Genomic DNA, 49586 nt, shown 5'->3' on the forward strand with positions numbered 1-49586 from the left:
GCCGGTCGGCGCCGTCGGCGTCCTCGCCCTGATCGGCGCGGCCGTCGCGGGACTGCGCGCGGCGGCGGACTGGCACCCCGGCGCCTCCTGGCGGTCGCTGCTCGCGCGGGCGGCCCGCCGTACCGTGCTCGATCCTGCCGGCTCGTTCCTCCTGGTCGGCGGACTGGCCGTCGTGGTCTGCTCCGCATGGTTCAGCGCACCGCTGGCCGTCGCCGTCCTGGGCGCCGTCGCCGCGGCCGCCGTCGCGGTGGAGGAACGCCACCGGCGCCGCTGACCCGGCGCGTTCGCCTCCGGGGCGGTCCCGTGCCGCGGCGGCCGCCCCTGCCTCCCGAGGTCGGTGCCCCGGCGCCGCACCTCCGACTGTCATGCCCTTGACACCCCTGCACCCCGCACGGAAAGGAAAGGCCATGTCCCCCATCCCCCGCAGGTCCCTCCTCAAGGCGGCCGCCGTCGCCGGCGCCGCCGCCCAGTTCAGCTGGGCACTGGGCACCAAGAACGCGCAGGCCGCGCCCGCCGCCGCCCCGGTCGCCGACGACGGTCCGGTCACCCTGACCTGGCTGGAGGACGGCGGCCTCGGCGCCGCCCCCGGCTCCACCGTCGGCGTGCCCTGGCCCAAGGGCGCTCTCCAGGAGGACCAGTCGTTCGCCGTCACGGACGCGGACGGCAAGGCCGTACCCGTGCAGTCCTGGCCGCTCGCCCACTGGCCCGACGGCTCCCTCAAGTGGACCGCCCACGCCGTCGGTTCCGGGAACGGCAAGCTCACCCTGGCCGCCGGTACCCCGGCCGCGCCCGCCAAGAAGGTCACCGTCACCCGGCGCGGCGGCACCATCGACGTATCGACCGGCGTCATCACCGCGAGAATCGGCACGTCCGGATCGGCGCTGATCAAATCGGTCACCCGGGGCCCCACCGAGATCGCCAAGAACGGCCGCCTCGTCCTGCTGCGCCAGCCCGAGATCGAGGACGGCGACCAGGGCACGGTGAAGTACGAGCGCTTCGACGGCACGGTCGACGAGGCCGAGGTCGAGCAGGACGGCCCGGTCCGCGCCGTCGTCCGCATCGACGGCAAGCACCGCAGGGGCCACCGCGGCTGGCTGCCCTTCTCCATCCGCCTCTACTTCTACGCGGGCGCCGACTCCTTCCACATGGTGCACACCATCACGTTCGACGGGCAGCAGGAACCCGGAAAGGCGAGCGGCGACTTCATCCGCGGCCTCGGCGTCCGCTTCACCGTCCCGATGCGCGACGAGGCCTACGACCGCCACATCCGTATCGGCGGCGAGGGCACCGGCCTGCTCCGCGAGGCGGTCAAGGGCATCACCGGACTGCGCCGCGACCCCGGGGCGGCCGTACAGGCGGCGCAGTTCGCCGGGGAGAAGCTGCCCGACCCCGCCACCTGGGACCAACGGGTCACCACCCGCCTGAAGTACATCCCGGAATGGGGCGACTACACCCTCGCCCAGCTGTCCGCCGACGGCTTCACCCTGCGCAAGCGCACCAAGAAGGGCCACGGCTGGATCGGCGCGGGCGGCGGAGGGCGCGCCTCCGGCTTCGGCTACGTCGGCGGCGCGAGCGGCGGCCTCTCCTTCGGCCTGCGCGACTTCTGGGAGAAGCACCCCGCCCAGCTCGACATCCGCGACGCCCAGACCGACGAGGCCGAGGTCACCCTCTGGCTCTGGTCGCCCGAGGCCCAGCCGATGGACCTGCGCTTCTACCACGACGGCATGGGCCAGGACACGTTCCCCGAACAGCTGGAGGGCCTCAACATCACCTACGAGGACTACGAGCCGGAGTTCGGCACGCCCTACGGCATCGCCCGCACCTCGGAACTCCTCTTCTGGGCCAACGCCGCCACCCCCGGCGCCGAGGAACTCGCCGAACAGGTCGGGGCGGTTCGCGTCCTGCCGCAGCTCGCCGCCCCGCCCGAGCAGCTCATCAAGGCCGGGGTCTTCGGCCCCGGCCTCTACTCCGCGCCCGACCGCTCCACCCCCGCCAAGGCGAAGATCGAGGACCACCTCGACTTCCTCTTCACCTACTACAAGGACCAGGTGGAGCAGCGCCGCTGGTACGGCTTCTGGGACTACGGCGACATCATGCACACCTACGACGCCGCCCGGCACACGTGGCGGTACGACGTCGGCGGCTACGCCTGGGACAACTCCGAACTCTCCCCCGACCTCTGGCTCTGGTACGCCTACCTGCGCTCCGGCCGCGCCGACATCTTCCGCTTCGCCGAGGCCATGACCCGGCACACCGGCGAGGTCGACGTCTACCACCTCGGAAAGTGGGCCGGCCTCGGCACCCGGCACGGCGTCCAGCACTACGCCGACAGCGCCAAGCAGCAGCGCATCGCCAACACCACCTACCGGCGCTTCTACTACTTCCTCACCGCCGACGAACGCGTCGGCGACCTCATGCACGCCAACGTCGACTCCGACGAGACCTTCCTCGCCCTCGACCCGCTCCGCAAGATCCGCACCGAGCCGTACACGCCCGACCGCAACGCCCTGTCCATCGGCTTCGGCACCGACTGGAGCGGCCTGGTCTCGGCGTGGCTCACCGAGTGGGAGCGCAAGGGCCCGAAGTGGGAGAAGGCCAGGGACCGCGTCCTGTCCACCATGGAGACCATCGCCGCCCAGCCCAACGGCTTCGTCCAGGGCAGCGGCCTGTACGACCTGGACACCGGGAAGTTCGCCGTCGCCGACACGCCGAAGGTCGAGGTCTCCCACCTGTCGGCCGTCTTCGGCCTGAACGAACTGTGCGCCGAACTGATCGACCTCGTCGACATGCCGAAGTTCGAGGAGGCGTACTACGACTACTGCCGCTACTTCAACGCGAGCAAGTCCGAACAGGCCGAGCGCTACGGCGCGAACTTCGGCAGCCTCATCCTCTTCCAGGGCCACTCGCGCCTCGACGCCTACGCGGCCGTACGGACCGGCGACGACAAGCTCGCCACGCGCGCGTGGCAGAAGTTCTACGACTCCGACGGCTACAGGGAGTCGGCGCCCTGGACGACACAGAAGCTGAGCGGACCCCTCACGCTGGTGCCGGGCAGCGAGGCGGGCTGGGTGTCCACCAACGACACCGCCCTCTACGGCCTCGCCGCCATCGAGAACCTCGCACTCCTGGGGGACAGGATGCCGTAGCCGGCCCCTGACCGGCGCGGGCGCGGGCACACTGCACGGGTGGACTGGAACCATTACCGCTTCCTCAGCCTGTGGCCGCTGCCCGCGCCCGCCCCGGACGTCTACCGTGCCCTGGAACGCATCGAGGACTACCCCCGGTGGTGGCCGCAGGTCCGCGAGGTCACCCGGTTCGACGACACCGGCGGCGTCCTCCGGTTCCGCTCCCTGCTCCCGTACGAACTGACCGCGACCGTGCGGGAGGGACGCCGGGACCCGGCCGCGGGGGTGCTGGAGGTCGCGATGAGCGGCGACATGGAGGGCTGGGCGCGCTGGACGGTCGCCCCGCGCGGCACCGCCACCCTCGTCCGCTACGACCAGGAGGTCGTCGTGCGCAAGCCGCTGCTGCGCCGCCTGGCCGTGCCCGGGCGGCCCCTGTTCCGCGCCAACCACCGCCTCATGATGCGGGCCGGGCGGCAGGGCCTCGCCGCGCACCTGGCAGGCGGCCGGCAAGCGGTTTGATGGAACCGCGCGGTGCCCTGTATGGTTCAGTGCGTTCCCGGGCGATTAGCTCAGTGGGAGAGCGCTTCGTTCACACCGAAGAGGTCACTGGTTCGAACCCAGTATCGCCCACGCTCGCGACAGCGACGTGGTCCGCGGAATACGCGGACCACGTCGCTTCGTCGTTTCCGCGCGGCTTCGCCGCGCGTCGCGGTGGCTCCGCCACCCACACCCCCGTCCCGGCGTTCACGCGGGCCGGGGACGAAGGGTCACGCCGCCGCCGGCAGGTCCGGCCGCAACGGCCAGGCCGGGTCCACCGGCTCCTCCGTGCCGTTGAGCGCGAACCACGCCTGCAACCCGCGTGCCTGACCCGCGTGCCACACTGCCTGGAGGGTGTGCAGCTCGGCGGGGGAGAGACGCTCGAGCCGCGCCTGGAAGCGCCGCCCCACCGCCCGTACGACCTCCAGCGCCGCCTGGGCGTCGGCCGCCGCGTCGTGCGCGCCCGCCAGCTCCACGCCGTAGTGCGCGCACAGGTCGGTGAGGGTGCGGCGGCCCTTGCGGTAGCGGTCCAGGTGCTTGTCCAGCACGCGCGGGTCCAGCACGTGCAGCGACGTCCGCTCCAGCCAGCGGCCCAGCGACGAGGCGCGGTGCCTGCGCAACTCCCGGTCCAGCAGCGTGAGGTCGAACGGCGCGTTCATCACCACCAGCGGACGCCCGGCGCGGGCCTGCTCGGTCAGCGCCTCGGCTATCTCGTACATCACCGGCGCCGGCCAGCGGCCGTGGCGCTCCACGTGCTCCTGGGTCAGCCCGTGCACCGCCGTCGCCGCCTCGGGCACCGGCACCCCCGGGTTCACCAGCCACCGGGTCACCCGCGGACGCAGGCCCGGCGCGTCCTGGACGACGAGGGCCGCCGACACGATCCGGTCGGTCTCGGTGTTCACACCCGTCGTCTCCGTGTCGAAGGCGGCCAGCGGCCCCTCGAACCAGCTCGTCATAGGGCACTCAACTCCTCGTCCGAGCACGGCAGCTGACGTGCCGTCCCTTGTCCCGGTTCGGTGATACCCGGGCTGTTTGCGACGTACGCCGCAAGGACACAACAGGAGTACGGGTCTTTGCAGTTCACAGACCCGCCACGGGGATTCACCAGTTCTGGAAGGCTGTTGGCCATGGCCATTGCGCAGCCCGAACGGGGCGGGCTGCTGCCCGAGCGCACCGCGCCCTCACGCGGCTCTCTCGCCACCACCGCCTGCATGGAGACCTTGCAGGTCGGCTACCTCCACGCGGTCGCCGCCGCGGCGGGCTGCTCGCTCTCCCAGCCCTTCCCGGACAACGGCATCGACTGGCACGTCAGCCACAGCGCCCCCGGGCACACCGTCGACGACGAGGTCACGATCAAGGTGCAGCTCAAGGCGACGTACCAGCTCCCGCCGGACCCCCCGGGGCGCTTCTTCTCCTTCACCCTGGACAACGACCACTTGGCGAAGCTCGCCCGCACCCCCGTGTCGGTGCACAAGATCCTGGTCGTGATGATCGTCCCCCGGTCCCGGGACCAGTGGCTGCGCGCCGGCCACGACCGGCTCGACCTCAGGCACTGCTGCTACTGGACCAACCTCGCCGGACATCCGGTCACCGGACGGCGGCGCACCACCGTGCGGATACCGACCGCGCGGATCTTCGACGACCGTGCGCTGTGCGAGATCATGACGCGGGTCGGGACGGGAGGGAAACCATGACGCACCGCCCGACCGGCGAACCCCTGCGCTCCGTACGGCCGCACCCGGCCGACGCCCTCGACGACACCCCCCGCGACGGCGGCACACCCGAGCCCCGCACCGTCGACCCGGCCGTGCTGACCGCCCTGCTGCACCGGCACGGCTGGCGCCGGCGCGGCGGCGCCCCGGGCCGCTACGGGCGCTGGACACCGCCAGGACCGGCCGCGGGCGCCACCAGCCTCCTGGTGCCCGTCAGCCGCGCCTTCCCCGACAGCGACGACCTGCTCGGCGAGGCGCTGCACGCCCTGTCCCGCAGCGGCACACCCGCCGCCCGCGAGATCCTGCTCGCCCTCGCCGTCCCCAGCGACGAGATCCGCTGGGAACGCGACATACCGACGGGACCCGGCGGCACCGCGTCCTGGGCGGCGGAGGAGCAGCTGCGCTCCGCCGCCCGCCGGATGCTGCTCGCCGGAGCGCTCGCCACGCGCGCGCGGGCGGGCTACTACGGCGCCCGGCACCGGCGCGCCGCCGGCGCGGCCCTGGAGAACGTCGTGGTGGGCCCCGCTCCCGGCGGCCGCCGCCTCACGGCGTTCCTGCCGGTCGGCACCGGCCGCCCCCTCGCCGTACGCCTTCACCACGCCCTCCACGCCGCCCGTGAGGCCGTCGACTACCGGCGGGCCACCGGGGGCACGGAGGCCTTCGACTCGGCCGTCGCGGCGGGCGTCAGCCACGAGCTGACCGAATCCCTCGTCGCCCTGGTCCGGGGCACCGAGGGCGCCCGGATCGCCGTCGGCTGGGCGCCAGCTGCGGGCGTCCCCGAGGGCTGCGGCGCCCCCGCCGAACCCGTCGAGTTCTCGCCCGGCGACCTGCCCGCCCTGCGCGAGGCCGCCGCCCGCTACCTGCGCGCGGAGCCCTCGGTGCCGGTGCGGATCACCGGCACCGTGGTCCGCATGCGCCGGCCCGGACCCCGCGGCACGGGCACCGTACGGCTGCGGGTGCTGGCCGGGGCCGAGGTGCCCCACGTGCGGATCGCGCTGGACGAGGAGGCGTACCGGATCGCCGGGCACGCCCACCTCGTCGGGCTGCCGGTGCGGGTGCTCGGGCGCCTGGAGAGCCGGGGCGGGTTCCGCAGGCTCACCGGCGCCTGCGAGATCACCCCCGTACAGGTCGACGACGCGGAGCGGGACCGGCTGCTGAAGGCCGTCCAGGAACACGTCGAGGTCGCGGCCTTCTTCGAGGAGACCTGTGGCGACGGAGGCGAAGGACAGGACTGATTTCGCGGTGGGCGGCCCCGGGTCGGTACGATCGCCCCCATGCGTGCGCTCCGGTATGGCGCCGCGGCCCCACCTTCAGTCAGGAGAGACCGGTGTCAGACGTCCGTGTGATCATCCAGCGGGATTCCGAGCGGGAAGAACGCGTGGTGACGACGGGCACTACGGCCGCCGAGCTCTTCGCCGGCGAGCGCTCGATCATCGCCGCCCGCGTGTCCGGCGACCTCAAGGACCTCGCCTACGAGGTGAAGGACGGCGAGACCGTCGAGGGCGTCGAGATCTCCTCCGAGGACGGTCTGGACATCCTGCGCCACTCCACCGCGCACGTCATGGCGCAGGCCGTGCAGGAGCTGTTCCCCGAGGCCAAGCTGGGCATCGGCCCGCCCGTCAAGGACGGCTTCTACTACGACTTCGACGTGGAGAAGCCCTTCCACCCCGATGACCTCAAGGCCATCGAGAAGAAGATGCAGGAGATCCAGAAGCGCGGGCAGCGGTTCTCCCGCCGCGTGGTCACCGACGAGGCCGCCCGCGAGGAGCTGGCCGGCGAGCCGTACAAGCTGGAGCTGATCGGCCTCAAGGGCTCCGCGTCGCACGACGACGGCGCGGACGTCGAGGTCGGCGCCGGCGAGCTGACGATCTACGACAACCTGGACGCGAAGACCGGCGAGCTGTGCTGGAAGGACCTCTGCCGGGGCCCGCACCTGCCCACCACCCGCAACATCCCGGCCTTCAAGCTGATGCGCAACGCCGCCGCCTACTGGCGCGGCAGCGAGAAGAACCCGATGCTCCAGCGCATCTACGGCACCGCCTGGCCCACCAAGGACGAGCTGAAGGCCCACCTGGAGTTCCTCGCCGAGGCCGAGAAGCGCGACCACCGCAAGCTCGGCAGCGAGCTGGACCTGTTCTCCATCCCGGAGCAGATCGGCTCCGGCCTCGCCGTCTTCCACCCCAAGGGCGGCATCGTCCGCCGGACCATGGAGGACTACTCGCGGCGCCGCCACGAGGAGGAGGGCTACGAGTTCGTCTACACCCCGCACGCGACGAAGGGGAAGCTCTTCGAGACCTCGGGCCACCTGGACTGGTACGCCGACGGCATGTACCCGCCCATGCAGCTCGACGAGGGCGTGGACTACTACCTCAAGCCCATGAACTGCCCGATGCACAACCTGATCTTCGACGCGCGCGGGCGCTCCTACCGTGAGCTGCCGCTGCGCCTGTTCGAGTTCGGCACCGTGTACCGGTACGAGAAGTCGGGCGTCGTGCACGGCCTGACCCGGGCCCGCGGCTTCACCCAGGACGACGCGCACATCTACTGCACCCGCGAGCAGATGTCCGAGGAGCTGGACAAGACCCTCACCTTCGTCCTGAACCTGCTGCGCGACTACGGCCTGACCGACTTCTACCTGGAGCTGTCCACCAAGGACCCGGAGAAGTTCGTCGGCTCCGACGAGGCCTGGGAAGAGGCCACCGAGACGCTGCGCCAGGTCGCCGAGAAGCAGAACCTGGAGCTGGTGGCGGACCCGGGCGGTGCCGCCTTCTACGGCCCGAAGATCTCCGTCCAGGCCAAGGACGCCATCGGCCGCACCTGGCAGATGTCGACCATCCAGCTCGACTTCAACCTGCCGGAGCGCTTCGACCTGGAGTACACGGCCGCGGACGGCACCAAGACCCGCCCGGTCATGATCCACCGCGCGCTGTTCGGCTCCATCGAGCGCTTCTTCGCGGTGCTCCTGGAGCACTACGCGGGCGCCTTCCCGGCGTGGCTGGCGCCGGTGCAGGCGGTGGGCATCCCGATCGGCGACGCGCACGTCGAGTACCTGGAGAAGTTCGCCGCGGCCGCCAAGAGGCAGGGCCTGCGGGTCGAGGTCGACTCCTCCTCGGACCGGATGCAGAAGAAGATCCGCAACGCCCAGAAGCAGAAGGTGCCCTTCATGGTCATCGCGGGCGACGAGGACATGGCGAACGGCGCGGTCTCCTTCCGCTACCGCGACGGCTCCCAGGAGAACGGCATCCCCGTCGAGGAGGCCATCGCGAAGATCGCGAAGGTCGTCGAGGAGCGGGCGCAGGTCTGACCGCCGGTGTGAGGGGCCCCCGGGAGATCCCGGGGGCCTTTCCCTGCCGCCGCGGGGGACGCCATATGCTGCACGCATGACGAGTGAGCCGGAGCAGCAGCTGGGAGTGGGGACGCAGGACGCGTTCCAGCGCCTGTGGACGCCCCACCGGATGGCGTACATCCAGGGCGAGAACAAGCCGAGCGGCCCCGGTGCCGACGACGGCTGCCCCTTCTGCTCGATCCCGGCCAAGTCCGACGAGGACGGCCTGATCATCCGGCGCGGCGAGCACGTGTACGCGGTGCTCAACCTGTACCCGTACAACGGCGGCCACCTGATGACCGTGCCGTACCGCCACGTCGCCGACTACACCGAGCTGAACACCGTGGAGACCGCGGAGCTGGCCGAGCTGACCAAGCAGGCGATGACGGCCCTGCGCACCGCGTCCGGCGCCCACGGCTTCAACATCGGCATGAACCAGGGCTCGGTGGCCGGCGCGGGCATCGCCGCCCACCTCCACCAGCACGTCGTGCCCCGCTGGGGCGGCGACACGAACTTCATGCCGGTCGTCGGCCACACGAAGGTGCTGCCGCAGCTGCTGGGAGACACCCGCAAGATGCTGGCGGAAGCCTGGCCGACGGCCTGAGTGTCCAGCCCAGCCCGGCCGGCGTTCGAGGACGAGGCCGTCCAGGCCGAAGCGGGGTCCGGGGGCGCAGCCCCCGGGAACGCCCCCGCCCCACCGCCGGAGACCTACGCGTCGTAGACGTCAGCCTTCTTGGGCACAGCCTCCTGAACCGCCCCGCTCAGACCACCCGCGCGGGCGCCGAACTTCTCCGTGTCGACGCCGTTCTCCTTCAGCACCTTGATCGCCGCCGAGTGCACCGCCCGCAGCACCGGCGTGGCCGCGCGCAGCGCGTCGTCGGCCATGAAGCGGTGCCGCCACGGCCGGTCCGCCCAGGCGTGCCGCACGCCGAAGGGCTCGGGCAGTGTGAGCTTGCCGCCCAGCCAGTACAGCAGCGGGGGATACCAGGTCAGCGGGGCCCGCGCGGCCAGCCGCACCACCTCGTCGGCGTCGACCAGCGGGAGCTTCACCGTGCGGGTCTCCCAGAACTTGACGGACTTCTGGACCGTCTTCTCCTTCGCCGCGGGCTTGCTGGTGAACAGCGAGTGCACCGGCCCCAGGGCATGGCCGGTGACCTCGATGCGCAGCGTCTCGTGCAGCACCGTCACCGTGATCAGCATGGAGATGACCAACTGGCCGTCCCACAGGGTCCACTGCACGCCCAGGTAGTGCCGGTCGCCCGCGCCGAACTGCTGCTTGTCGCAGATCTCCTGTATCGCGTGCTGCTTGACCTGGTACGCCTCGACGTCCGTGCCCTCGGGGCGGGACACCGAGTCGGCGTTCTCACCGATCGGGGTCACGATCCAGTGCCGCACCGTCGGCTTGGTGAAGCCGCCGGTGTGCAGCGGGCCGCGCTCCAGCATCCGCAGCCGGTCGTGGATGGCCTTGATCACGTCCCAGCTGCGGAACGGGTTGATCTCCCGGTCCGGGTCGACGGGGACCAGCTCCTCGGCGAGCTGCCAGTTGCCCCAGCGGGTGCCCATGCCGAGGATCCCCTTGGGACCGGCGTAGAAGACGGAGTTGGACTGCTGCTCGGCGCTGAGCCGGGCCAGCGACTGCCGCAGCTCCTCGGCGGCCGTCTCGCCGGGGCTGCTCGGCACCGCCTCGGGCACCTTGGCGCCCACGCCCGCGCCGGACAGGAGACCGCTCCAGCGCTCCCGGAGGTCCCGTGCCGTGCGCTCGCAGATCCGCTTGGCCCAGAACCAGCCGATCACCGGGGCGACGACGCAGGCGCGCGCGTACCAGGCCCAGAAGCCGCTGAAGGGCATCTTGAGCAGGAAGAGCACGGCGAGGGCCGCCATCGCGAGCAGCAGCGCGGTGGCGAGTGCGCCGGCCCGCTTGTCCTCGCGCCGGGCGACGGTGGTGCGGATCTGGAAGACCAGCAGCCAGATCAGCAGGCCGGGCAGGAACAGCAGTCCGCACAGCACCATGACGGCACTGAGCCAGTTGTCCCGGTCCCTGCGTATGCGGTGCGCCGCGAGACTGTGCTCGACGACCACCTGGGGCTGGGTGCCGAAGGACTGGATGAGCGGGGCCCGCTTGGGTCCCAGCATCCGGTCGATGATCGCCCGGGAGTACGCCTCGCCGAGGTTGGGCCGGAACAGCTTGATCCGGGGCTTGCTCACGGACGACTTGTGCCACTCGCTGTTGGCCTTGAGTATCTCCTCGGCCTCGCTGTCCCGGTAGGCGGCCGAGGCCAGCGCGAACGTGGCCGTCTGGCCGCCGTCGTCCGTGCGCGGCACCTGCGGTCCGAAGAAGTCCGCGTAACCGCCGTCAACGGTCATTCCCGCCCCCGATCGCCACCACTGTCGCTCCTGCGGCCTTCCCGACTTCCCTGCCCCGCACACCTGTTGATCTGGTCATCAGCGTATCCGCCGGCACCGCCGCGCGTCACGGGACGTCCAAAGGCGCCCCTACACGCGCGGGTCGGCCGCCGGGCGCGCCGTCGCACGCCGGTGCGGGGGACCTCGGCTGCGGAGGGCGGGCCCCGGTGCGGCGGACCCGCACCGGGGGGCCGGGCTCCGCTAGGACGCCACCCGCACCTCCTCGCGCAACCGGTCCGCGACCTGCGCCGGCATCGGTTCGTGCCGCGCGTAGCGCCGGTCGAAGCGCGCGGTGCCGTGCGACAGGGAGCGCAGGTCGACGGCGTAGCGGCCGATCTCGATCTCGGGCACCTCGGCCCTGATCAACGTCCGCCCGCCGCTGGTCTGCTCGGTGCCCAGCACCTTGCCGCGCCGTCCGGACAGGTCACTCATGACCGCGCCCACGTAGTCGTCGCCGACCAGCACGCTCACCTCGGCGACCGGCTCCAGCAGGTGGATCCGCGCCTCGGCCGCGGCCTCCCTGAGCGCCAGCGCGCCCGCGGTCTGGAACGCGGCGTCGGAGGAGTCCACGGAGTGCGCCTTGCCGTCGAGCAGCGTGATCCGTACGTCGATCAGCGGGTGGCCCGCGGCGACGCCCTTGGCCGCCTGGGTGCGCACGCCCTTCTCGACGGACGGGATGAACTGCCGGGGCACCGCGCCGCCGACCACCTTGTCCACGAACTCGATGCCCGAGCCGCCCGGCAGCGGCTCCACCTCGATCTCGCAGATGGCGTACTGGCCGTGCCCGCCGGACTGCTTGACGTGCCGCCCGCGTCCGGCCGCCCGGCCGCCGAACGTCTCGCGCAGGGAGACCCGGTGGGGTACGACGTCGACCTGGACGCCGTAGCGGCCGCGCAGCCGTTCCAGGGCCACGTCGGCGTGCGCCTCGCCCAGGCACCACAGGACCACCTGGTGGGTGTCCTGGTTGTGCTCCAGGCGCATCGTCGGGTCCTCGGCGACCAGCCGGGCCAGCCCCTGGGAGAGCTTGTCCTCGTCGGGTTTGCTGTGCGCCTCGATGGCGAGCGGCAGCAGCGGATCGGGCATCTCCCAGGGGGCCATCAGCAGCGGGTCGTCCTTGGCCGAGAGCGTGTCCCCGGTCTCCGCGCGGGTCAGCTTGGCCACGCAGGCGAGGTCGCCCGCGATGACGTGCGTGACCGGCCGCTGCTGCTTGCCGAACGGCGTCGACAGGGCGCCGATCCGCTCGTCGACGTCGTGGTCCTCGTGGCCGCGGTCCGTCATGCCGTGCCCGGACACGTGCACCGTCTGGTCGGCGCGCAGGGTGCCGGAGAAGACGCGGACCATCGAGATCCGGCCGACGTACGGGTCCGAGGACGTCTTGACGACCTCCGCGACCAGCGACTCGTCCGGGTCGCACATCCGCAGCTCGCGCCCGGCGCCCTCGGGCGTGGTGACCCGCGGCGCCGCGCGTTCCAGGGGCGTCGGGAAGCCGCGCGTGATCAGTTCCAGGAGTTCGACCGTGCCCAGACCCTGCCGGGCGCCGTCGGCGGCGGGGGCGGCGGCCAGGACGGGGAAGAACACCCCGCGTGCCACGGCCCGTTCCAGATCCTGGATGAGCGTCTTGACCTCGACCTGCTCGCCGCCGAGGTAGCGCTCCATGAGCGTCTCGTCCTCGCTCTCCGAGATGATCCCCTCGATCAGCATGGAGCGGGCCTCGTCGAGCTGCGGCAGGTCCGCCTCGCCCGGCTCCGACGCCACCCGCTCGCCCGAGGCGTAGTCGAACAGCTTCCGCGACAGCAGCCCCACGAGCCCCGTCACGGGCGCGTGCCCGTCGGGGGCGGGCGGGCCGTGCAGCGGGAGGTACAGCGGCAGTACCGCGTCGGGATCGTCGCCGCCGAACGCCTCCGCGCAGACCCGCGTCATCTCCTCGAAGTCCGCGCGGGCGGCCTCCAGGTGCGTGACCACGATGGCGCGCGGCATGCCGACGGCGGCGCACTCCTCCCAGAGCATCCGGGTCGAGCCGTCCACCCCGTCGGAGGCCGAGACGACGAAGAGGGCCGCGTCCGCGGCGCGCAGACCGGCCCTCAGCTCACCGACGAAGTCGGCGTACCCGGGAGTGTCCAAGAGGTTGATCTTGATGCCGTCCCATTCGACCGGCACCAGGGAGAGCTGCACGGAGCGCTGCTGGCGGTGCTCCATGTCGTCGTAGTCCGAGACGCAGCCGCCGTCCTCCACGCGGCCCGCCCGGTTCACCGCTCCCGCCGTCAGCGCGAGAGCCTCCACCAGAGTCGTCTTGCCCGATCCGGAGTGGCCGACCAGCACCACGTTCCGTACGGACGCGGGGTGGTCGGCCGCCGTTGCCCTTCCGGCGGCTCCGGGGTGGGTGTGTGCCTTGTCGCCCATGTCCTTGCCTCCCGTGCGCGGTGAGGTCGCTGTGGGCGCGGACACGCGGGACCGCGTGCACTGGCGGCTCCGGCGACGCCCGCGGTCCTTCGAGCTTTCCACTCCCGTCACGCCGCGTCCATACGAAGGATCCGATCCCGCCGCCCACCGGCCGCTCCGCAAGGGCTCAGGGTGCCCGGCCACCGCCCACGCGCGCGCGTGACTACGATGGGCCAGCCGGTGGCCAGCAAGGGCCGCGGCGCCACACCGACCGTCGGGAAGGCCATGCTGAACAAGTACGCGCGTGCATTTTTTACGCGTGTCCTCACACCGTTCGCCGCGTTTCTCATCCGCCGGGGCGTCAGCCCCGACACGGTCACGCTGATCGGCACCGCCGGTGTGGTCGCGGGTGCGCTGGTCTTCTACCCCATGGGTGAGTTCTTCTGGGGCACGGTGGTGATCACGCTCTTCGTCTTCTCCGACCTCGTCGACGGCAACATGGCCCGCCAGCTGGGCCGCTCCAGCCGGTGGGGCGCGTTCCTGGACTCCACCCTCGACCGGGTCGCCGACGGCGCGATCTTCGGCGGCCTCGCCCTCTGGTACGCGGGGGGCGGCGACGACAACGTCCTGTGCGCGGTGTCGATCTTCTGTCTGGCCAGCGGCCAGGTGGTGTCGTACACCAAGGCGCGCGGCGAGGCGATCGGCCTGCCGGTGGCCGTCAACGGCCTGGTCGAGCGCGCCGAGCGCCTCGTCATCTCGCTGGTCGCCGCCGGATTCGCCGGGCTGCACAAGTTCGGCGTGCCCGGCATCCAGTACCTGCTGCCGATCGCCCTGTGGATCGTCGCCGTGGGCAGCCTCGTCACGCTGGTGCAGCGGGTCGTCACGGTCCGCCGGGAGGCCGCCGAGGCGGACGCCGCCGCGCAGCGGAGCCAGGGCACCGAGGCGGCGAAGTGAGCGCTCGGGACCGCCTGACCGACGGTCTGTACGGCGCCGGCTGGACCACCGTGAAGAAGCTCCCCGAGCCCGCCGCCGTGCGGCTCGGCCGCACCGTCGCCGACCTCGCCTGGAAGCAGCGCGGCGCGGGGGTGCGCCGCCTGGAGAGCAACTACGCGCGCGTGGTGCCCGACGCGGGTCCGGAGCGGCTCGCCGCCCTCTCGCGTGCGGGCATGCGCTCGTACCTGCGGTACTGGATGGAGTCGTTCCGGCTCCCGGCGTGGAGCACCGAACGGATCAGGGACGGCTTCACCCCCGAGGACCTGCACCACCTCACCGACGGCATGGACGCCGGCAAGGGCGTGGTGCTCGCCCTGCCGCACCTGGCCAACTGGGACCTCGCGGGCGCCTGGGTCACCACGAAGCTCGGCATCCCGTTCACCACGGTCGCCGAGCGCCTCAAGCCGGAGACCCTGTACGACCGGTTCGTCGCCTACCGCGAGGGCCTCGGCATGGAGGTCCTGCCGCACAGCGGCGGCACCGCCTTCGGCACGCTGGCCCGGCGGCTGCGCGACGGCGGCCTGGTCTGCCTGGTCGCCGACCGCGACCTGTCCGCCTCCGGCGTGGAGGTCGGATTCTTCGGCGAGACGGCCCGGATGCCGGCCGGCCCCGCCCTGCTCGCCCAGCAGACCGGCGCACGGCTGCTGCCGGTGACGCTCTGGTACGACGACTCGCCGGTGATGCGGGGCCGGGTCCACCCACCGGTCGAGGTACCCGGGTCGGGTACCCGGGCCGAGAAGACGTCTGTCATGACACAGGCGCTGGCCGATGCCTTCGCCACGGGGATCGCCGACCACCCGGAGGACTGGCACATGCTGCAACGCTTGTGGCTCAAGGATCTCGACCCGGCCAAGGCGCCCGGCGCCCGCGAGCGGGGCGCCCGGTGAGGATCGGCATCGTCTGCCCGTACTCCTGGGACGTGCCGGGCGGCGTCCAGTTCCACATCCGGGACCTCGCCGAGTACTTCATCCGGCTCGGTCACGAGGTGTCCGTGCTCGCCCCGGCCGACGAGGACACCCCGCTGCCCCCGTACGTCGTCTCCGCGGGCCGCGCGGTGCCGGTGCCGTACAACGGCTCGGTGGCCCGGCTGAACTTCGGCTTCCTGTCGGCCGCCCGGGTCCGGCGCTGGCTGCACGACGGCTCCTTCGACGTCATCCACATCCACGAGCCGACCTCGCCCTCGCTGGGCCTGCTGACCTGCTGGGCGGCGCAGGGCCCCATCGTGGCCACCTTCCACACCTCCAACCCGCGTTCCCGCGCGATGATCGCCGCGTACGCGATCCTCCAGGCCGCCCTGGAGAAGATCAGCGCCCGGATCGCCGTGAGCGAGTACGCCCGCCGCACGCTCGTCGAGCACCTGGGCGGTGACGCGGTCGTCATCCCCAACGGCGTCGACGTCGACTTCTTCGCCGACGCGGAGCCCGAGCCCGAGTGGCAGGGTGACACGATCGGCTTCATAGGGCGCATCGACGAGCCCCGCAAGGGCCTGCCGGTGCTCATGCGGGCGCTGCCCGGGATCCTCGCCGCCCGCCCGCAGACCCGGCTGCTCGTCGCCGGGCGCGGGGACGAGGAGGAGGCCGTCGAGAGCCTGCCCAGGGAACTGCGCTCCCGCGTGGAGTTCCTCGGCATGATCAGCGACGAGGACAAGGCCCGCTTCCTGCGCAGCGTCGACCTGTACGTGGCGCCCAACACCGGCGGCGAGAGCTTCGGCATCATCCTCGTCGAGGCCATGTCGGCCGGCGCCCCCGTCCTCGCCTCCGACCTGGACGCCTTCGCCCAGGTCCTCGACCAGGGCGCGGCCGGGGAACTCTTCCCCAACGAGAACGCGGACGCCCTGGCGGAAGCGGCCGTACGCCTGCTGGCCGACCCGGAACGCCGGGCCGCGCTGCGCGAGCGGGGCAGCGCCCACGTACGGCGTTTCGACTGGTCCACCGTGGGCGCGGACATCCTGTCCGTCTACGAGACGGTCACCGCGGGAGCGGCGGCGGTCGCGGCGGACGACCGGGCGACGGGCCTGCGGGCCCGCTTCGGCCTGGCGAGGGACTGACCCGCCGGGGCGCACGGGGCCCAACGGACGCACCGGGGCCACTCGGCCCACCGATAGGGTTGCGGCCCGTGACCGCAACCCTCATCTGGATCCTGGTCGTCCTCGTCGCCGTCGGCCTGTACCTCAGCTGGACGGCGGGCCGCCTGGACCGGCTGCACGCCCGGATCGACGCCGCCCGCGCCGCCCTGGACGCACAGCTGCTGCGCAGGGCGTCCGTGGCCCAGGAACTCGCCACCTCCGGCGTGCTCGACCCGGCCGCCTCCATGGTCCTCTACGAGGCCGCACACGCCGCCCGGCAGGCCGAGGAGGAACAGCGGGAGGTCGCCGAGAGCGAGCTGAGCCAGGCACTGCGCGCCGTGTTCGCCGACGCGCAGCAGGTGGACGTGTTGCGCGAGGCGCCCGGGGGAGAGGCCGCCGCCCACGAACTGGCCGAAGCGGTACGGAGGGTGCCGATGGCCCGGCGCTTCCACAACGACGCGGTGGGCGCCGCGCGCAGACTGCGCGAGCACCGCAAGGTCCGCTGGTTCCGCCTCGCCGGGCACGCCCCCTTCCCGCTGGCCTTCGAGATGGACGACGAGTCACCGGCCGCCCTGGTCGAGCGGGCGGCGTAGGCCGTACCGCCGGCGCCGGGGACGAAAACGATCCACAGCCTTCCCATTGGCCCTTGCTGTGGCCTGCTCACCTCACGTTTCCTCGTTGCTGCAGAAACCCCCTTCTCCTCAGCGAGGTACCCGTGTCCAGCACCCTCTCCGAAAACCAGGCACCCGAGACCGGCACCGCCCGGGTGAAGCGCGGCATGGCCGAGCAGCTCAAGGGCGGCGTCATCATGGACGTCGTCACGCCGGAGCAGGCGAAGATCGCCGAGGACGCGGGCGCCGTGGCCGTCATGGCCCTGGAGCGGGTCCCGGCCGACATCCGCAAGGACGGCGGCGTGGCCCGGATGTCCGACCCGGACATGATCGAGGGCATCATCGGCGCCGTCTCCATCCCGGTGATGGCCAAGTCCCGCATCGGCCACTTCGTGGAGGCCCAGGTCCTGCAGTCCCTCGGCGTCGACTACATCGACGAGTCCGAGGTCCTCACCCCGGCCGACGAGGTCAACCACAGCGACAAGTTCGCCTTCACCACGCCCTTCGTCTGCGGCGCCACCAACCTCGGCGAGGCCCTGCGCCGGATCGCCGAGGGCGCGGCCATGATCCGCTCCAAGGGCGAGGCGGGCACCGGCAACGTCGTCGAGGCGGTCCGTCACCTGCGCCAGATCAAGAACGAGATCGCCCGGCTGCGCGGCTGCGACAACAACGAGCTGTACGCCGCCGCCAAGGAGCTGCGCGCCCCGTACGAGCTGGTCAAGGAGGTCTCCGAGCTGGGCAAGCTCCCCGTGGTGCTCTTCTCGGCCGGTGGCGTCGCGACCCCCGCCGACGCCGCGCTCATGCGCCAGCTCGGCGCCGAGGGCGTCTTCGTCGGCTCCGGCATCTTCAAGTCCGGCGACCCGGCCAAGCGCGCCGCCGCCATCGTGAAGGCCACCACCTTCTACGACGACCCGAAGATCATCGCGGACGCGTCCCGCAACCTCGGCGAGGCCATGGTCGGCATCAACTGCGACACCCTCCCCGAGACCGAGCGCTACGCCAACCGCGGCTGGTAAGGCACCGGACCCATGAGTGACACCCCCGTCATCGGTGTCCTGGCGCTCCAGGGCGACGTACGGGAGCACCTCGTCGCCCTGGCCGTGGCCGACGCCGTGGCCAGGCCGGTGCGGCGCCCCGAGGAACTCGCCGAGGTGGACGGCCTGGTGCTGCCCGGCGGCGAGTCCACCACCATCTCCAAGCTCGCCGTCCTCTTCGGAGTGATGGAACCCCTGCGCGCGCGTGTGCGGGACGGCATGCCCGTCTACGGCACCTGCGCCGGCATGATCATGCTGGCCGACAAGATCCTCGACCCGCGCTCCGGGCAGGAGACGGTCGGCGGCATCGACATGATCGTGCGCCGCAACGCCTTCGGCCGGCAGAACGAGTCCTTCGAGGCGGCCGTCGACGTCGAGGGCGTCGAGGGCGAGCCCGTAGAGGGGGTCTTCATCCGCGCGCCCTGGGTCGAGTCCGTGGGCGCCGCCGCCGAGGTGCTCGCCGAGCACGAGGGTCACATCGTCGCCGTCCGCCAGGGCAACGCGCTGGCCACGTCGTTCCACCCGGAACTGACCGGCGACCACCGCGTGCACCGGCTGTTCGCCGACATGGTGCGCGCGAACCGGGCGGCTCGGTCCTTGTAGGATTCCTGCGTTCGTTGCAGGAGATGGGTTACGCGAAGGAGACAGGCAGATGTCCGGCCACTCTAAATGGGCTACGACGAAGCACAAGAAGGCCGTGATCGACGCCAAGCGCGGCAAACTCTTCGCGAAGCTGATCAAGAACATCGAGGTCGCGGCGCGCATGGGCGGCGTTGACATCGAGGGCAACCCGACGCTGTACGACGCCATCCAGAAGGCGAAGAAGCAGTCGGTCCCCAACAAGAACATCGATTCCGCGGTCAAGCGCGGCGGCGGCCTGGAGGCCGGCGGCGCCGACTACGAGACGATCATGTACGAGGGCTACGGCCCCAACGGCGTCGCGGTGCTCATCGAGTGCCTCACCGACAACCGCAACCGCGCCGCCTCCGACGTCCGCGTCGCCATGACCCGCAACGGCGGCTCCATGGCCGACCCGGGCTCGGTGTCGTACCTCTTCAACCGCAAGGGCGTCGTGATCGTCCCCAAGGGCGAGCTGAGCGAGGACGACGTCCTCGGCGCCGTCCTGGACGCGGGCGCGGAGGAGGTCAACGACCTCGGCGAGTCCTTCGAGGTGCTCAGCGAGGCCACCGACCTGGTCGCGGTCCGCACCGCCCTCCAGGAGGCCGGCATCGACTACGAGTCCGCCGACGCCAACTTCGTCCCCACCATGCAGGTCGAGCTGGACGAGGAGGGCGCGCGGAAGATCTTCCGGCTCATCGACGCCCTGGAGGACAGCGACGACGTGCAGAACGTCTTCGCCAACTTCGACGTGAGCGACGAGATCATGGAGAAGGTCGACGCGTAACGCGTCCCTGCTCAGCGGGCCGACGGGGACACACTCCGTCGGCCCGTCGCGTTGTCGGTGGCACCCGATAGCCTGCACAAACAGGTGATCGACGAGAGGGGCCGGGTACGTGCGTGTGCTGGGGGTGGACCCGGGGCTGACCCGCTGCGGGGTCGGTGTCGTGGAGGGCGTCGCGGGCCGGCCGCTCACCATGATCGGCGTCGGCGTCGTCCGCACGCCCGCGGACGCGGACCTCGGCCACCGCCTCGTCGCCGTCGAGCAGGGCATCGAGCGGTGGCTCGACGAGCACCGGCCGGAGTTCGTCGCCGTGGAGCGCGTCTTCAGCCAGCACAACGTCCGCACCGTCATGGGCACCGCCCAGGCCAGCGCGGTGGCGATCCTGTGCGCCTCCCGCCGCGGCATCCCCGTCGCGCTGCACACGCCCAGCGAGGTCAAGGCGGCCGTCACCGGCAGCGGCCGCGCCGACAAGGCGCAGGTCGGTGCCATGGTCACCCGCCTGCTGCGGCTCGCCGCCCCGCCCAAGCCGGCCGACGCCGCCGACGCCCTCGCGCTCGCCATCTGCCACATCTGGCGCGCCCCCGCGCAGAACCGCCTCCAGCAGGCCGTGGCCCTGCACACCGCCCAGGGCCCGCAGCGCCCGCGGACCTCCCACCCGTCGAAAGGCCGCCCCGCATGATCGCCTTCGTCAGCGGCACCGTCGCCGCCCTCGCACCCGACGCCGCGGTGGTCGAGGTCGGCGGCGTCGGCATGGCCGTCCAGTGCACGCCGAACACGCTCTCCACCCTCCGGCTCGGCAAGCCCGCCAAGCTCGCCACCTCGCTCGTCGTCCGCGAGGACTCGCTCACGCTCTACGGCTTCGCCGACGACGACGAGCGCCAGGTCTTCGAACTGCTCCAGACCGCCAGCGGCGTCGGACCCCGCCTCGCCCAGGCCATGCTCGCCGTGCACCAGCCCGACGCCCTGCGCAGAGCCGTCTCCACCGGCGACGAGAAGGCGCTCACCGCTGTCCCCGGCATCGGCAAGAAGGGCGCCCAGAAGCTGCTCCTGGAGCTGAAGGACCGGCTCGGCGAGCCCATCGGCGCCCCCGCCGTCGGCGCCCCGGTCAGCACCGGCTGGCGCGACCAGCTGCACGCCGCCCTGATCGGCCTCGGGTACGCCACCCGCGAGGCCGACGAGGCCGTCTCCGCCGTGGCGCCGCAGGCCGAGGCCGCCGGGGGCACGCCGCAGGTGGGCCGGCTGCTCAAGGCCGCCCTGCAGACGCTGAACCGCGCCCGCTGACCACGCCCGCCACCACCGACCCGGTGCGCCACGGCAAGGAGAATCAAGTGAACTGGGACGACACGACCGACGCGGAGGCCGCCGCCGAGCGGCTGGTGGGCGCTGTCGCCGACGGCGAGGACCAGGCCGTGGAGGCGGCCCTGCGCCCCAAGGACCTCGGTGAGTTCATCGGCCAGGAGAAGGTCCGCGAACAGCTCGACCTGGTGCTGCGTGCCGCACGCGCGCGCGGGGCGACCGCCGACCACGTGCTCCTGTCCGGCGCCCCCGGCCTCGGCAAGACCACCCTCTCGATGATCATCGCGGCCGAGATGGAAGCCCCCATCCGCATCACCTCGGGCCCCGCCATCCAGCACGCCGGCGACCTCGCGGCGATCCTCTCCTCGCTCCAGGAGGGCGAGGTCCTCTTCCTCGACGAGATCCACCGCATGTCGCGGCCCGCCGAGGAGATGCTCTACATGGCGATGGAGGACTTCCGCGTCGACGTCATCGTCGGCAAGGGCCCCGGCGCCACCGCCATCCCCCTGGAGCTGCCCCCGTTCACCCTGGTCGGCGCCACCACCCGCGCGGGTCTGCTGCCGCCCCCGCTGCGCGACCGCTTCGGCTTCACCGCCCACATGGAGTTCTACGGACCGGCGGAGCTGGAGCGCGTGATCCACCGCTCCGCCGGCCTGCTCGACGTGGAGATCGACCCCGCCGGCGCCGCCGAGATCGCCGGCCGCTCCCGCGGCACCCCCCGCATCGCCAACCGTCTGCTGCGCCGGGTCCGCGACTACGCTCAGGTCAAGGCCGACGGCCTGATCACCCAGGAGATCGCCGCGGCCGCCCTCGCCGTCTACGAGGTCGACGCCCGGGGCCTCGACCGCCTCGACCGCGGGGTGCTGGAGGCACTCCTCAAGCTGTTCGGCGGCGGACCGGTCGGCCTGTCCACGCTCGCCGTCGCCGTGGGGGAGGAGCGTGAGACAGTGGAGGAGGTCGCCGAACCCTTCCTCGTACGGGAGGGTCTGCTCGCCCGCACCCCACGCGGGCGGGTGGCCACTCCGGCCGCATGGGCGCATCTCGGCCTCACCCCGCCTCGTCCGCAGAGTTCAGGAAACGGACAACAGGACTTGTTCGGGGCGTGACGACCCGCTCACGCGAGGCACATTCGCCGGAGCAGGAACCCCGGTGCCATGCTGGGCGTTGTTCCATGCGCGCGGACTCGCCTAGACTCCGCCGATGCCGCCCTTGTCGGCGGTGTACACACCCCCAACCATCAGGCCGCTCACCATCGCGGTCGTGTGAAGGAAGTACCGACCCGTGAGTCTCGTGACCCTCCTCCCGTTCATCGTGCTCATCGGGGCCATGTTCCTGATGACCCGGTCGGCGAAGAAGAAGCAGCAGCAGGCCGCCAACATGCGGAGCGAGATGCAGCCCGGCACCGGTGTCCGCACCATCGGGGGCATGTACGCCACGGTCAAGGAGGTCAACGACGACACGGTCCTCCTCGACGCCGGCCCGGGTGTGGAACTGCTCTTCGCCAAGAACTCGATCGGTGCCGTCCTCACCGACGACGAGTACAACCGCATCGTCCACGGCATCGAGTACGACCTGAAGTCCGACGCGGACGTCGTCCCCGACGACGCCTCCTCCCTCACCGAGACCGACGCCCCCGCCGACGCCGCCTCCGACGACAAGTCCGTCGACCTCGGCAAGAAGGCCGTCGAGCCCGCCGAAGAGACGGCCGACGAGCCGAAGGCCGACGCCGCGCCCGCCGAGGCGAAGACGGACGAGCAGGCGAAGAAGTCCGACGGCGGTTCCGAGGCGAAGTAAGCCGTGCCCCGGGGTGCGCGGGACGGGTTCCCGCGCACCCCGCGCGACGCGCGGCTCGCACGGATCCGGACACCATGTGATGGCCGCCGGTGACGCCTTCTGGGCGCGAAGCGGCCCGAGAGGGAGTACACAAAGGTGGTAGCACCTAAAAAGGGAAAGAATGCGAGCGCTCAGAGTAAGCCCGGGCGCTCGCTGGCCCTGATCCTGATCGCCATCGTGGCGCTCACCGGAGGCATGTTCGCCTCCGGGCACACGACTCCGCGTCTCGGCATCGACCTCGCGGGCGGCACCAGCATCACGCTCCGCGCGGTGCCGGAGGCGGGCCAGGAGTCGGCGATCAACAAGACCAACATGGACACCGCGGTCGAGATCATGAACCGCCGTGTCAATGGTCTGGGTGTTTCCGAGGCCGAGGTCCAGACCCAGGGCGACCGGAACATCATCGTCAACATCCCCAAGGGGACGAACTCGAAGGAAGCCCGGCAGCAGGTCGGCACCACCGCCAAGCTGTACTTCCGTCCGGTCCTCGCCACCGAGCTCTCCGGCGCCAACGCGACCGGCAGCCCCTCGCCGAGCGAGGCCGGCGGCGCCACGGACAAGGCGACCGACAAGGCCACGGACAAGGCCACCGACGGCGACAAGGCCACCGACGGCGACAAGGCCACCGACGGGGACAAGGCGAGCGGCACGCCGTCCGACTCCGCGTCGGCGAGCGCCACCTCCCAGGGCCGCGCCGCCAGCGACGCCCTGAAGGCCGACCCCAGCCCGTCCGCGAAGAGCTCCGACGGCGCCGCCCCGTCCCCGAGCGCCAGCGCCCCCGGCGACGACGCCGCCGCCAAGCTGCAGCAGCAGTACGCGGCCCTGGACTGCACCGACCAGGGCGCCCGCGCCAAGGCGGGCAAGGGCGCCAAGCCGGACGAGCAGACCGTGGCCTGCGGCCAGAACTCGCAGGGCCAGTGGCAGAAGTACATCCTCGGCCCCGCCGCGGTCGACGGCACCGAGGTCGACGAGGCCAAGGCCGTCTACAACACGCAGACCGCCGCCGGCTGGACCGTGACGATGAAGTTCACGGACAAGGGCAGCAAGAAGTTCGCGGACATCACCGGCAAGCTGGCGCAGAACCAGTCCCCGCAGAACCAGTTCGCCATCGTCCTGGACAACGAGGTCGTCTCCGACCCGTACGTCAGCCAGGCGCTCACCGGCGGCAACGCGGAGATCTCCGGCAGCTTCGACCAGGAGGAGGCCCAGAGCCTCGCCAACATGCTGTCCTACGGCGCGCTGCCGCTGACCTTCAAGGAGGACAGCGTCACCACCGTCACCGCCGCGCTCGGCGGTGAGCAGCTCCACGCCGGTCTGATCGCGGGCGCGATCGGCCTCGCCCTGGTCGTCCTCTACCTGCTGTTCTACTACCGGGGCCTGTCGTTCATCGCCGTCTGCTCGCTGCTGGTCTCGGCCGGCCTCACGTACGTGATCATGGCGCTGCTCGGCCCGACCATCGGCTTCGCGCTGAACCTGCCGGCCGTGTGCGGTGCCATCGTCGCCATCGGCATCACGGCGGACTCGTTCATCGTGTACTTCGAACGCGTCCGCGACGAGATCCGGGAGGGCCGCACGCTGCGTCCCGCCGTCGAGCGGGCCTGGCCGCGCGCCCGGCGCACCATCCTGGTCTCCGACTTCGTGTCCTTCCTCGCCGCCGCGGTGCTCTTCATCGTCACGGTGGGCAAGGTGCAGGGCTTCGCGTTCACGCTCGGTCTGACGACCCTGCTCGACGTGGTCGTGGTGTTCCTGTTCACCAAGCCGCTGCTGACGCTGATGGCCCGGCGCAAGTTCTTCTCCAGCGGTCACAAGTGGTCCGGCCTCGACCCCAAGGCCCTGGGAGCCAAGCCACCGCTGCGCCGCACCCGCCGTCCGTCCCGTCCTGCCGCCGGCCCTGTCGACCCGAAGGAGGCGTGAGAGATGTCGAAGCTCGGCACACTCGGCGCCCGACTGCACCACGGCGAGGTCGGCTACGACTTCGTCAAGAACCGCAAGATCTGGTACGGCATCTCGATCCTCATCACCATCACGGCCATCGTCGGCCTGGCGGTGCGCGGCCTGCACATGGGCATCGAGTTCCAGGGCGGCGCGGTCTTCACCACCCCGAAGAACATGAGCGCCTCGGTCGCCCAGACGGAGACCTGGTCGGAGGAGGCCTCCGGCCACGACGCGATCGTCCAGAAGCTCGGCGACGGCAGCCTCCGCATCCAGATCGCGGGCACCGACACCCAGCAGTCGGACCAGATCAAGGAGGACCTCTCCAAGAACCTGGACGTCCCCGCGGAGAAGATCAACGCCGACCTGGTCGGCCCCAGCTGGGGTGACCAGATCGCGAACAAGGCCTGGCAGGGCCTCGGGATCTTCATGGTCCTCGTGGTGATCTACCTGGCGATCGCGTTCGAGTGGCGGATGGCACTGGCCGCCTTCGTCGCACTGATCCACGACATCACCATCACGGTGGGCATCTACGCCCTCGTCGGCTTCGAGGTCACACCAGGCACGGTGATCGGTCTGCTGACCATCCTCGGTTACTCGCTCTACGACACGGTCGTCGTCTTCGACAGCCTCAAGGAGCAGACCCGGGACATCACCAAGCAGACCCGCTGGACCTACGCGGAGATCGCCAACCGCTCGATCAACAGCACCCTGGTCCGCTCCATCAACACCACGGTGGTCGCGCTGCTGCCGGTGGGGGGCCTGCTGTTCATCGGCGGCGGCGTCCTCGGCGCCGGCATGCTCAACGACATCTCGCTGTCGCTGTTCGTCGGTCTGGCCGCCGGTGCCTACTCGTCGATCTTCATCGCCACGCCGCTCGTCGCCGACCTCAAGGAGGCCGAGCCGCAGATGAAGGCCCTCAGGAAGCGGGTCCTCGCCAAGCGTGCCCAGGCGACGGCCAAGGGCGAGCCCGCGCAGTCCGCGGAGGACGAGGGGGCGTACGACGCCGACGAGCCGGACGACGCGGCACCCGCGGTCGTCGGCCCCCGCAACCAGCCCGCGTCCCGTGGCAGGGGCCGCGGCCGTCCCTCGGGGAAGCGCCGATGACCGGCACGACCGACATCACCGAGCTGCTCCTCAGCCGCATCCGGGACGTGCCCGACCACCCGGAGCCGGGCGTGGTGTTCAAGGACATCACCCCGCTCCTGGCGGACCCGGCGGCGTTCACCGCCCTGACCGACGCGCTCGCCGAGGTCGCCGGGAGCACCGGCGCCACCAAGGTCGTCGGTCTGGAGGCCCGCGGCTTCATCCTCGGCGCCCCGGTGGCCCTGCGGGCGGGCCTCGGCTTCATCCCCGTACGCAAGGCGGGCAAGCTCCCCGGAGCCACGCTCAGCCAGGCGTACGACCTGGAGTACGGCTCCGCCGAGATCGAGGTGCACGCCGAGGACCTCAGCGCGGGCGACCGCGTGCTGGTCGTCGACGACGTCCTCGCCACCGGCGGCACCGCGGAGGCCTCGCTGGAGCTGATCCGGCGGGCCGGTGCCGAGGTCGCGGGCCTCGCCGTGCTGATGGAGCTGGGCTTCCTCGGCGGGCGGGCGCGCCTGGAGCCCGCTCTGGCCGGGGCACCGCTGAAGGCGCTGCTCACGGTCTGAACCGAGCACACCGCACCCTGGGGCGGGCCCGGAGGAATCCGGCGCCCGCCCCAGGCGTTGCAGGGGTTGACAGCCCCCACATTGGCCAGAAGGCGATCCTGGAGGGCAGGATCGCTACCATGGGGTATCCGGAGCCTGACCGGGGGACCCGGATCGTGCACGAGGAGTCCTCTTGCCAGACGAGGCCCAGCCACTGACCGCCGCAAAGCCCGAGTCCGCCTCGGCGCCCGCGGCGAAGCCCGCGCCGAGCGCGCCCCAGGCGAAGAACGACACACGCGGGCCGATCCAGCACGCCCCCTCCGCGCCGGTCGACAAGCCCGCGGAGCAGCAGCCGCGCCCCAAGACGCTGCCCGCGGAGCGCCCGCAGAACGCGCCGGTGGTCCGCGCCCCCGCCGGGCAGCCCGCCCGCTCCGGCTCCTCCAACCGCGTCCGCGCCCGTCTCGCCCGCCTCGGCGTGCAGCGCGCCAACCCGTACAACCCGGTCCTGGAGCCGCTGCTGCGCATAGTGCGCGGCAACGACCCGAAGATCGAGACGGCGACCCTGCGCCAGATCGAGCGCGCCTACCAGGTCGCCGAACGCTGGCACCGCGGCCAGAAGCGCAAGAGCGGCGATCCGTACATCACGCATCCGCTCGCCGTCACCACCATCCTCGCCGAGCTGGGCATGGATCCGGCCACGCTGATGGCCGGGCTGCTGCACGACACGGTCGAGGACACCGAGTACGGCCTGGAGGACCTGCGCCGCGACTTCGGCGACGTGGTCACCCTGCTCGTCGACGGCGTCACCAAGCTGGACAAGGTCAAGTTCGGCGAGGCCGCGCAGGCCGAGACCGTGCGCAAGATGGTCGTCGCCATGGCCAAGGACCCGCGCGTCCTGGTCATCAAGCTCGCCGACCGCCTGCACAACATGCGCACCATGCGCTACCTCAAGCGCGAGAAGCAGGAGAAGAAGGCGCGCGAGACCCTGGAGATCTACGCGCCGCTCGCCCACCGGCTGGGCATGAACACCATCAAGTGGGAGCTGGAGGACCTCGCCTTCGCGATCCTCTACCCCAAGATGTACGACGAGATCGTCCGCCTGGTCGCCGAGCGCGCCCCCAAGCGCGACGAGTACCTGGCCGTCGTCACCGACGAGGTCCAGCAGGACCTGCGGTCGGCCCGCATCAAGGCGACCGTCACCGGCCGCCCCAAGCACTACTACAGCGTCTACCAGAAGATGATCGTCCGCGGCCGTGACTTCGCGGAGATCTACGACCTGGTGGGCATCCGCGTCCTGGTGGACACCGTCCGCGACTGCTACGCGGCGCTCGGCACGGTCCACGCCCGCTGGAACCCGGTTCCGGGGCGGTTCAAGGACTACATCGCGATGCCCAAGTTCAACATGTACCAGTCGCTGCACACGACGGTCATCGGGCCCGGCGGCAAGCCGGTCGAGCTGCAGATCCGCACCTTCGACATGCACCGCCGCGCGGAGTACGGCATCGCCGCGCACTGGAAGTACAAGCAGGAGGCCGTCGCCGGTGCCTCCAAGGTGCGCACCGACGCCCCCAAGTCGTCCGGCAAGAGCAAGGACGACCACCTCAACGACATGGCGTGGCTGCGCCAGCTGCTCGACTGGCAGAAGGAGACCGAGGACCCCGGCGAGTTCCTGGAGTCCCTGCGCTTCGACCTCTCCCGCAACGAGGTCTTCGTCTTCACGCCCAAGGGCGACGTCATAGCGCTCCCCGCCGGGGCGACCCCCGTGGACTTCGCCTACGCCGTCCACACCGAGGTCGGCCACCGCACCATAGGGGCACGGGTCAACGGGCGGCTGGTGCCGCTGGAGTCGACCCTGGACAACGGCGACCTGGTGGAGGTCTTCACCTCCAAGGCGGCCGGCGCGGGCCCCTCCCGCGACTGGCTGGGCTTCGTGAAGTCGCCGCGCGCCCGCAACAAGATCCGCGGCTGGTTCTCCAAGGAGCGCCGCGACGAGGCGATCGAGCAGGGCAAGGACGCCATCGTCCGCGCGATGCGCAAGCAGAACCTGCCGATCCAGCGCATCCTCACCGGCGACTCCCTGGTCACGCTCGCCCACGAGATGCGCTACTCGGACATCTCCGCGCTGTACGCGGCGATCGGCGAGGGCCATGTCTCCGCGCAGAACATCGTGCAGAAGCTGGTCTCGGCGCTCGGCGGCGAGGAGGCGGCCACCGAGGAGATCGACGAGTCGGTCCCGCCGGCCCACGGTCGTGGCCGCAAGCGGCGGACCAGCGCCGACCCGGGTGTGGTCGTCAAGGGTGTCGAGGACGTGTGGGTCAAGCTGGCCCGCTGCTGCACGCCCGTGCCCGGCGACCCCATCATCGGCTTCGTCACCCGCGGCAGCGGCGTCTCCGTCCACCGCAGCGACTGTGTGAACGTGGACTCGCTGTCCCGCGAGCCCGAGCGCATCCTCGAGGTCGAGTGGGCGCCCACCCAGTCCTCCGTCTTCCTGGTCGCCATCCAGGTCGAGGCGCTGGACCGCTCCCGGCTCCTGTCGGACGTCACGCGGGTGCTGTCCGACCAGCACGTCAACATCCTCTCGGCGGCCGTCCAGACCTCCCGGGACCGCGTGGCCACCTCCCGCTTCACCTTCGAGATGGGTGACCCGAAGCACCTCGGACACGTCCTGAAGGCCGTACGCGGCGTGGAGGGCGTCTACGACGTGTACCGGGTGACGTCGGCGCGCAGGCCGTCGTAGGCGGGCGTACAGGCGCACACACGAGAGGGGCTCCCGTACACGCCGTACGGGAGCCCCTCTCGTGTCCGGTCCGCGACCGTCAGCCGCCGAACTCGTGCAGCCCCTTGAGCGCCTGGTCCAGGAGCGCCTGGCGGCCCTCCAGCTCACGCGCGAGCTTGTCGGCCTTGGCGTCGTTGCCCTGGGCGCGCGCCTGCTCGACCTGGGAGCGCAGCTTGTCCACGGCGGCCTGGAGCTGACCGGTCAGGCCCTCGGCACGCGCGCGTGCCTCCGGGTTGGTCCGGCGCCACTCGGCCTCCTCGGCCTCCTGGAGGGCCCGCTCGACCGCGTGCATCCGTCCCTCGACCTTCGGCCGGGCGTCGCGCGGCACGTGGCCGATGGCCTCCCAGCGCTCGTTGACCGAACGGAACGCGGCGCGGGCCGCCTTGAGGTCGGTGACCGGGACGAGCTTCTCGGCCTCCTCGGCCAGCTCCTCCTTCAGCTTCAGGTTCTCCGCCTGCTCGGCGTCCCGCTCGGCGAAGACCGAGCTGCGGGCGGCGAAGAACACGTCCTGGGCGCCGCGGAAGCGGTTCCAGAGGTCGTCCTCGTGCTCGCGCTGGGCGCGGCCGGCGGCCTTCCACTCGGACATCAGGTCGCGGTAGCGCGCGGCCGTCGGTCCCCAGTCCGTCGAGTTCGACAGCGCCTCGGCCTCCGTGACCAGCCGTTCCTTGGTCCGGCGGGCCTCCTCGCGCTGCGCGTCCAGCTGTGCGAAGTGCTGCTTGCGGCGCTTGGAGAACGCCGAGCGGGCGTGCGAGAAGCGGTGCCACAGCTCGTCGTCGGACTTGCGGTCCAGGCGCGGCAGGCCCTTCCAGGTGTCGACCAGGGACCGCAGCCGCTCACCGGCCGCCCGCCACTGGTCCGAGCGCGCCAGCTCCTCCGCCTCGGTGACCAGGGCCTCCTTGGCGCCGCGCGCCTCGTCGGACTGCTTGGCCCGCTGGGCCTTGCGCTCCTCGCGCCGTGCCTCCACGAGCGCGACGAGCTGGTCCAGCCGGGCCCGCAGGGCCTCCAGGTCGCCGACCGCGTGATGCGCGTCCACCTGCTCGCGCAGGTGGTCGATGGCCGCCTGGGCGTCCTTGGCCGACAGGTCGGTGGTCTTCACCCGCTTCTCGAGGAGGCCGATCTCGACAACCAGGCCCTCGTACTTGCGTTCGAAATAGGCCAGCGCCTCCTCGGGGGAGCCTGCCTGCCAGGATCCGACGACCTGCTCGCCGTCGGCCGTCCGCACGTACACGGTCCCCGTCTCGTCGACGCGGCCCCACGGGTCGCTGCTCACAGCGCCTCCTCCACATGATGCCTGCGGAGGGCTTCGCTACCCCCGGGCATCGTCCACAGTTTCGTCACGGCCAACATAGGCGACCGGCGGGGGGCCTGTCCGCACCCGCGCGACCGAACTTTCGCTGATGAGGGTCAGGATGTGGTGACCGTGGCCTTGTCGATCACGACCGTCGCGTTGGGCGCGGTGTTGCCGGTCGTGGGGTCGGGCGCCTGGGCCCCGGCGGCCGCGATCTTCTTGAGAACCGCCATGCCGTCCTTGGAGATGGTGCCGAACGGCGTGTAGTCCGGCGGCAGCTGGCTGTCCTGGTAGACCAGGAAGAACTGGCTGCCCCCGGTGTTCCGGCCCTGCTGTGCCTGGGCGTTGTACTGGTTCGCCATCGCGACCGTCCCCGCCGGGTACACGTTGCCCTTGAGGCTCTTGTCCTTCAGGTTCTCGTCGGGAATCGTGTAGCCGGGACCGCCCGCGCCGGTGCCCTGGGGGTCACCGCACTGAAGGACGTAGATGCCCTCGGGGGTGAGCCGGTGGCACTTGGTGTGGTCGAAGAACCCCTTGCCCGCCAGGAAGTTGAACGAATTGACGGTGTGCGGTGCCGCGTCCGCCTTCAGCGCGATGTCTATGTCACCGCACGTGGTCGCCAGCTTCATCGTGTACTTCGCGGACTTGTCGATGGTCATCGCAGGTTCCTTCTTCCAGGTCTGCGTCTTGACCTTGCCCTCGGCGGGCTTCTCGCACGGGTCCGGCGCCTTGCTCGGAGCCGAGGCGCTCGGGGTGACCTCCGCGTTCGCGTTCGTCTTGCTGTCGTCGTCGTCCCCCAGGACCACGCCGGTCGTGTACAGCGCGACGCTGCCGATCAGGATCACGCCGAGCACCGACGCGATCGCGGCGTTGCGCATGCGTGCCTTGCGCCGCGCGGAGGTGCGTCGCTGCTGCTGCCGCAAGAACTTCTCCCGGGCGAGCTGACGCCGCCGCTGCTCCTGGGTGACCACCGGGTTCTCTCCTCATGCGTCTTCGTGTGCCGACCGGTACGCGTGGGTGCGATGAGCCGACCGTGGGCGTGTAGCCCCGTACCGTATATGGGTTCGCTGAGGAATCGGCACCGCCGGTAGGCTCTGACCATGGGCGCGATACGTTCGCAAGCCCACCCGTACCGACCCAAACGAAGGACGATCGTGCTCATTGCCGGGTTCCCCGCCGGCGCCTGGGGGACGAACTGTTATCTCGTCGCCCCCGCCGCCGGTGAGGAGTGCGTGATCATCGACCCGGGCCACCAGGCGGCCCCCGGAGTCGAGGAAGCGATCCGCAAGCATCGGCTCAAGCCCGTCGCCGTCGTCCTCACCCACGGCCACATCGACCACGTCGCCTCGGTCGTCCCGGTGTGCGGCGCCCACGACGTGCCGGCCTGGATCCATCCCGAGGACCGCTACATGATGAGCGACCCCGAGAAGGGCATCGGCCGCACCATTGGCATGCCGCTCATGGGTGAGCTGACCGTCGGGGAACCCGACGACGTCAAGGAGCTGACCGACGGCGCGAAACTGGCGCTGGCGGGCATGGAGCTGACCGTCGCGCACGCCCCGGGCCATACCAAGGGGTCGGTGACCTTTGGCCTGCCCGAGACGGCGGACATCCCGCCGGTGATGTTCTCGGGCGACCTGCTGTTCGCCGGCTCCATCGGACGCACCGACTTCCCCGGTGGCTCCATGGACGACATGCTCGAGTCCCTGGCACGCGTGTGCCTGCCGCTCGACGACTCGACCGTGGTGCTGTCCGGACACGGCCCCCAGACGACCATCGGCCAGGAACGCGCCGCCAACCCGTATCTGCGGCAGGCGGCCGCAGGCCGCCGAGGGAACAGCGCTCCCGCGGCTCCCCGACGAGGAATGTGACGAGACCTTCCGTGAGCACCTTCAAGGCCCCCAAGGGCACGTACGACCTGCTGCCGCCGGACTCCGCCAAGTACCTGGCCGTCCGCGAGGCGATCGCCGCCCCGCTGCGCAACTCCGGCTACGGCTACATCGAGACGCCCGGCTTCGAGAACGTCGAACTGTTCGCGCGCGGCGTCGGCGAGTCCACCGACATCGTGACCAAGGAGATGTACGTCTTCGAGACCAAGGGCGGCGACCGGCTCGCCCTGCGCCCGGAAACCACCGCTCCGGTGCTGCGCGCGGTCCTGGAGGCCAACCTGCACAAGGCGGGCAACCTGCCGGTGAAGGTCTGGTACTCGGGCTCGCAGTACCGCTACGAGCGCCCCCAGAAGGGCCGTTACCGCCACTTTTCCCAGGTCGGCGCCGAGGCGATCGGCGCCGAGGACCCGGCCCTGGACGCCGAACTGATCATCCTGGCCGACCAGTCGTACCGCGCGCTCGGCCTGCAGGACTTCCGCATCCTGCTCAACTCGCTGGGCGACCAGGAGTGCCGGCCCGTCTACCGGGCCGCGCTCCAGGACTTCCTGCGCGGCCTCGACCTGGACGAGGACACACTGCGCCGCGCCGAGATCAACCCGCTGCGCGTCCTGGACGACAAGCGCCCCGACGTCCAGAACCAGCTCACCGACGCCCCGCTGCTGCGCGACTACCTGTGCGACGCCTGCAAGGCGTACCACGAGGAGGTGCGCGAGCTGATCACGGCGGCGGGCGTGGTCTTCGAGGACGATCCGAAGCTGGTCCGCGGCCTGGACTACTACACGCGCACCACGTTCGAGTTCGTCCACGACGGCCTCGGCTCCCAGTCCGCGGTGGGCGGCGGCGGCCGCTACGACGGCCTGTCCGAGATGATCGGCGGCCCCTCGCTGCCGTCGGTCGGCTGGGCCCTCGGCGTCGACCGCACCGTCCTCGCCCTGGAGGCGGAGGGCATCGAACTGGACATCCCATCCGCGACCTCCGTCTTCGCGGTCCCGCTGGGCGAGGAGGCCCGCCGGATCCTGTTCGCCAAGGTCACCGAGCTGCGCAAGAACGGCGTCGCGGCCGACTTCTCCTACGGCGGCAAGGGCCTCAAGGCCGCGATGAAGGCGGCCAACCGCTCCGGCGCCCGCTACACCCTGGTCCTGGGCGAGCGCGACCTGGCCGAGGGCGTCGTCCAGCTCAAGGACATGGAGTCCGGCGAGCAGACCGCGATCGGCGTCAACGAGATCGTGGCGGAGCTGGAGTCGAGGCTCGGCTAGCGGGCCGGTGTCCCCTCCAGGGGCACGCGTTTCGTTCGCGTGTGCCCCTGGAGAACGGACGTTGGCCGGAAGGCGCCGCTCCGGAGTGATCGCCGATCCGTTCATATGGTCATCGAACGGTGCCCATACAGGGTCGTGCGGCACAATGGCCCCTGCCCGAAGCAGGTCCCACTCCCCAGTGACGGAATCGGCGTGATGAGCAAGACGACAGTGAAGGACGCCTCCACCGTGGCAGAGTCCGCGCCGGCCAGCGGCACCCGCACCCCGCGCACCGAGGGCGGCAGCCGCGCGCTCGCACTGCTGCTGGTGATCACGGGCGCGGCCGGTCTGCTCGCCGCGTGGGTCATCACGATCGACAAGCAGAAGATCCTCGAGGCCAAGGTCGCCGGCACCACCTTCACGCCCGGCTGCAGCCTCAACCCGGTCGTCTCCTGCGGCAACATCATGGAGAGCGACCAGGCCTCCGTCTTCGGCTTCCCCAACCCGATGCTCGGCCTCGTCGCCTACGGCATCGTCATCTGCGTCGGCATGAGCCTGCTCGCCCGCGCCACCTACCCGCGCTGGTACTGGCTCACCTTCAACGCGGGCTGCCTCTTCGGCGTCGCCTTCGTCTCGTGGCTGCAGTTCCAGTCCCTGTACCGGATCAACTCGCTGTGCCTGTGGTGCTGCCTGGCCTGGGTCGCCACGATCCTGATGTTCTGGTACGTGACGTCCTTCAACGTCCGCAAGGGCTTCCTGCCCGCGCCGGGCTGGCTGCGCGGGTTCTTCGGCGAGTTCACCTGGGTCCTGCCGGTGCTGCACATCGGCATCATCGGCATGATGATCCTCACCCGCTGGTGGGACTTCTGGACCAGCTGACGGGCGGCCCGCTTGTCGGTGCGGTCCTTTAGGGTTCAGAGCGTGGAGCCCGATCTGTTCACCGCCGCAGCCGAAGAACGCCAGGAGAAGGACCCGACCGGCAGCCCCCTCGCCGTGCGGATGCGCCCGCGCACCCTCGACGAGGTCGTCGGCCAGCAGCACCTGCTCAAACCCGGATCCCCCCTGCGCCGCCTGGTCGGCGAGGGCGCGTCGGGCCCCGCGGGACCCTCCTCGGTCATCCTCTGGGGCCCGCCGGGCACCGGCAAGACCACCCTGGCGTACGTCGTCTCCAAGGCCACCAACAAGCGGTTCGTGGAGCTGTCGGCGATCACCGCGGGCGTCAAGGAGGTCCGCGCGGTCATCGACGGCGCCCGCCGCGCGGTCGGCGGGTACGGCAAGGAGACCGTCCTCTTCCTCGACGAGATCCACCGCTTCAGCAAGGCCCAGCAGGACTCCCTGCTCCCGGCCGTCGAGAACCGCTGGGTCACCCTGATCGCCGCCACCACCGAGAACCCGTACTTCTCGGTGATCTCCCCGCTGCTCTCCCGCTCCCTGCTGCTCACCCTCGAACCCCTCACCGACGACGACGTGCGGGACCTGCTGCGCCGCGCCCTGAGCGACGAGCGCGGCCTGAAGGACGCCGTCACGCTCCCCGAGGACACCGAGGAGCACCTGCTGCGCATCGCCGGCGGCGACGCCCGCCGCGCGCTCACCGCGCTGGAGGCCGCCGCCGGGGCCGCGCTGGACAAGGGCGAGCCGGAGATCTCCCTGACCACGCTGGAGGAGACGGTCGACCGCGCCGCGGTGAAGTACGACCGGGACGGCGACCAGCACTACGACGTCGCCAGCGCACTGATCAAGTCCATCCGCGGCTCCGACGTCGACGCCGCCCTGCACTACCTCGCCCGGATGATCGAGGCCGGCGAGGATCCCCGTTTCATCGCCCGGCGCCTGATGATCTCCGCCAGCGAGGACATCGGCCTGGCCGACCCCAACGCGCTGCAGATCGCCGTCGCCGCCGCCCAGGCCGTCGCCATGATCGGCTTCCCCGAGGCCGCCCTCACCCTCAGCCACGCCACCATCGCCCTGGCCCTCGCCCCCAAGTCCAACGCCGCGACCACCGCCATCGGCGCCGCCCTGGAGGACGTGCGCAAGGGGCACGCCGGCCCGGTCCCCGCCCACCTGCGCGACAGCCACTACAAGGGCGCCGGCAAGCTGGGGCACGGGCAGGGGTACGTGTACCCGCACGACCTGCCCGAGGGCATCGCCGCCCAGCAGTACGCCCCCGACGGGCTGAAGGAGCGGACGTACTACACGCCGACCCGGCACGGCGCCGAGGCCCGGTACGCGGACGCGGTGGAGTGGACCCGCGGACACCTCGGTCGCAAGCCGTCCTGAGCAGCCTGTAGAATCGCCCGGAGCGCCGAGTCCCGTGCAGTCAGAACGGGACAACCGGCCGGAACCTCCCAAGGGTTCCAGGAGCGTCGCGCACCGTCGATGGTGTCGCGGGCAGCCCACCACCACCCGGCTTCCGGGAGCGGTCGGTGGGCCACTCGCGTGCTGCACGTATGTGCCCAGACCAGGGGAGCGGCTGCCCGGCAGGTCCCGAGCGGACCCGGCGGGTTTCCCCGGCTGCGGATTGCGACCTCCCTCAACCCTGACAAGCCGGAAACCTAGAGAAGAGACACAGACAGTGGCGAACCAGCCCCGCCCCAAGGTCAAGAAGTCGCGTGCTCTCGGCATCGCGCTGACCCCGAAGGCCGTCAAGTACTTCGAGGCCCGCCCCTACCCGCCGGGTGAGCACGGCCGCGGCCGCAAGCAGAACTCGGACTACAAGGTCCGTCTGCTCGAGAAGCAGCGTCTGCGCGCGCAGTACGACCTCAGCGAGCGCCAGCTCGTCCGCGCCTACGAGCGCGCCTCCAAGACCAACATGAAGACCGGCGAGGCCCTGGTCATCGAGCTCGAGCGCCGTCTCGACGCGCTGGTCCTGCGTTCGGGCATCGCCCGCACGATCTACCAGGCCCGCCAGATGGTCGTGCACGGCCACATCCAGGTCAACGGCCAGAAGGTCGACAAGCCGTCCTTCCGCGTCCGCCCGGACGACGTCGTGCAGGTGCGCGAGCGCTCCAAGGAGAAGACGCTCTTCACCATCGCCCGCGAGGGTGGCTTCGCCCCCGACGGCGAGACCCCGCGCTACCTCCAGGTGAACCTCAAGGCCCTGGCGTTCCGCCTGGACCGCGAGCCGAACCGCAAGGAGATCCCGGTGATCTGCGACGAGCAGCTCGTCGTCGAGTACTACGCCCGCTGATCCAGCGGACACGCTGAACCGAGCAGGCGCAGTACCAGCGGTACCTCAGCCCGCCGTCTCCCCGCCCTTCCGGGTGGGCGAGGCGGCGGGCTTCGCCGTCCGGGCGCCCGTCGCGGCCCGCCCCCCGGCCGTCGGGCGCGGCCCCGGCAGCGAGACCGGCACCCCGGGCCGGCGCAGCGCCCGCGCCACCGCCTCCCGGCGGCCCAGCCGCGTCCCGTGCCGTACGCACTCCTCGTAGCGCTCGTCGCCCAGCTGGTCCCGGGACGCCGTCTCGCACAGCTCGTGCGGGGCGTTGTAGTGCGCCGAGCCGAACAGCGGCAGCCCCACCGACGGCCACATCCGAGCCGCCACGCCCTGGAGCACCGCCGCCTCCGCCGGGTTCCCCTCCGCCACCGTGACCAGGGCGAGCAGCTCCACCGCCAGCACCGAGCCCAGCTGGTCGCGGAAGCGGTGCGCACTGCCCAGGCAGTCGGCCAGCAGCTCGCGGGCACGCACCGGCTCGCCGTCGCTCCAGGCCGCGTAGGCCAGCACGTACAGGGCGTATCCCCGCGCCCAGCGTTCGCCGTGGTCCTCGCACACCTGGCGCACGTCCTCGCACAGGCGCACCGCGTCCGGCAGATCGCCCTGGAACGCCCGCGTCATCGCCAGTTCGACCTGGCTCATCAGCACATTGCTGTTGAGTTCGCCGATCTCCCGGTAGCGGTGCAGCGCGGAGCGCAGGAGCGATTCAGCGCGCGGCATGTCGTCCGTGACCAGTGCCAGACAGCCGGTGCGGTGCTCCGCGTACGCCACCGCCGTCGGGTTCGCCGACCGCTCGGCCTCCTCCCGGCACTCCTGGAGCGCCGCCAGCGCGGGGCCCGTGTCGCCCTGGAGGATCGCCACGTAGGCGAGCACCCACAGCGCCTTCAGCCGGGACTGCTCGCCCGCCGTCGGCTCCGCGTCCAGCCGCACCGCCTGCTCCAGCCAGTGCCGCCCCTCCGACAGCCGTCCGCAGCCGACCCAGTGGAACCACAGGGCGCCCGCCAGGTACTGGCCCAGGTGGGCCCCGTCCGGCTCGTCCAGGCAGTGCTCCAGGGCGCTGCGCAGATTCGGCAGCTCGGCGTCCACCCGCGCGGCGACCTCGCCCTGGCGCGGCGAGAACCACTCCAGCTCGCACCAGGTCGCCAGGCCCACGTACCAGTCCCGGTGCCGCCGCCGCAGCCGGTCGGCGTCCCCCGTCGCCTCCAGCCAGTCGGCGCCGTACGCCCGTACCGTGTCGAGCATCCGGTAGCGCACCCCGGCCGGCGTCTCCTCGCGGGTCAGCACGGACTGCGCGAGCAGCGCGGAGAGCACGTCGAGCACGTCGTCGGCCGGCAACCCGTCCCCGCTGCACACGTACTCGGCGGCCTCCAGGTCGAACGGCCCGGCGAACACCGAGAGCCGCGCCCACAGCAGCCGCTCCGGCGGCGTGCACAGCTCGTGGCTCCAGCCGATCGCCGTGCGCAGCGTCCGGTGCCGGGGCAGCGCGGTGCGGTCCCCGCCGGTCAGCAGCCGGAACCGGTCGTCGAGGCGGCGCAGCACCTGGCCCGGCGACAGCGCGCCCAGGCGCCCCGCCGCCAGCTCGATCGCCAGCGGGATCCCGTCCAGCCGCCGGCACAGCTCGCGCACCTCCCGCTGGTCCGCGTCCGGGTCGGCGGCGTAGCCGCAGGTGACACTCCGCTGCCCGGCCCGGACCGTCAGCAGCTCCATCGCCTCCTCCGTCCCCAGCGGCGCCAGCGGGACGAGCCGCTCCCCGGCCACGCCCAGCGGCCTGCGCCCCACCGCCAGCACCCGCAGCCCCGGGGCACGGCCGAGCAGGTCGGTCACCAGTGCCGCGCAGGCGTCGACCAGGTGCTCGACCCCGTCCAGGAGCAGCAGCAGCTCCCGCTCGGCCAGGTGCGCGAGCAGCGTCTCGCGGGGCAGCCGGGTCGTGTGGTCGGTCAGGCCCAGCGCCTCCACGACCGCGTAGTCGACGAACTCCTCGTCCCGCACCGGCGCCAGTTGCACCCGCCACACCCCGTCCCGGGGCGAGCGGCGCGCGGCCGCCCGCGCGGCCAGCCGGGACTTGCCGACGCCACCGGCGCCGGTGACGGTGACCAGCCGTGCGGAGTCCAGCGCCCCGGCCAGCTCCGCCAGTTGTGCCCCTCTGCCCACGAACGTGTCGAGTTCCAGCGGTAGATTGCCGTGCGGGATGCCGTCGCGCCGATGGTCTCGCATGAACACGGAGCGTACTGAACCATATTCACTCCGTACAATCGCTTCACCGGACCCGACCGCATCGCGCCGCGCGGGACGGGGAATGCGGTACGGAGCCCCGCGCCCGGCGCGATAGGCTCGGTGCACGACTTTCCCGATGTTCAGGCACGTCTTTCAGGGAGCGGGTGCACACAGTGTCCGGTGGCGAGGTGGCCGGGATCCTGGTGGCCGTCTTCTGGGCGATCCTGGTCTCCTTCCTCGCCGTCGCACTGGCGAGGCTGGCCCAGACGCTCAGGACGACCACCAAACTCGTGGCGGACGTGACCGACCAGGCCGTCCCGCTGCTGGCCGACGCCTCCGCGGCGGTGCGCAGCGCGCAGACCCAGATCGACCGGGTCGACGCGATCGCCTCCGACGTCCAGGAGGTCACCTCGAACGCCTCCGCGCTGTCCACCACCGTGGCCTCCACCTTCGGCGGCCCGCTGGTCAAGGTGGCGGCGTTCGGATACGGCGTGCGCCGGGCACTCGGCGGTCGCAAGGAGGACATGTCCGCCCCGGCCGCCCAGGCACGGCGCACGGTGATCGTGGGCCGCACGCTCCCGGCCGCGCGGCGGACGAAGCGGAAGAAGGGCTGACCGAGCGATGTTCCGCCGTACGTTCTGGTTCGGCACCGGCGTGGCCGCCGGTGTGTGGGCCACCACCAAGGTCAACCGGAAGCTCAAGCAGCTCACCCCCGACAGCCTCGCCGCCACCGCGGCGAACAAGGCGCTCGACGTGGGCACCCGGGTCAGGGACCGCGCGGTCGGGTTCGCGCTCGACGTCCGCGACAACATGGCCCAGCGGGAGGCCGAACTGGACGACGCGCTGGGCCTGAACGCCCCCGTCGACCGGGAACTCGCCGCCCCCGGGCGTCCCTACGCCATCGAGAACAGCGACAGCAGCAACCCGAAGTACGTCGTCGACGACAGGACGACGCACTCGTACAACCGGAATGAGGACCACTGATGGAGTCGGCCGAGATTCGTCGCCGCTGGTTGAGCTTCTTCGAGGAGCGCGGTCACACCGTCGTCCCTTCGGCGTCGCTCATCGCGGACGACCCGACTCTGCTCCTGGTCCCGGCCGGCATGGTGCCCTTCAAGCCCTACTTCCTGGGTGAGGTCAAGCCGCCCTTCGACCGCGCCACCAGCGTCCAGAAGTGCGTGCGCACGCCCGACATCGAAGAGGTCGGCAAGACCACCCGCCACGGCACCTTCTTCCAGATGTGCGGCAACTTCTCCTTCGGCGACTACTTCAAGGAAGGCGCCATCAAGTACGCCTGGGAGCTGCTCACCAGCCCCCAGGACAAGGGCGGTTACGGCCTCGACCCCGAGCGCCTGTGGATCACCGTGTACAAGGACGACGACGAGGCCGAGCGCATCTGGCACGACGTCGTGGGCGTCCCCTCCGAACGCATCCAGCGCCTCGGCAAGAAGGACAACTACTGGTCCATGGGCGTCCCCGGCCCCTGCGGCCCCTGCTCCGAGATCAACTACGACCGCGGCCCCGAGTTCGGCGTCGAGGGCGGCCCCGCCGTCAACGACGAGCGGTACGTGGAGATCTGGAACCTCGTCTTCATGCAGTACGAGCGGGGCGAGGGCATCGGCAAGGAGGAGTTCGAGATCCTCGGCGAACTGCCGAGCAAGAACATCGACACCGGCCTCGGCCTGGAACGCCTCGCCATGATTCTGCAGGGCGTGCAGAACATGTACGAGATCGACACCTCCATGGCCGTCATCAAGAAGGCCACCGAACTGACCGGCGTGGCCTACGGCGACGCCCAGGCCTCGGACGTGTCCCTGCGCGTGGTCACCGACCACATGCGTACCTCCGTGATGCTCATCGGCGACGGCGTCACCCCCGGCAACGAGGGCCGCGGCTACGTGCTGCGCCGCATCATGCGCCGCGCCATCCGCAACATGCGGCTCCTCGGCGCCACCGGTCCGGTCGTCAAGGACCTCATCGACGTCGTGATCGAGATGATGGGGCAGCAGTACCCCGAGCTGATCACCGACCGCGAGCGCATCGAGAAGGTCGCCCTCGCCGAGGAGAACGCCTTCCTCAAGACGCTGAAGGCCGGCACCAACATCCTCGACACCGCCGTCAGCGACACCAAGGCCGCGGGCGGCAGCGTCCTCGCCGGCGACAAGGCGTTCCTGCTCCACGACACCTGGGGCTTCCCGATCGACCTCACCCTGGAGATGGCCGCCGAGCAGGGGCTCTCCGTGGACGAGGACGGCTTCCGCCGCCTGATGAAGGAGCAGCGGGAGCGCGCCAAGGCCGACGCCCAGGCGAAGAAGACCGGTCACGCCGGTGCCGGTGCCTACCGGGAGATCGCCGACAAGGCCGGTGCCACCGACTTCGTCGGCTACACCGACACCGAGAGCGAGTCCACGATCGTCGGCATCCTCGTCGACGGCGCCTCCTCCCCGGCCGCCACCGAGGGCGACGAGGTCGAGATCGTCCTGGACCGCACCCCGTTCTACGCCGAGGGCGGCGGCCAGATCGGCGACACCGGCCGGATCCGGGTCGACACCGGCGCCGTGATCGAGGTCCGCGACTGCCAGAAGCCGGTCCCGGGCGTGTACGTCCACAAGGGCGTCGTCCAGGTCGGCGAGGTCACCGTCGGGGCCAAGGCCCAGGCCTCCATCGACGACCGCCGCCGCAAGGCCATCGCCCGCGCCCACTCGGCCACCCACCTCACCCACCAGGCCCTGCGCGACGCCCTCGGCCCGACGGCCGCGCAGGCCGGTTCCGAGAACCAGCCCGGCCGCTTCCGCTTCGACTTCGGTTCGCCGTCCGCCGTGCCGACGGCCGTGATGACCGACGTCGAGCAGAAGATCAACGAGGTGCTCGCCCGCGACCTCGACGTGCGCGCCGACGTCATGGGCATCGACGAGGCCAAGAAGCAGGGCGCCATCGCCGAGTTCGGCGAGAAGTACGGCGAGCGCGTGCGCGTCGTGACCATCGGCGACTTCTCCAAGGAGCTGTGCGGCGGCACCCACGTGCACAACACCGCCCAGCTCGGCCTGGTCAAGCTGCTCGGCGAGTCGTCCATCGGCTCGGGCGTGCGCCGCATCGAGGCACTGGTCGGCGTGGACGCCTACAACTTCCTCGCCCGCGAGCACACGGTCGTCGCCCAGCTCCAGGAGCTGGTCAAGGGACGCCCGGAGGAGCTGCCGGAGAAGGTCTCCGCCATGCTCGGCAAACTCAAGGACGCCGAGAAGGAGATCGAGAAGTTCCGCGCCGAGAAGGTCCTCCAGGCCGCCGGCGGCCTCGCCGACTCCGCCAAGGACGTGCGCGGCGTGGCCCTGGTGACCGGGCAGGTCCCCGACGGCACCACCGCCGACGACCTGCGCAAGCTGGTCCTCGACGTGCGCGGCCGCATCCAGGGCGGCCGGGCCGCCGTCGTGGCCCTGTTCACGACGGTCAACGGCAAGCCCCTCACGGTCATCGCCACCAACGAGGCCGCCCGCGAGCGCGGTCTCAAGGCCGGTGACCTGGTGCGCACCGCCGCCAAGACCCTCGGCGGCGGCGGTGGCGGCAAGCCGGACGTCGCCCAGGGCGGCGGCCAGAACCCGGCCGCCATCGGCGAGGCCGCCGACGCCGTGGAGCGCCTCGTGGCGGACACCGCCAAGTGAGCACGCCCGAGAACGGCCGGACGGACGGCCCGGTGATGCGCCGCGGCCGCCGCCTGGCCGTCGACGTCGGCGACGCCCGGATCGGGGTCGCCTCCTGCGACCCCGACGGCATCCTCGCCACCCCGGTGGAGACCGTCCCCGGCCGCGACGTCCCGGCCGCGCACCGGCGCCTCAGAAACCTGGTCGCGGAGTACGAGCCCATCGAGGTCGTCGTCGGCCTCCCTCGCTCCCTCAAGGGGGGCGAGGGCCCGGCCGCGGCCAAGGTCAGGCGCTTCGCGCAGGAGCTGGCCCGCGGCATCGCCCCGGTCCCGGTCCGGCTCGTCGACGAGCGGATGACGACGGTCACCGCCAGCCAGGGGCTGCGCGCCTCGGGAGTGAAGTCCAAGAAGGGCCGGTCCGTCATCGACCAGGCCGCCGCTGTGATCATCCTTCAGCAGGCACTCGAATCCGAACGGGTGTCAGGCAGGCCACCCGGCGAGGGCGTCGAAGTGGTCATCTGATCGCGGTACGGTAACGTTCCGCGCGATGCGGAGGCATTCGAACAGCCACCGCACAGCAAGAGGCGGAACGGAAGCGAGCCCTTCGGCACAGGTCGCGCCCCCCGTCGCCTCGCGGCTCTAGGGGATCGATGACTGAGTATGGCCGGGGCCCTGGCTCCGAACCGTGGCATCCCGAGGACCCGTTGTACGGGGACGGCGGATGGGGCGGACAGCAGGCCCACGCGGGTCAGCAGTCCCCCTACGGCGGCCAGCCGCAGCAGTATCCGGAGCAGCAGCAGGCGCAGCAGGGTTACGGCGACTGGAGCAACGGCGGTCAGTCGTCGTACGACGGTGGGCAGCCGCAGTACGACCAGTACGGCCACCAGCACCCCGAGCCGCAGTACGACCAGTACGGTCATCAGTACGACCAGCAGCAGTACGACCAGCACCAGTACGGTCAGCAGCAGTACGACCAGCAGTACGCGCCCCAGGCCCAGCCGCAGCAGGTTCACGACAACGGCTGGGGCGCCGGCGCCCACCCCCAGGCGCAGTACCCGGCCGACCCGTCCGACCCCTACGGACAGCAGGCCGGCGGCTACGGCGCCGAGCAGCCCGACTTCTACGGCACCCCCGAGGCGTACCCGCCGCCGGAACCGCCCACCCGCCGGCGCGCCGAGCCCGAGCCGCAGCGCACCGACTGGGACCCCGGGCCCGACGAGGGGGAGCACGCCTTCTTCGCGGGCGGGGACGCCGACGAGGACGACGCACCGGGCGACGGCCGGGGCGGTCGTGAGGACCGCAGGTCCCGAGGTGGCGGCAAGCCCAAGAAACGCCGCAGCGGATGCGCCTGCCTGGTGGTGTGCCTGGTGCTCGGCGGCGGTGTGGCAGGTGTCGGATATTTCGGGTACCAGTTTTACCAGGATCGTTTCGGCACGGCCCCGGACTTCGCGGGCGACGGCAACGGCGAGCAGGTGACCGTCACCATCCCCAAGGGCGCGGGCGGCTCCACGATCGGCCAGGAACTCAAGCGGCAGGGCGTGGTGAAGAGCGTCGACGCCTTCATCTCCGCCCAGCAGAGCAACCCGCGCGGCAAGAGCATCCAGGACGGCGTGTACACGCTGCAGAAGGAGATGTCGGCCGACAGCGCGGTCGAGCTCCTGCTCAGCCCGAAGAGCCGCAGCAACCTGATCATCGCCGAGGGCAAGCGCAACGCCGCCGTCTACGAGCTCATCGACAAGCGCCTCGGGGTGAAGGCGGGCACCACCGCCGAGGTCGCCAAGTCCGAGTACAAGGAACTCGGACTGCCCGAGTGGGCGCTGAACCACAAGGGTGTCAAGGACCCGCTGGAGGGCTTCCTCTACCCGTCCAGCTACTCGGCGGCCAAGGGGCAGAAGCCCGAGGACGTGCTCAAGCAGATGGTGGCACGTGCCAGCGAGCAGTACGAGAAGATCGGCCTCGAGGAGAAGGCGGAGGGCCTGGGCCTCAAGGGCCCGTGGGAGCTGCTCACCGCCGCGAGCCTGGTGCAGGCGGAGGGCAAGACGCACGACGACTTCCGCAAGATGGCCGAGGTCATCTACAACCGGCTCAAGGAGTCCAACACCGAGACGAACCAGAAGCTCCAGTTCGACTCGACGTTCAACTACCTGATGGGCCAGAGCAAGATCCACATCAGCGAGTCCGAGATCAACAGCAACATGGACCCGTACAACACCTACACCAACCGGGGCCTGCCGCCCGGGCCCATCGGCAACCCCGGCGACGAGGCCCTGCAGGCGGCGCTCAACCCCACCACGGACGGCTGGATCTACTTCGTTGCCACCGACGGCGTGGAGAAGACCGAGTTCGCCAAGACCCACGCCGAGTTCCTGAAGCTGAAGGACAAGTTCGATGCCAGCTCCGGCGACTGACCGGCGCAGGGCCGCCGTGCTCGGCTCCCCGATCGCCCACTCCCTCTCCCCGGTGCTGCACCGCGCCGCCTACGCGGAGCTGGGCCTCGCCAACTGGACGTACGACCGCTTCGACGTCGACGAGGCGGCGCTCCCCGGCTTCTTCGAGGAGCTGGGGTCCGAGTGGGCGGGGCTGTCGCTGACCATGCCGCTCAAGCGGGCGGTGATCCCGCTGCTCGACTCGGTCAGCGAGACCGCGGCCTCCGTGGACGCGGTGAACACCGTCGTGTTCGGCAAGGACGGCCGCAAGACCGGCGACAACACCGACATCCCCGGCATCGTCGCCGCCCTGCGCGAGCACGGCATCGAGAAGACCGAGACCGCCGCGGTCCTCGGCGCCGGGGCCACCGCGTCCTCCGCGCTGGCCGCACTGGCCCGGATCTGCACCGGCGAGATCGCCGTCTACGTGCGCAGCGCGGCACGCGCCGACGAGATGCGGGGCTGGGCTCAGCGGCTGGACGTCGACGTGCGCATCGCGGACTGGGCGGACGCCGAGGAGGCGCTGCACGCCCCGCTGGTCGTGGCCACCACGCCGGCCGGCGCCACCGACGCGCTCGCCGCCGCCGTCCCCGAGATGCCCACCACCCTCTTCGACGTGCTCTACGACCCCTGGCCCACCGCGCTCGCCGCCCGCTGGTCGGCGTACGGCGGTGCCGTCGTCAGCGGCCTCGACCTGCTGCTCCACCAGGCGGTGCTCCAGGTGGAGCAGATGACCGGCCGGGCTCCCGCGCCGCTGGCCGCCATGCGAAAAGCGGGGGAGCACGCGCTCGCGGATCGCTAGGATCCCTCGGGTTCCGCAGGGGGCGGAACGGGAGGGGAAGACGACCCATGTACACAGGCGTGCCGCTGGCCTCGGCCAAGTCCCAGATCTTCGAGGCCGCCCTGGGCTTCCTGCCCGACTGGGTGCAGATCACGGTGCTCGCCCTGATCGTGCTCGCCGTCGTCGCGAGCTGGGGGGTCAAGGCGCGGCGCGGGCTCGCCCGGCGGCGCGCGAATCGCGCGGGCCTGGACCTGCCCGGGACGGCGCGGCAGGGCCAGGGCACCGGCGCCGACCACCTCGGGCCCTACGCGCCGCCGCAGCAGGGGCGGAGCGGGGCCGACTTCCTCGGGCCCTACGCTCCGGCGCGGCGGCAGGAGGGCGGCGCCGACTTCCTCGGCTCCTACGCTCCGCCGCGGCAGGGCGACCGACCCGCCTGACGCCGCCCGGGCTCGCCCGCGCGCCCGTGCGCGCGTCCGCCCGCGCGTCCGGGAAATGGACCGGCGACCGGGTCCCGCGGCCGAACGTGGGAGGATCGGAGGCGGCGGACCGGGGCCGCGCACCCGGTCGGACCATCGCGTACGCGGAGAAGACACGTACGCGGGGCATACCGGGGCGCGAGCACTGAGGAGCACCGTTGAGCAGGTTGCGCTGGCTGACCGCGGGGGAGTCCCACGGTCCCGCACTCGTCGCGACGCTGGAGGGACTGCCCGCCGGCGTGCCGATCACCACCGAGATGGTGGCGGACCACCTGGCGAGGCGGCGGCTCGGTTACGGGCGCGGTGCGCGGATGAAGTTCGAGCGCGACGAGGTCACCTTCCTCGGCGGCGTCCGGCACGGTCTGACCATGGGCTCCCCGGTCGCCGTCATGGTCGGCAACACCGAGTGGCCCAAGTGGGAGCAGGTCATGTCGGCCGACCCGGTGGACCCGGAGGTGCTGGCCGGTCTCGCGCGCAACGCCCCGCTGACCCGGCCGCGCCCCGGTCACGCGGACCTCGCCGGCATGCAGAAGTACGGCTTCGACGAGGCCCGGCCGATCCTGGAGCGCGCCTCGGCCCGGGAGACGGCGGCCCGGGTCGCGCTGGGCGCGGTGGCCCGGTCGTACCTCAAGGAGACGACCGGCGTCGAGATCGTCAGCCATGTCGTCGAGCTGGCCTCGGTGAAGGCGCCGCACGGTGTGTACCCGACGCCGGCCGACGTGGAGAGGCTGGACGCCGACCCGGTGCGCTGCCTGGACGCGGACGCGTCGAAGGCGATGGTCGCCGAGATCGACCAGGCCCACAAGGACGGCGACACGCTCGGCGGCGTCGTCGAGATCCTCGCCTACGGCGTGCCGGTGGGCCTCGGCTCGCACGTCCACTGGGACCGCAAGCTCGACGCGCGCCTCGCGGGCGCCCTCATGGGCATCCAGGCGATCAAGGGCGTCGAGCTCGGCGACGGCTTCGAGCTGGCCCGCGTGCCCGGGTCCCGGGCCCACGACGAGATCGTGAGCACGCACGACGGCATCCGCCGGGTCTCCGGCCGCTCCGGCGGCACCGAGGGCGGCCTCACCACCGGTGAGCTGCTGCGGGTGCGCGCCGCGATGAAGCCGATCGCGACCGTGCCGCGCGCCCTGAAGACCGTGGACGTGGCCACCGGCGAGGCCGCGCAGGCCCACCACCAGCGCTCCGACGTGTCCGCGGTCCCCGCCGCCGGAATCGTCGCCGAGGCCATGGTGGCCCTCGTCCTCGCCGACGCGGTGGCGGAGAAGTTCGGCGGCGACAGCGTGACCGAGACCCGCCGCAACGTCACCTCGTACCTCGACCACCTGGCCATCCGATGAGCGCACCGCTGATCGTCCTGGTCGGACCGATGGGGGTCGGCAAGTCCACCGTCGGGCAGCTGCTCGCCGACCGGCTGGGCACGGGCTACCGGGACACGGACGAGGACATCGTCGCCGCCCAGGGGCGGGCCATCGCCGAGATCTTCGTGGACGAGGGCGAGGCCGCCTTCCGGGCCCTGGAGAAGGAGGCCGTGCGCGTCGCGCTCGCCGAGCACGACGGGGTCCTCGCCCTCGGCGGCGGCGCGATCCTCGACGCCGACACGCGGGCGCTGCTCGCCGGACAGCGGGTCGTCTGCCTCTCGATGGACGTCGAGGAGGCCGTCAAGCGCACCGGGCTGAACGCGGCGCGTCCGCTGCTCGCGGTCAACCCGCGCAAGCAGTGGCGCGAGCTGATGGAGGCCCGCCGGCACCTCTACGAGGAGGTCGCCACGGCCGTCGTGACCACGGACGGCCGCACGCCGGAAGAAGTCACCCAAGCCGTCCTGGACGCAGCGGAGTTGAAGACTGTATCTCCCGGGGGACAACCCCCGGACCCCCGGCCGGAGGACGCTGTGGTGAACGACGTGACAAGGATCGAGATCGGCGGCACCGCGGGATCCGACCCCTACGAGGTTCTGGTGGGCCGTCAGCTCCTGGGCGAGCTGGGCGGTCTGATCGGTGCCAAGGCCAAGCGGGTCGCGGTGATCCACCCCGAGGCGCTCGCCGAGACCGGTGAGGCGCTGCGCGCCGACCTCGCCGAGCAGGGCTACGAGGCGATCGCCATCCAGGTGCCCAACGCCGAGGAGGCCAAGACCGCCGAGGTCGCCGCGTACTGCTGGAAGGCGCTCGGCCAGTCCGGGTTCACGCGTACCGACGTCATCGTCGGGGTCGGCGGCGGTGCCAGCACCGACCTGGCCGGGTTCGTCGCCGCGACCTGGCTGCGCGGGGTGCGCTGGATCGCCGTCCCCACCACCGTGCTGGCCATGGTGGACGCGGCCGTAGGCGGCAAGACCGGCATCAACACCGCCGAGGGCAAGAACCTCGTCGGCTCCTTCCACCCGCCGGCCGGTGTCCTGTGCGACCTGGCCGCCCTGGACTCGCTGCCGGTCAACGACTACGTCTCGGGTCTCGCCGAGGTCATCAAGGCCGGCTTCATCGCCGACCCGGTGATCCTGGACCTGATCGAGTCCGACCCGCAGGCCGCGCGCACCCCGGCCGGACCGCACACCGCCGAGCTGATCGTGCGTTCCATCAAGGTCAAGGCCGAGGTCGTCTCGTCCGACCTCAAGGAAGCGGGCCTCAGGGAGATCCTCAACTACGGCCACACCCTCGGCCACGCCATCGAGAAGAACGAGCGCTACAAGTGGCGCCACGGCGCCGCCGTATCGGTCGGCATGCACTTCGCCGCCGAACTCGGCCGCCTCGCGGGCCGCCTGGACGACGCCACCGCCGACCGCCACCGCAGCATCCTCGAAGCGGTCGGCCTCCCGCTGCACTACCGCCACGACCAGTGGCCCAAGCTGGTCGAGAACATGAAGCTCGACAAGAAGTCGCGCGGCGATCTGCTGCGCTTCATCGTCCTGGACGGCCTCGCCAAGCCCACCGTCCTGGAGGGCCCCGACCCGGCCGTCCTCCTCGCCGCCTACGGCGAGGTGGGCGAGTAGTACCCCGGTGCGCCGTTCCGTCCGATTCGCCGTGCGGGACGGGCACTTCGGGCCGCCCCCGGCCGTTCACCAAACGACGGCCGGGGGCGGTACCGTTCGGTAGCAGGACGGCGGGCCCCCTTCCCGCCGCCAGCGCCCATCGCCTGTACGAGACGGAGTGGCACCGGATGCAGCACCCAGTGGGTTCTCCGCTGCCGCCGCCCCACCAGCCGGGGCACGGACCGGCCCTCGGCTGGTCCCCGGCCGCACACCACCCTGGCCCGCCCCAGGGACCCGCCCCCGTACCGCCTGCCGCGCCGGGGTACCCCATGGCGCCGGGGCAGGCCCCGGCCGGGCACCCGGGTCCCGCCCCGGCACCGCACCAGCCGGCCCCCGCCCCGGCACCCCGTCAGCTG

The 49586-nt window shown here is 71.6% G+C and carries 42 protein-coding genes, 1 tRNA gene and 1 pseudogene; 38 read left to right on the plus strand and 6 right to left on the minus strand.

The window, feature by feature from the left end:
• The 4 genes and pseudogenes from BZZ08_RS26685 to BZZ08_RS26700 form a co-directional block, all read left to right on the plus strand.
• Positions 1-274: pseudogene (locus tag BZZ08_RS26685) on the plus strand (hypothetical protein); the annotation flags it as partial.
• Between the two features lie 133 nt (positions 275-407).
• A complete protein-coding gene (locus BZZ08_RS26690) occupies positions 408-3146 on the plus strand; it encodes an exo-rhamnogalacturonan lyase family protein (RefSeq protein WP_104634778.1) in 2739 nt (912 codons plus the stop codon).
• Between the two features lie 39 nt (positions 3147-3185).
• Complete coding sequence (locus BZZ08_RS26695; protein ID WP_104634779.1) at positions 3186-3644, plus strand: SRPBCC family protein; 459 nt, start codon at positions 3186-3188, stop codon at positions 3642-3644.
• A 39-nt stretch (positions 3645-3683) separates the two neighbouring features.
• Positions 3684-3755: transfer RNA gene (locus tag BZZ08_RS26700), tRNA-Val, on the plus strand.
• A gap of 137 nt (positions 3756-3892) precedes the next feature.
• On the opposite strand, the gene BZZ08_RS26705 is transcribed toward BZZ08_RS26700, so the two are convergent.
• Positions 3893-4618: a 3'-5' exonuclease gene (locus BZZ08_RS26705; protein WP_104634780.1), complete on the minus strand. Its 726-nt coding sequence runs from the start codon at positions 4616-4618 to the stop codon at positions 3893-3895.
• A 171-nt stretch (positions 4619-4789) separates the two neighbouring features.
• Between BZZ08_RS26705 and BZZ08_RS26710 the strand changes: the two genes are divergently transcribed.
• The 4 genes from BZZ08_RS26710 (at position 4790) to BZZ08_RS26725 (ending at position 9303) form a co-directional block, all read left to right on the plus strand.
• Positions 4790-5356: a DUF4365 domain-containing protein gene (locus tag BZZ08_RS26710; RefSeq protein ID WP_104634781.1), complete on the plus strand. Its 567-nt coding sequence runs from the start codon at positions 4790-4792 to the stop codon at positions 5354-5356.
• Positions 5353-6609: a hypothetical protein gene (locus BZZ08_RS26715; protein WP_104634782.1), complete on the plus strand. Its 1257-nt coding sequence runs from the start codon at positions 5353-5355 to the stop codon at positions 6607-6609. Before BZZ08_RS26710 ends, BZZ08_RS26715 begins: the two co-directional genes overlap by 4 nt.
• A 92-nt stretch (positions 6610-6701) precedes the next feature.
• Positions 6702-8678, plus strand: a complete 1977-nt coding sequence (gene thrS, locus BZZ08_RS26720; protein WP_104634783.1) for a threonine--tRNA ligase — start codon at positions 6702-6704, stop codon at positions 8676-8678.
• Between the two features lie 76 nt (positions 8679-8754).
• A complete protein-coding gene (locus tag BZZ08_RS26725) occupies positions 8755-9303 on the plus strand; it encodes an HIT family protein (RefSeq protein WP_104634784.1) in 549 nt (182 codons plus the stop codon).
• A 104-nt stretch (positions 9304-9407) separates the two neighbouring features.
• Here the strand turns inward: BZZ08_RS26725 and BZZ08_RS26730 are convergent, their stop codons facing one another.
• Together BZZ08_RS26730 and BZZ08_RS26735 are read right to left on the minus strand one after the other, a co-directional pair.
• On the minus strand, positions 9408-11063 hold the full coding sequence (locus BZZ08_RS26730; RefSeq protein WP_104634785.1) for a hypothetical protein: 1656 nt from the start codon (positions 11061-11063) through the stop codon (positions 9408-9410).
• A 240-nt stretch (positions 11064-11303) separates the two neighbouring features.
• On the minus strand, positions 11304-13502 hold the full coding sequence (locus tag BZZ08_RS26735) for an elongation factor G-like protein EF-G2 (protein ID WP_104634786.1): 2199 nt from the start codon (positions 13500-13502) through the stop codon (positions 11304-11306).
• A gap of 207 nt (positions 13503-13709) precedes the next feature.
• Between BZZ08_RS26735 and pgsA the strand changes: the two genes are divergently transcribed.
• The 15 genes from pgsA to relA all read left to right on the plus strand — a co-directional run bounded on the left by pgsA (position 13710) and on the right by relA (position 29015).
• The gene (gene pgsA, locus BZZ08_RS26740; RefSeq protein WP_104634787.1) at positions 13710-14435 is read left to right on the plus strand and encodes a phosphatidylinositol phosphate synthase; all 726 of its coding nucleotides are present in this window, start codon (positions 13710-13712) and stop codon (positions 14433-14435) included.
• The gene (locus tag BZZ08_RS26745; protein ID WP_104634788.1) at positions 14432-15361 is read left to right on the plus strand and encodes a phosphatidylinositol mannoside acyltransferase; all 930 of its coding nucleotides are present in this window, start codon (positions 14432-14434) and stop codon (positions 15359-15361) included. The genes pgsA and BZZ08_RS26745 overlap by 4 nt, the downstream gene beginning before the upstream one ends.
• Complete coding sequence (locus tag BZZ08_RS26750) at positions 15358-16521, plus strand: glycosyltransferase family 4 protein (protein ID WP_104634789.1); 1164 nt, start codon at positions 15358-15360, stop codon at positions 16519-16521. Before BZZ08_RS26745 ends, BZZ08_RS26750 begins: the two co-directional genes overlap by 4 nt.
• A 68-nt stretch (positions 16522-16589) precedes the next feature.
• A complete protein-coding gene (locus BZZ08_RS26755) occupies positions 16590-17132 on the plus strand; it encodes a hypothetical protein (protein WP_104634814.1) in 543 nt (180 codons plus the stop codon).
• 122 nt (positions 17133-17254) lie between these two features.
• Positions 17255-18166: a pyridoxal 5'-phosphate synthase lyase subunit PdxS gene (gene pdxS / locus BZZ08_RS26760; protein WP_104634790.1), complete on the plus strand. Its 912-nt coding sequence runs from the start codon at positions 17255-17257 to the stop codon at positions 18164-18166.
• 12 nt (positions 18167-18178) lie between these two features.
• Positions 18179-18787: a pyridoxal 5'-phosphate synthase glutaminase subunit PdxT gene (gene pdxT / locus BZZ08_RS26765; RefSeq protein WP_104634791.1), complete on the plus strand. Its 609-nt coding sequence runs from the start codon at positions 18179-18181 to the stop codon at positions 18785-18787.
• Positions 18788-18836: 49 nt separating this feature from the next.
• Entirely contained in the window at positions 18837-19589 is a 753-nt protein-coding gene (locus BZZ08_RS26770) for a YebC/PmpR family DNA-binding transcriptional regulator (protein WP_104634792.1), read from the plus strand.
• 109 nt (positions 19590-19698) lie between these two features.
• The gene (gene ruvC, locus BZZ08_RS26775) at positions 19699-20265 is read left to right on the plus strand and encodes a crossover junction endodeoxyribonuclease RuvC (RefSeq protein ID WP_104634793.1); all 567 of its coding nucleotides are present in this window, start codon (positions 19699-19701) and stop codon (positions 20263-20265) included.
• Complete coding sequence (gene ruvA, locus BZZ08_RS26780) at positions 20262-20867, plus strand: Holliday junction branch migration protein RuvA (protein ID WP_104634794.1); 606 nt, start codon at positions 20262-20264, stop codon at positions 20865-20867. The genes ruvC and ruvA overlap by 4 nt, the downstream gene beginning before the upstream one ends.
• Before the next feature lie 47 nt (positions 20868-20914).
• Positions 20915-21988, plus strand: a complete 1074-nt coding sequence (gene ruvB / locus BZZ08_RS26785) for a Holliday junction branch migration DNA helicase RuvB (protein WP_104634795.1) — start codon at positions 20915-20917, stop codon at positions 21986-21988.
• A 175-nt stretch (positions 21989-22163) separates the two neighbouring features.
• On the plus strand, positions 22164-22676 hold the full coding sequence (gene yajC, locus BZZ08_RS26790) for a preprotein translocase subunit YajC (protein ID WP_104634796.1): 513 nt from the start codon (positions 22164-22166) through the stop codon (positions 22674-22676).
• A gap of 135 nt (positions 22677-22811) precedes the next feature.
• Positions 22812-24629: a protein translocase subunit SecD gene (gene secD, locus BZZ08_RS26795; RefSeq protein ID WP_198601710.1), complete on the plus strand. Its 1818-nt coding sequence runs from the start codon at positions 22812-22814 to the stop codon at positions 24627-24629.
• Between the two features lie 3 nt (positions 24630-24632).
• The gene (gene secF, locus BZZ08_RS26800) at positions 24633-25754 is read left to right on the plus strand and encodes a protein translocase subunit SecF (RefSeq protein WP_104634798.1); all 1122 of its coding nucleotides are present in this window, start codon (positions 24633-24635) and stop codon (positions 25752-25754) included.
• Positions 25751-26299 carry an adenine phosphoribosyltransferase gene (locus tag BZZ08_RS26805; protein ID WP_104634799.1) on the plus strand — a complete coding sequence of 183 codons (549 nt, stop codon included), beginning with the start codon at positions 25751-25753 and terminating at the stop codon, positions 26297-26299. Before secF ends, BZZ08_RS26805 begins: the two co-directional genes overlap by 4 nt.
• A gap of 172 nt (positions 26300-26471) precedes the next feature.
• The gene (relA, locus tag BZZ08_RS26815) at positions 26472-29015 is read left to right on the plus strand and encodes a GTP pyrophosphokinase (protein WP_104634800.1); all 2544 of its coding nucleotides are present in this window, start codon (positions 26472-26474) and stop codon (positions 29013-29015) included.
• Positions 29016-29094: 79 nt separating this feature from the next.
• Here the strand turns inward: relA and BZZ08_RS26820 are convergent, their stop codons facing one another.
• Together BZZ08_RS26820 and BZZ08_RS26825 are read right to left on the minus strand one after the other, a co-directional pair.
• Complete coding sequence (locus BZZ08_RS26820) at positions 29095-30324, minus strand: DUF349 domain-containing protein (protein WP_104634801.1); 1230 nt, start codon at positions 30322-30324, stop codon at positions 29095-29097.
• Positions 30325-30458: 134 nt separating this feature from the next.
• Positions 30459-31313 (minus strand): peptidylprolyl isomerase, encoded by an 855-nt coding sequence (locus BZZ08_RS26825; RefSeq protein ID WP_104634802.1) that lies wholly within the window; start codon positions 31311-31313, stop codon positions 30459-30461.
• Positions 31314-31496: 183 nt separating this feature from the next.
• Between BZZ08_RS26825 and BZZ08_RS26830 the strand changes: the two genes are divergently transcribed.
• The 5 genes from BZZ08_RS26830 (at position 31497) to rpsD (ending at position 36653) form a co-directional block, all read left to right on the plus strand.
• Positions 31497-32213 carry an MBL fold metallo-hydrolase gene (locus BZZ08_RS26830; protein WP_104634803.1) on the plus strand — a complete coding sequence of 239 codons (717 nt, stop codon included), beginning with the start codon at positions 31497-31499 and terminating at the stop codon, positions 32211-32213.
• A gap of 11 nt (positions 32214-32224) precedes the next feature.
• The gene (gene hisS / locus BZZ08_RS26835) at positions 32225-33487 is read left to right on the plus strand and encodes a histidine--tRNA ligase (protein ID WP_104634804.1); all 1263 of its coding nucleotides are present in this window, start codon (positions 32225-32227) and stop codon (positions 33485-33487) included.
• A 195-nt stretch (positions 33488-33682) separates the two neighbouring features.
• Positions 33683-34345 (plus strand): vitamin K epoxide reductase family protein, encoded by a 663-nt coding sequence (locus BZZ08_RS26840; RefSeq protein ID WP_198601711.1) that lies wholly within the window; start codon positions 33683-33685, stop codon positions 34343-34345.
• 42 nt (positions 34346-34387) lie between these two features.
• Complete coding sequence (locus BZZ08_RS26845) at positions 34388-35743, plus strand: replication-associated recombination protein A (protein ID WP_104634805.1); 1356 nt, start codon at positions 34388-34390, stop codon at positions 35741-35743.
• 295 nt (positions 35744-36038) lie between these two features.
• Positions 36039-36653: a 30S ribosomal protein S4 gene (rpsD, locus tag BZZ08_RS26850; protein WP_003977321.1), complete on the plus strand. Its 615-nt coding sequence runs from the start codon at positions 36039-36041 to the stop codon at positions 36651-36653.
• Between the two features lie 45 nt (positions 36654-36698).
• Here the strand turns inward: rpsD and BZZ08_RS26855 are convergent, their stop codons facing one another.
• Complete coding sequence (locus BZZ08_RS26855; protein WP_104634817.1) at positions 36699-38888, minus strand: ATP-binding protein; 2190 nt, start codon at positions 38886-38888, stop codon at positions 36699-36701.
• A gap of 164 nt (positions 38889-39052) precedes the next feature.
• Between BZZ08_RS26855 and BZZ08_RS26860 the strand changes: the two genes are divergently transcribed.
• The 10 genes from BZZ08_RS26860 to BZZ08_RS39660 form a co-directional block, all read left to right on the plus strand.
• The gene (locus BZZ08_RS26860) at positions 39053-39502 is read left to right on the plus strand and encodes a DUF948 domain-containing protein (RefSeq protein ID WP_076973493.1); all 450 of its coding nucleotides are present in this window, start codon (positions 39053-39055) and stop codon (positions 39500-39502) included.
• A gap of 7 nt (positions 39503-39509) precedes the next feature.
• Entirely contained in the window at positions 39510-39872 is a 363-nt protein-coding gene (locus BZZ08_RS26865) for a hypothetical protein (RefSeq protein WP_104634806.1), read from the plus strand.
• Complete coding sequence (gene alaS, locus BZZ08_RS26870) at positions 39872-42544, plus strand: alanine--tRNA ligase (protein WP_104634807.1); 2673 nt, start codon at positions 39872-39874, stop codon at positions 42542-42544. Before BZZ08_RS26865 ends, alaS begins: the two co-directional genes overlap by 1 nt.
• A gap of 35 nt (positions 42545-42579) precedes the next feature.
• Positions 42580-43044 (plus strand): Holliday junction resolvase RuvX, encoded by a 465-nt coding sequence (gene ruvX, locus BZZ08_RS26875; RefSeq protein ID WP_198601712.1) that lies wholly within the window; start codon positions 42580-42582, stop codon positions 43042-43044.
• A 128-nt stretch (positions 43045-43172) separates the two neighbouring features.
• On the plus strand, positions 43173-44930 hold the full coding sequence (gene mltG, locus BZZ08_RS26885; protein WP_104634809.1) for an endolytic transglycosylase MltG: 1758 nt from the start codon (positions 43173-43175) through the stop codon (positions 44928-44930).
• Positions 44911-45750 (plus strand): shikimate dehydrogenase, encoded by an 840-nt coding sequence (locus BZZ08_RS26890; RefSeq protein ID WP_104634810.1) that lies wholly within the window; start codon positions 44911-44913, stop codon positions 45748-45750. Before mltG ends, BZZ08_RS26890 begins: the two co-directional genes overlap by 20 nt.
• A gap of 47 nt (positions 45751-45797) precedes the next feature.
• The gene (locus BZZ08_RS26895; RefSeq protein ID WP_104634811.1) at positions 45798-46166 is read left to right on the plus strand and encodes a hypothetical protein; all 369 of its coding nucleotides are present in this window, start codon (positions 45798-45800) and stop codon (positions 46164-46166) included.
• Between the two features lie 197 nt (positions 46167-46363).
• On the plus strand, positions 46364-47548 hold the full coding sequence (gene aroC, locus BZZ08_RS26900; RefSeq protein WP_104634812.1) for a chorismate synthase: 1185 nt from the start codon (positions 46364-46366) through the stop codon (positions 47546-47548).
• Positions 47545-49191 (plus strand): 3-dehydroquinate synthase, encoded by a 1647-nt coding sequence (gene aroB / locus BZZ08_RS26905; RefSeq protein WP_104634813.1) that lies wholly within the window; start codon positions 47545-47547, stop codon positions 49189-49191. Before aroC ends, aroB begins: the two co-directional genes overlap by 4 nt.
• A gap of 167 nt (positions 49192-49358) precedes the next feature.
• The coding region (locus BZZ08_RS39660) for a Pro-rich N-terminal domain-containing protein (RefSeq protein ID WP_241965573.1) at positions 49359-49586 on the plus strand (228 nt) is incomplete at its 3' end.

The organism is Streptomyces sp. MH60, from assembly GCF_002939385.1.
In the GTDB taxonomy this organism is placed as follows: domain Bacteria; phylum Actinomycetota; class Actinomycetes; order Streptomycetales; family Streptomycetaceae; genus Streptomyces.

Coding starts and splice junctions, on each gene's coding strand:
- BZZ08_RS26735 (WP_104634786.1), bottom strand. CDS start 13,502: ATGGGCGACAAGGCACACACCCACCCCGGAGCCGCCGGAAGGGCAACG.
- alaS (WP_104634807.1), top strand. CDS start 39,872: ATGGAGTCGGCCGAGATTCGTCGCCGCTGGTTGAGCTTCTTCGAGGAG.
- BZZ08_RS26725 (WP_104634784.1), top strand. CDS start 8,755: ATGACGAGTGAGCCGGAGCAGCAGCTGGGAGTGGGGACGCAGGACGCG.
- pdxT (WP_104634791.1), top strand. CDS start 18,179: ATGAGTGACACCCCCGTCATCGGTGTCCTGGCGCTCCAGGGCGACGTA.
- BZZ08_RS26715 (WP_104634782.1), top strand. CDS start 5,353: ATGACGCACCGCCCGACCGGCGAACCCCTGCGCTCCGTACGGCCGCAC.
- ruvX (WP_198601712.1), top strand. CDS start 42,580: ATGCGCCGCGGCCGCCGCCTGGCCGTCGACGTCGGCGACGCCCGGATC.
- BZZ08_RS26855 (WP_104634817.1), bottom strand. CDS start 38,888: ATGCGAGACCATCGGCGCGACGGCATCCCGCACGGCAATCTACCGCTG.
- BZZ08_RS26705 (WP_104634780.1), bottom strand. CDS start 4,618: ATGACGAGCTGGTTCGAGGGGCCGCTGGCCGCCTTCGACACGGAGACG.
- BZZ08_RS26710 (WP_104634781.1), top strand. CDS start 4,790: ATGGCCATTGCGCAGCCCGAACGGGGCGGGCTGCTGCCCGAGCGCACC.
- BZZ08_RS26730 (WP_104634785.1), bottom strand. CDS start 11,063: ATGACCGTTGACGGCGGTTACGCGGACTTCTTCGGACCGCAGGTGCCG.
- BZZ08_RS26895 (WP_104634811.1), top strand. CDS start 45,798: ATGTACACAGGCGTGCCGCTGGCCTCGGCCAAGTCCCAGATCTTCGAG.
- BZZ08_RS26840 (WP_198601711.1), top strand. CDS start 33,683: ATGAGCAAGACGACAGTGAAGGACGCCTCCACCGTGGCAGAGTCCGCG.
- BZZ08_RS26890 (WP_104634810.1), top strand. CDS start 44,911: ATGCCAGCTCCGGCGACTGACCGGCGCAGGGCCGCCGTGCTCGGCTCC.
- aroB (WP_104634813.1), top strand. CDS start 47,545: ATGAGCGCACCGCTGATCGTCCTGGTCGGACCGATGGGGGTCGGCAAG.
- ruvA (WP_104634794.1), top strand. CDS start 20,262: ATGATCGCCTTCGTCAGCGGCACCGTCGCCGCCCTCGCACCCGACGCC.
- BZZ08_RS26865 (WP_104634806.1), top strand. CDS start 39,510: ATGTTCCGCCGTACGTTCTGGTTCGGCACCGGCGTGGCCGCCGGTGTG.
- pgsA (WP_104634787.1), top strand. CDS start 13,710: ATGGGCCAGCCGGTGGCCAGCAAGGGCCGCGGCGCCACACCGACCGTC.
- BZZ08_RS26690 (WP_104634778.1), top strand. CDS start 408: ATGTCCCCCATCCCCCGCAGGTCCCTCCTCAAGGCGGCCGCCGTCGCC.
- secF (WP_104634798.1), top strand. CDS start 24,633: ATGTCGAAGCTCGGCACACTCGGCGCCCGACTGCACCACGGCGAGGTC.
- BZZ08_RS26770 (WP_104634792.1), top strand. CDS start 18,837: ATGTCCGGCCACTCTAAATGGGCTACGACGAAGCACAAGAAGGCCGTG.
- BZZ08_RS26805 (WP_104634799.1), top strand. CDS start 25,751: ATGACCGGCACGACCGACATCACCGAGCTGCTCCTCAGCCGCATCCGG.
- mltG (WP_104634809.1), top strand. CDS start 43,173: ATGACTGAGTATGGCCGGGGCCCTGGCTCCGAACCGTGGCATCCCGAG.